Source organism: Enterococcus sp. E4-223 (assembly GCF_035727065.1).
Taxonomy (GTDB): Bacteria; Bacillota; Bacilli; order Lactobacillales; family Enterococcaceae; genus Enterococcus_B; species Enterococcus_B faecium.
This window is the reverse complement of record NZ_JAPMLH010000010.1, coordinates 1-57671: the sequence shown is the minus strand read 5'-3', so window position 1 is coordinate 57671 and position 57671 is coordinate 1. Positions and strand designations below refer to the sequence as shown.

The 57671-nt window shown below is 37.9% G+C and carries 45 protein-coding genes and 1 pseudogene (1 of these 46 running past the window's edge); 15 read left to right on the top strand and 31 right to left on the bottom strand.

What is annotated here, in order from left to right; all coding sequences use genetic code 11:
* From OS139_RS12710 to OS139_RS12665, 10 genes are all read right to left on the bottom strand, one after another.
* Positions 1-1184, bottom strand: the 5' portion of a protein-coding gene (locus tag OS139_RS12710) for an MFS transporter (protein WP_002332390.1). 235 nt of this gene lie to the left of the window's left edge; 1184 of the gene's 1419 nt are visible here — the first part of the coding sequence; the start codon lies at positions 1182-1184; its stop codon lies off the left edge, out of view.
* 239 nt (positions 1185-1423) lie between these two features.
* The gene (locus OS139_RS12705; RefSeq protein ID WP_002332389.1) at positions 1424-2992 is read right to left on the bottom strand and encodes a glycoside hydrolase family 43 protein; all 1569 of its coding nucleotides are present in this window, start codon (positions 2990-2992) and stop codon (positions 1424-1426) included.
* Positions 2993-2995: 3 nt separating this feature from the next.
* Positions 2996-3406 (bottom strand): DUF4064 domain-containing protein, encoded by a 411-nt coding sequence (locus OS139_RS12700; RefSeq protein ID WP_325066970.1) that lies wholly within the window; start codon positions 3404-3406, stop codon positions 2996-2998.
* Positions 3403-4326 carry a pectinesterase family protein gene (locus OS139_RS12695; protein ID WP_325066969.1) on the bottom strand — a complete coding sequence of 308 codons (924 nt, stop codon included), beginning with the start codon at positions 4324-4326 and terminating at the stop codon, positions 3403-3405. Before OS139_RS12695 ends, OS139_RS12700 begins: the two co-directional genes overlap by 4 nt.
* Entirely contained in the window at positions 4323-5201 is an 879-nt protein-coding gene (locus OS139_RS12690) for a dienelactone hydrolase family protein (protein ID WP_016627941.1), read from the bottom strand. The genes OS139_RS12695 and OS139_RS12690 overlap by 4 nt, the downstream gene beginning before the upstream one ends.
* Positions 5188-6525, bottom strand: coding sequence for a glycoside hydrolase family 28 protein (locus OS139_RS12685; RefSeq protein WP_002332386.1), 1338 nt, complete (start codon positions 6523-6525; stop codon positions 5188-5190). Before OS139_RS12685 ends, OS139_RS12690 begins: the two co-directional genes overlap by 14 nt.
* A gap of 2 nt (positions 6526-6527) precedes the next feature.
* Positions 6528-7631 carry a glycoside hydrolase family 88/105 protein gene (locus OS139_RS12680; protein ID WP_002307984.1) on the bottom strand — a complete coding sequence of 368 codons (1104 nt, stop codon included), beginning with the start codon at positions 7629-7631 and terminating at the stop codon, positions 6528-6530.
* Between the two features lie 74 nt (positions 7632-7705).
* Positions 7706-9211 carry an extracellular solute-binding protein gene (locus OS139_RS12675; protein ID WP_002307983.1) on the bottom strand — a complete coding sequence of 502 codons (1506 nt, stop codon included), beginning with the start codon at positions 9209-9211 and terminating at the stop codon, positions 7706-7708.
* Entirely contained in the window at positions 9177-9869 is a 693-nt protein-coding gene (locus OS139_RS12670) for a YesL family protein (protein WP_002331079.1), read from the bottom strand. Before OS139_RS12670 ends, OS139_RS12675 begins: the two co-directional genes overlap by 35 nt.
* A 21-nt stretch (positions 9870-9890) precedes the next feature.
* Positions 9891-10865: an ABC transporter permease gene (locus OS139_RS12665; protein WP_002286009.1), complete on the bottom strand. Its 975-nt coding sequence runs from the start codon at positions 10863-10865 to the stop codon at positions 9891-9893.
* Between the two features lie 299 nt (positions 10866-11164).
* On the opposite strand from OS139_RS12665, the gene OS139_RS12660 reads away from it, so the two are divergent.
* Entirely contained in the window at positions 11165-12037 is an 873-nt protein-coding gene (locus tag OS139_RS12660; protein ID WP_002297754.1) for a carbohydrate ABC transporter permease, read from the top strand.
* Positions 12038-12494: 457 nt separating this feature from the next.
* On the opposite strand, the gene OS139_RS12655 is transcribed toward OS139_RS12660, so the two are convergent.
* Positions 12495-14693, bottom strand: a complete 2199-nt coding sequence (locus OS139_RS12655; RefSeq protein ID WP_002332385.1) for a helix-turn-helix domain-containing protein — start codon at positions 14691-14693, stop codon at positions 12495-12497.
* 231 nt (positions 14694-14924) lie between these two features.
* Between OS139_RS12655 and OS139_RS12650 the strand changes: the two genes are divergently transcribed.
* The 7 genes from OS139_RS12650 (at position 14925) to OS139_RS12620 (ending at position 23768) form a co-directional block, all read left to right on the top strand.
* A complete protein-coding gene (locus OS139_RS12650) occupies positions 14925-15917 on the top strand; it encodes a LacI family DNA-binding transcriptional regulator (protein WP_002332384.1) in 993 nt (330 codons plus the stop codon).
* Between the two features lie 59 nt (positions 15918-15976).
* Positions 15977-17398, top strand: a complete 1422-nt coding sequence (locus OS139_RS12645) for a tagaturonate reductase (RefSeq protein ID WP_002286004.1) — start codon at positions 15977-15979, stop codon at positions 17396-17398.
* Positions 17391-18890, top strand: a complete 1500-nt coding sequence (locus OS139_RS12640; RefSeq protein WP_325066968.1) for a UxaA family hydrolase — start codon at positions 17391-17393, stop codon at positions 18888-18890. The genes OS139_RS12645 and OS139_RS12640 overlap by 8 nt, the downstream gene beginning before the upstream one ends.
* A 38-nt stretch (positions 18891-18928) precedes the next feature.
* On the top strand, positions 18929-20323 hold the full coding sequence (gene uxaC / locus OS139_RS12635; protein ID WP_325066967.1) for a glucuronate isomerase: 1395 nt from the start codon (positions 18929-18931) through the stop codon (positions 20321-20323).
* Positions 20324-20481: 158 nt separating this feature from the next.
* Positions 20482-21165: a rhamnogalacturonan acetylesterase gene (locus OS139_RS12630; RefSeq protein WP_002294493.1), complete on the top strand. Its 684-nt coding sequence runs from the start codon at positions 20482-20484 to the stop codon at positions 21163-21165.
* A gap of 1 nt (position 21166) precedes the next feature.
* Entirely contained in the window at positions 21167-22003 is an 837-nt protein-coding gene (locus OS139_RS12625; RefSeq protein WP_002332382.1) for a sugar phosphate isomerase/epimerase family protein, read from the top strand.
* Positions 22004-22013: 10 nt separating this feature from the next.
* On the top strand, positions 22014-23768 hold the full coding sequence (locus OS139_RS12620) for an ABC transporter ATP-binding protein (protein ID WP_002332381.1): 1755 nt from the start codon (positions 22014-22016) through the stop codon (positions 23766-23768).
* Between the two features lie 276 nt (positions 23769-24044).
* Here OS139_RS12620 and OS139_RS12615 read toward each other — a convergent pair whose 3' ends face one another.
* The gene (locus OS139_RS12615) at positions 24045-24386 is read right to left on the bottom strand and encodes a YlbF family regulator (RefSeq protein ID WP_002285994.1); all 342 of its coding nucleotides are present in this window, start codon (positions 24384-24386) and stop codon (positions 24045-24047) included.
* A 67-nt stretch (positions 24387-24453) separates the two neighbouring features.
* Positions 24454-26625, bottom strand: a complete 2172-nt coding sequence (locus tag OS139_RS12610; RefSeq protein ID WP_325066966.1) for a PBP1A family penicillin-binding protein — start codon at positions 26623-26625, stop codon at positions 24454-24456.
* 210 nt (positions 26626-26835) lie between these two features.
* Here OS139_RS12610 and OS139_RS12605 point away from each other — a divergent pair, with 210 nt between their 5' ends.
* Positions 26836-27693: an RluA family pseudouridine synthase gene (locus OS139_RS12605; RefSeq protein ID WP_002332379.1), complete on the top strand. Its 858-nt coding sequence runs from the start codon at positions 26836-26838 to the stop codon at positions 27691-27693.
* 70 nt (positions 27694-27763) lie between these two features.
* On the opposite strand, the gene OS139_RS12600 is transcribed toward OS139_RS12605, so the two are convergent.
* From OS139_RS12600 to OS139_RS12590, 3 genes are read right to left on the bottom strand one after another with little or no spacing between them, the layout of a single operon-like run.
* The gene (locus tag OS139_RS12600; protein WP_002285988.1) at positions 27764-28621 is read right to left on the bottom strand and encodes an ROK family protein; all 858 of its coding nucleotides are present in this window, start codon (positions 28619-28621) and stop codon (positions 27764-27766) included.
* On the bottom strand, positions 28606-31308 hold the full coding sequence (locus tag OS139_RS12595) for an alpha-mannosidase (RefSeq protein ID WP_002332378.1): 2703 nt from the start codon (positions 31306-31308) through the stop codon (positions 28606-28608). The genes OS139_RS12600 and OS139_RS12595 overlap by 16 nt, the downstream gene beginning before the upstream one ends.
* Positions 31309-31320: 12 nt before the next feature.
* Positions 31321-32610, bottom strand: coding sequence for a glycoside hydrolase family 125 protein (locus OS139_RS12590; RefSeq protein WP_002332377.1), 1290 nt, complete (start codon positions 32608-32610; stop codon positions 31321-31323).
* A 149-nt stretch (positions 32611-32759) separates the two neighbouring features.
* Between OS139_RS12590 and OS139_RS12585 the strand changes: the two genes are divergently transcribed.
* Together OS139_RS12585 and OS139_RS12580 are read left to right on the top strand one after the other, a co-directional pair.
* A complete protein-coding gene (locus tag OS139_RS12585; RefSeq protein ID WP_002297736.1) occupies positions 32760-33806 on the top strand; it encodes a GntR family transcriptional regulator in 1047 nt (348 codons plus the stop codon).
* Between the two features lies 1 nt (position 33807).
* Entirely contained in the window at positions 33808-35961 is a 2154-nt protein-coding gene (locus OS139_RS12580) for a GH92 family glycosyl hydrolase (RefSeq protein WP_002332376.1), read from the top strand.
* A gap of 596 nt (positions 35962-36557) precedes the next feature.
* Here OS139_RS12580 and OS139_RS12575 read toward each other — a convergent pair.
* The 8 genes from OS139_RS12575 to OS139_RS12540 form a co-directional block, all read right to left on the bottom strand.
* Positions 36558-38009, bottom strand: a complete 1452-nt coding sequence (locus OS139_RS12575) for a response regulator transcription factor (RefSeq protein ID WP_016628234.1) — start codon at positions 38007-38009, stop codon at positions 36558-36560.
* On the bottom strand, positions 38006-39730 hold the full coding sequence (locus OS139_RS12570) for a sensor histidine kinase (RefSeq protein WP_010730514.1): 1725 nt from the start codon (positions 39728-39730) through the stop codon (positions 38006-38008). Before OS139_RS12570 ends, OS139_RS12575 begins: the two co-directional genes overlap by 4 nt.
* The gene (locus OS139_RS12565) at positions 39723-40337 is read right to left on the bottom strand and encodes a DUF624 domain-containing protein (RefSeq protein ID WP_002297732.1); all 615 of its coding nucleotides are present in this window, start codon (positions 40335-40337) and stop codon (positions 39723-39725) included. Before OS139_RS12565 ends, OS139_RS12570 begins: the two co-directional genes overlap by 8 nt.
* Before the next feature lie 344 nt (positions 40338-40681).
* Positions 40682-42139, bottom strand: coding sequence for an ABC transporter substrate-binding protein (locus OS139_RS12560; RefSeq protein ID WP_002285974.1), 1458 nt, complete (start codon positions 42137-42139; stop codon positions 40682-40684).
* 40 nt (positions 42140-42179) lie between these two features.
* Positions 42180-43100 carry a carbohydrate ABC transporter permease gene (locus OS139_RS12555; protein ID WP_002285972.1) on the bottom strand — a complete coding sequence of 307 codons (921 nt, stop codon included), beginning with the start codon at positions 43098-43100 and terminating at the stop codon, positions 42180-42182.
* Positions 43101-43111: 11 nt separating this feature from the next.
* Positions 43112-44059, bottom strand: coding sequence for an ABC transporter permease (locus OS139_RS12550; RefSeq protein ID WP_002285971.1), 948 nt, complete (start codon positions 44057-44059; stop codon positions 43112-43114).
* A 478-nt stretch (positions 44060-44537) separates the two neighbouring features.
* The gene (locus OS139_RS12545) at positions 44538-45257 is read right to left on the bottom strand and encodes a pseudouridine synthase (protein WP_002332372.1); all 720 of its coding nucleotides are present in this window, start codon (positions 45255-45257) and stop codon (positions 44538-44540) included.
* 48 nt (positions 45258-45305) lie between these two features.
* Positions 45306-46952: a putative polysaccharide biosynthesis protein gene (locus OS139_RS12540; protein WP_002332371.1), complete on the bottom strand. Its 1647-nt coding sequence runs from the start codon at positions 46950-46952 to the stop codon at positions 45306-45308.
* A 178-nt stretch (positions 46953-47130) separates the two neighbouring features.
* Here OS139_RS12540 and OS139_RS12535 point away from each other — a divergent pair, with 178 nt between their 5' ends.
* On the top strand, positions 47131-47721 hold the full coding sequence (locus OS139_RS12535) for a YitT family protein (protein WP_002285964.1): 591 nt from the start codon (positions 47131-47133) through the stop codon (positions 47719-47721).
* Between the two features lie 91 nt (positions 47722-47812).
* Positions 47813-49318, top strand: coding sequence for a UDP-N-acetylmuramoyl-L-alanyl-D-glutamate--L-lysine ligase (locus OS139_RS12530; RefSeq protein WP_002294486.1), 1506 nt, complete (start codon positions 47813-47815; stop codon positions 49316-49318).
* Between the two features lie 83 nt (positions 49319-49401).
* Here the strand turns inward: OS139_RS12530 and celB are convergent, their stop codons facing one another.
* The 5 genes from celB to OS139_RS12505 are packed head-to-tail and all read right to left on the bottom strand — an operon-like array spanning position 49402 to position 53941.
* Positions 49402-50754 carry a PTS cellobiose transporter subunit IIC gene (celB, locus tag OS139_RS12525; RefSeq protein ID WP_002332370.1) on the bottom strand — a complete coding sequence of 451 codons (1353 nt, stop codon included), beginning with the start codon at positions 50752-50754 and terminating at the stop codon, positions 49402-49404.
* Complete coding sequence (locus tag OS139_RS12520; RefSeq protein WP_002332369.1) at positions 50754-51272, bottom strand: hypothetical protein; 519 nt, start codon at positions 51270-51272, stop codon at positions 50754-50756. The genes celB and OS139_RS12520 overlap by 1 nt, the downstream gene beginning before the upstream one ends.
* A 15-nt stretch (positions 51273-51287) precedes the next feature.
* Positions 51288-51614 (bottom strand): PTS cellobiose transporter subunit IIA, encoded by a 327-nt coding sequence (locus tag OS139_RS12515; RefSeq protein ID WP_002285954.1) that lies wholly within the window; start codon positions 51612-51614, stop codon positions 51288-51290.
* A 12-nt stretch (positions 51615-51626) separates the two neighbouring features.
* On the bottom strand, positions 51627-53606 hold the full coding sequence (locus OS139_RS12510; RefSeq protein WP_002332368.1) for a BglG family transcription antiterminator: 1980 nt from the start codon (positions 53604-53606) through the stop codon (positions 51627-51629).
* A gap of 20 nt (positions 53607-53626) precedes the next feature.
* Positions 53627-53941, bottom strand: a complete 315-nt coding sequence (locus OS139_RS12505) for a PTS cellobiose transporter subunit IIB (protein ID WP_002297720.1) — start codon at positions 53939-53941, stop codon at positions 53627-53629.
* A gap of 167 nt (positions 53942-54108) precedes the next feature.
* Here OS139_RS12505 and OS139_RS12500 point away from each other — a divergent pair, with 167 nt between their 5' ends.
* A complete protein-coding gene (locus OS139_RS12500; protein ID WP_002285944.1) occupies positions 54109-54402 on the top strand; it encodes an antibiotic biosynthesis monooxygenase family protein in 294 nt (97 codons plus the stop codon).
* A 77-nt stretch (positions 54403-54479) separates the two neighbouring features.
* On the opposite strand, the gene OS139_RS12495 is transcribed toward OS139_RS12500, so the two are convergent.
* Positions 54480-55592, bottom strand: coding sequence for an FUSC family protein (locus tag OS139_RS12495; protein ID WP_002321621.1), 1113 nt, complete (start codon positions 55590-55592; stop codon positions 54480-54482).
* Positions 55593-55744: 152 nt separating this feature from the next.
* Here OS139_RS12495 and OS139_RS12490 point away from each other — a divergent pair.
* Positions 55745-56593 (top strand): annotated as a pseudogene (locus OS139_RS12490) (transposase); the annotation flags it as partial.
* A 352-nt stretch (positions 56594-56945) separates the two neighbouring features.
* Here OS139_RS12490 and OS139_RS12485 read toward each other — a convergent pair.
* Positions 56946-57671 (bottom strand): SpaA isopeptide-forming pilin-related protein (locus OS139_RS12485; RefSeq protein ID WP_325066964.1); only part of this gene is annotated, 726 nt, incomplete at its 5' end.

The window sequence follows — 57671 nt, the reverse complement described above, 5'->3', positions numbered from 1 at the left end:
TGTCCTACTTTTCTCGCAAAAGAATTTACTCCATATACTGTTCCATCTTCTCTTAAGCCTGTCTTATATTGATGATAATCAATCACGTCAGTAATGAATGCCCAGACCATCAAATTGAATAAACCAGATCCTAAAGTAGCGATAAATAAAAGAATCAGATATACCCATGCATTTGTTATATGAAGGAAATACATCAGCAAGTACATACATGAAGAAGCAAGTAACGCAAATACGCTTGCTTCCTTTTTACCAAATAATTTTGTCAGCTTTGTAGCAAATGGTGCTAAAACTACTACTGTTCCGTAAGTAAATAAAAGAGCAACAGACATTGCCTGTTTATTATGGAAGTAATCATTGAATAAATAAGTCATATTCGTCCCAGCTAAAATCTGATTGATCACAATGAAAATGTCAACAATGACTAAAATAATCAGTGCTCGATTAGCTAACAAACCTTTTACCAACTGAGAAGCAGATACTTTTTCGTTTTTTACAACTCTTACTCTTTCAGTAGTCAATTTACAAGTTAACATATATGCGACAAATGCAATTGCAGCACATCCGATTGAAATCCAAAAGAAATGATTCCCTGAAACGACTTGTTGTCTACTCTTGTTATGGGTATACATTAAAATCGGAATGAAGAATCCTGTAGTTGATCCGCCAATCGCAGAACCAATGCTTCGGAAAGTGGACAACGAGGTGCGGTCATTAGGATTTGAGCTAATTGCTGCTGCCATTGCTCCATACGGGATATTGATCGTTGAGAGAAAAATCCCATAAACGATGTATGAAACAAAAATATAAGCAATCTTCACCGTCATTGGAAGATGTTGGACGAATGGCAAAAATAAAATGACAGTTACTAAGCAAAATGGATACTTCATTTTTCTGATCCAAGGAATAAATCGACCAGCTTCTGTTAACTCTGAGACATCACATAATCTTCCAACCATCACATCAGCAAACGCATCCAAAATTCTCGAAATCAAGAATAACGTACCTACGATTGCCCCTGAAACGCCAAGAACATTCGTATAATAAATCATCAAGAAACTATTGACTAAACCTAAAATAAAACAGTTACCTAGATCACCGAACATGTAGCCTATCTTATCGGAAATCCCAAATTCCTTTTTTTCTTTTTTTACTGTATTTGCTGTAACAGCATTTTGTGAAAGCATTTGAATTCCTCCTACCTCTTCTAGTAAACGTTTTCAAAATTATAACTCTTTTTTTCTTGTTTTTATATTCACAATGTTGGCTTTTTATTGCATTATCTTGACAGATAAAAAACAAAAAATAATCTAAAAACATTGATACATAAGATTGATAACTTTTTTTACATAACAATATATACAAACAAAAAAATTCACTAACTAGTGAAAATAAGTTAGTGAACCTCATTTATTAAAGAATTAAATTACAGATGATCTTTTCCATCATACTTGAAAAACTCAAAATCAGCATAACTTCCTCTTTTTTTATTTAGATCATGCACTGCTATCCCGATAAAATTTCCAGTAAACCCTCCTGAGAGTATACACATGTTTTTTTGCGGACCTACTTTCTTCCATTCTTCAGTTGATACGTCTTTCAAATGAAACTGTGCTGTCTCTTTCTTTACAGTGACTTTCAAAAAAGCCTTCTTTTCTGTGAGTGGAATCGTCCAATCTTCTATTTGTGCTACTCCGTTTTCTGATTCTATCATACGTAGGCATTTTCCCTTGTCCTCATTCCAAGTAACATAACAATAAATATAATTGGATTCATTTAAGTACAGTACCAGTCCAGCCATCTGATTAAAATTATTAGGCATGTATTCAAATGCTGTCTCCGCATCAAAAGTAAAATCCGTTTGCCGAATAGCTAACAAATGATGTTCGAAGGTAGATTGAAGAGATTCACCGGAAATCAGACGTAAAAAACCTGGTCTACATTTTGTATCACACCAATCAGCATTTGGCAAAATGCGTCTGGCATTCCAGTTCTTCTTTAGCTCTCCTTCAAATGTATCCATAAACTGATGATCTTTTTCTTGTTGTACCTCTTCATTTGTCTCAATCATTATTTCTTCCATCGGAGTTGTCTGGCTATCTTTAAGTCTTAACCAATCGTCGGACGTCCAATACACTTCTTGAATAGCGGTTTCTCTTCCCAAAATAGCCGCACCGTTTAATGGTCTGGTACAAAGATATGTCATGTACCATCTTCCTGACGGGGTTTGTACTAAGCTCCCATGTCCTGTACATTGCAATGTAGAAGCAGGTTTGTCACTAGCTGTCAGCATAGGAAAACCAGGATCAAGCTCGTAAGGACCAATAATATTCTTTGCTCGGCAAACTGTAACTGAATGTCCTCTTCCTGTACCGCCTTCTGCCGTCATCAAATAATAATACCCGTTACGAAAATACAAATGTGGTGCCTCCGTTTTCGCTAATTCTGTACCTGCAAATATTTTATAGATGGGACCATCAAGCTTCTTCTTCTCTGCATCATATTCTTGTAATACGATACCGCTGGATTTATTCGGTGTGTCCAGACGATAATCCCATAGTTCATTGACAAGCCATTTTTTTCCCGTTTCAAGATCATGGAACAAAGAAGGATCAAAGCCGTTACTATTTAAATAAATTGGTTCGGACCAAGGACCTGTGATCTCAGATGCAGTGATCAAATAATTGTGGACATCTTTAAACGGACGGCCTGCACTTTTGACATCTGTGTAAACAAGATAAAACAATCCATCAGCATAACTGATCTGTGGCGCCCATATACTTCCATTTGTAGGATTTCCTTGCAAAGATACTTGAGTGGTCAAAATATCCGTTGTATGTGACCAGTTGACTAAATTTTTCGACTCATATACTCGGATTCCTGGAAGCCATTCAAAAGAGGAGACAATAATGTAATACCGCTCTTTCACTCTTAATATATTAGGATCTGGATTGAATCCTCTTAAAATAGGATTTTTCACTTTGATAGTCTGCATGATTCAGGCTCCTTTTCTCATTCTTACTCGATATAAACTGAATGCCCCAGCTGCGAAATAAAAAAATGCAAAAGGAAACGCAATAAACTGAGTGCCAATCAACAATATGAATCCTGTTATAAAATACAAACCAGTGGCAGTTGTTAAGTATTTTCCTTTAGCAGTCAAAAACAATGCTACTGATAAAAAAGCAAGTGAAATAAACAACACAACGGCAAACAGACCAGTCATGTCCTGTAATAATCCAAATGTATTTTCTAAAGACAAAGTTGGATGATCTACAGCAAGCGACTGATAACTTTTTTTAAACTCTGACGCAGACATATTACTTAAAGTAACTGCTAACCCGCCAAAGAAAATCAAAGATAGACTGCCACCGACCATTCCTAGCAATAGTTCCCATTTTCTTTTCATTTCTGAACCCCCTGCTTTTCTAAATGTATCCATTCAGGTCTTTTGATCGATGTTTCATAATTGTTATTACGTTCAGAGAATTTGACAGTCTGTTCATTTTTCTTGTCATCCCAATTATCCCAACCAGTTGGGTGAACATGCCCACCTATCTTACACGCTTCAAATAAGACATTTGCATACGGACGCCACGGTCTTCCTAAATAGACGTTTCTAGTATTAGGTTCTGCAGTCAAGGTACAGCTTTCAAAACGATACCCTGTTTTTTGATTTTTCGGCGTAGATGCTGCTGTGATGTATCCAGGATTTTTACTGGCTAAGCTATGGATATGACACTGATGAAAAACGGCATCTGCCCCACCAAATATGAAATCCACCGTTCCTTCAATCCAGCAATATTCATAGGTCTGACGACAATACTCAGGATTGGCAGAAGCCGGTGTACAAAAAGGAGTACCATCTTTTTGCAAATCAGGCAACGGACCCGTGCATAAGGTATCCTGATAACCAGATAGTTGACAGTTTTTTAAAGATATGCGATCTCCTGAATTGAATAAAGCAACAGCCTGTCCTACCTTTTCTCCTGGACCTGCTGTATTTTCGATGTGAAGATTTTCTAATACGACATTCGATCCTTCTAAGAAAAAAGTAGCACTTCGGAAAGTCCCTAACTGGCTACCGTCAAGATACTCCTGTTTTGCAAAACGATTACCGGAGATCACTACTGTTCCTGCTCCCACAAGTTTAAAATTGGATAATCTGCTTTCTATATATTCATCATATCTTCCTTCTTTTACTATCAAGACCTTTGGATGGCTATCCGGCAGGCCTGCCAAATAATCGATTCCTTCTTGGATAGTTTCAAAATCCGTCGGGGTATCTATAGCATTCTTTCCAATTATCAGTTTGTCTTTCATCCTCATAAATGCTCCCTTATGAATTGTTTCCAAATATTTCTCATTTCTTGTGTTTCCATATGACCGCCTGTTAAAGAAAAAGAAGAAAAGTTTTCTGGACTACCCATTGATTGATACTTTTTGTCCAGCCCTTTTCTCAGCTTCAGTACGCCTTCGTCCAAGCACATCGTATCGTTTTTTCCAACTAAGCTAAGACGAGGGCGCGGAGCGATTTTTTCTTGGATTGCTAACGTTGTATAAGCTGTCAATAGATTTGGCACATAGTAATAAAACCCATGATGATCTAGGCGGCGATGTAGCAAAAGTGTTTCGATGTCCACCTGTGCCGCTAGATCAATACAAACTTTGACACGAGAATCCAATGCTGCCACCCACCAGCTTAATAAGCCTCCCATAGAAAGACCAATCGTTGCGAGCCGTTGAGTATCTGTGTCTTCCCTTGTCTCCAAATAATCGATCAAGCTGATCACATCATAAATACGCATTCCCCATAACGTTTTTCCTGTTAATAAAAATTGTTTGAACAACTCGCTTTCAGAAATACCTCCGCGTTCTTCAAATCCCCAAGCATCAATCGACCAAACAGCATATCCCATTCCTGTCAGTACTTCTGCAAAAGATGGAGAAGCTAAGTAAGGAGCACCATGGATCAATTCACTTTTCCCGACTGAAAAATCTCCGCCGTGAGAATGCAGGTAAAGGACCGTCGGAAACGGTCCTTCTTTTTCTGGATAAGCATAGAGGGCTGGTACTGTTTCCAATTCATTTAAGTACAATTGATAGTATTCAAGCATAAAACCGTTTTGTTTTTCTCGGTATAATCGTTTTCCACTAGGGGTACGTCTGCTAGATGGAGCACCTAAAAAATCATTCAACTGCATAAGCAAAGTTTTTACGAACAACCAGTTCATCCATATTTTCTGATTGATTTGATTGGAATTTCTCAATACTGATTTCTTTAGTATTTTCTAATAGAAATGCTGGTCCCTCGTGATTTTCAATCGACATCTGGTTAAAGGAAACCTTACCCGCAAAGCCAATATAAAATCCTTGTCTGCTTATTTCCTCTATTCCTGTCATCATAGCAGGAACACCGGGAACTGCATCTTGGGCCATCGAGACATCGATATTGTCAAATGTGATTTCTTGTATGAATTGTTCCGCTAATCCATAAATAAAACCTGCAGAAGCATGGACATTCCTTGCCGTGATATTCGAAAAATGGATCCTTCTGAATGCTGGTGTCCGTTCATCTATCGGATAAGCCTTTTTTTCCCATACGTACGGTTCTTTCCCTCGCGGACCACAGAAATAATAAAGATTCAGTATAAATGGACACATCACATTATCCATGACTATATTGGATACTCGAATATCTTCAACGATCCCGCCTCGACCTCGTCTAGATTTCAATCGTATTCCTCGATCAGTTTCTTGGAAGATACAATTTGAAATGGTAATATTACGAATACTACCACTCATTTCACTTCCTAATACGACACCGCCATGTCCATGGACCATCGTGCAATTTGTGATCGTGATATTTTCGCAAGCGATCCTTTCGTACGTATCTTCAGTCCCTGCCTTGATTGCAATACAGTCATCTCCCACGTCAATATGGCAATTACTAATACGCACATTTTTGCATGATTCTGGATCAATTCCGTCTGTATTTGGTGAATCCGCTGGGTTCAAGATCGTCAAGTTATCAAACGTTGCATTACTGCAAAGAATCGGGTTGATCGTCCAACTTGGTGACTGGATCAATTTAATATCTTTCACAGTAATTCGATGACAGTTATGGAAACTCATCAATTTAGGACGAGGATAAGCGAGATTATCTGATTCATTTCTAAAAGTATGCCACCATTTTTTTCCATTTCCATCTAATGTACCGAAACCAGTGACAGAGATGTTCTCTACATTTTGAGCATAGATACAGGAAGCATAAACTTTTCGATGGACTCCTTCCCAACGTGAATGAACAACAGGATAATCTTTTGGATCGTCAGAGAATTTCAGAACCGCTCCTGCGCTTAAATGAAGTTCGACATTGCTTTTTAAAAATAAAGCTCCTGTTAGAAATTCACCTGCTGGAACAACTACGGTCCCGCCTCCGTCACTTGCTGCAGCATCAATGGCTTGTTGTATTGCTTCAGTATTCAATTCATCAATTGATGCGCCAAATGTCAAAATATCATACATATTTATAATGCCTCCACTTCAATCAATGCTTGCAAGAATGCACCAACGCCTTTTTGATCATTACAAATAATTGGTTCACTGATGTAGTAAGCATATGAACCATCTCGCTGATCTGCTCCGCCTAACCCTGCTACTTGACAGTTTTTATTCAAGTTCAGCCAACCTTCTTTTGTTTCCAGAACAAATTCATCAAGTAATCCTTGATGTGATTTCTTCACTTGTGGAAGCCATTCTTCTTTGTTCAGCAGGCCCAAACGTATTCCTTTAGCCATTGCGTAAACAAACATACTACTGCCGGAAGCTTCCAGATAATTTCCTTTCCGTTTTGTTTCTGTTGTTACTTGATACCATGTCCCGCTGTTTTCTTCTTGATATGGAAGTAATGCAGCCAGTGTCTTTTCTAGAATTTCTTTCAGCAAAGAACAATCTGTTTCTTCATGAAGTAATTCATAGGTGTCTGCTGCAGCCATCAAATACCAGCCAATCGATCGGCTCCAAAAATGATGGGATAGACCTGTTTTTGGATCAGCCCATGGTTGGACCTTCTTTTCATCCCATGCATGAATCAGCAAATTTGTTTTTGGATCGAATAGATGTTTATAACTGATTTCAAACTGTCTCAAAACATCTTGGTAATCTTTTTCTTCACTAAAATTCTGGATAAATTCAGCATAAAAAGGAGAACCCATATATAAGCCATCCAACCAAATTTGATAAGGATAAATTTCTTTATGCCAAAAAGCTCCTTCGGATGTGCGTGGATGGTTTGCCAACTGCTGTGTAAGGAGTGCTGCTGCTTTTTTATATTTTTCTTCGCCTGTTTCTTTGTACAATAAAAAGAAAAGCTTTCCTGTATTTACATGGTCGATATTGTATTCTTCAACGCTGTAGCCACGGATCGTTCCATCTTCTTGCACGAAATAGTCGATATTGTCTTTTATGAAATCAAAATAATTTTTTTCTTGTGTTTGTTCCCAAAGCAATTGGAATCCTTTAAGTACGACACCATAGTCATAAGACCATTTTCCTTTATACCACTTTTCTTCATATAAACGAGGAGTTCTTTCCATGATGCTTTTTGCTAATTTTTTTGACCAGTTTTCCATTATTCGCTCTCCTTTAAAAATTAAAATAGGATTTGGGACAAATACCAAGAAGATATTTGTCCCAATCGTCCATATTATTGTGCCGCTTTGTATGCTTCTTCGTACTCTTGTGTGATTCGATCGCCTCCTTGTGCTTTCCAGTCTTCTACAGCTTTTTTGAATCCATCTTCGTCAATCTGTCCCATGATATATTGGACAGTTGCATCAATAATGATTTTTTCGATTTCTGATCCTACTTCATTGTTCGTCGTTGAATCCAATGGTACAGAAGGATCCAATACAGCAAATTCTTCATTTTCTTTGATCAATTGATTAGAGAATTCTTTTTCAGGGTCTGTATCTTTGAAAGAGAACGTCACTTCACTAGGACGAGAGCTTGATAACGGTTGCACCTCCTGCTGCCAAAGATCCATATCGATAAATTCGATAGAGCCATCATCATTCAATTCATAATGCGTTCCTTCGATACCGCCAGTCATCAACTTATACACATCTTCTTCTAAAAGATCATCAACAAATTGAAGTAATTTCTTCAATTGTGCTTCGTCTTTTACTTGAGATTTGGGAAATGCTAGCAAGCCGCCAATACCATTTCCTTCTGACCAAACATGATAACCGCCGCCTTCACCATCTGATATCTTGTTTACAGGCACTAATTCCATATCATCTTGAATACCTTGACCCATCGTCTTCAGATTCTTGATATCCACCATTCCAGTGTAGATTCCAGTTCTTCCTTGTGCAAATTGTTCTTGCTGATCAGTCTTTTGGGTAACTGCAAAGTCTTGTGCCAAATAGCCATTCTCAAATAGATCTCTTGAAAAATTCAAAGCTTTCATATACTCTTCTGTATCAAATTCTGGAGTGAATTTGCCATTATCGTCTACAGCCCAGCCATTTGGTGCTCCAAAATAAGAAGTGAAAAGTTTAAAGCTGGTATAACGAATATCACTAGGCGCACGATCGCCAAAACCAACTGTGTCGTCCACACCATTTCCATCAGGATCGTTTTCTGTAAATTGTTTAGCTACTTCATAAAGCTCATCCATGGTAGTTGGAACATCTAGTCCTAGATTATCCAACCAGTCTTTTCGAATGACTAAGCCAGCACGAGCGTAGTCTTTTTGTATCGGTACGCCGTACAAGGCACCGTCGATACTCGCAGCTTCGATTCTATCTTCAGAAATTTGACTTAAATTTTTATAGTCTTTTAAATATTCTGATACATCCCAGAATACGCCTGATTTTAACGCATTGCGGACAGAAGAGTTTTTCAACATCGCAATTTGAAGTGTAACGATATCTCCTAGTTCATCAGAAGCCAATGCAGTTGTTAATCTTTCTTCTTTTGAAGCATCAGGAATCCAGTTGAATGTCAGTTCCGTATCGGTTTTTTCTTCGATCAAGTTCACAATCGTGTCTGTAGGCGGTGAAGCATGATGCAAAATATTTAACCAAGTGATTTTAGCTTTTCCATCTTCTGTCTCTGAAGAACTGTTACTTGAACTGCTGCCGCATGCGGCAAGTGCTAGAATTCCTGCAAAACTAAGACCTAATTTTACGAGCGTTGCTTTTTTCATAAATTTTCTCCTTCACTGTTTTAATAATATTTTTGTTTTCTTCTGTTTTTTCTGTATATGAGTTCTTCCATTCCAAATGGCAAAATATAGAATTTGCTGTCCACGTGACTGCGGAAAAGAAGAGACTGCCACCGATAAAGGTTAAAACACCTGGCATTGTTTGTATGATCATCAGATAAATCCCTACCATACTTAATATCAACACTAATGAGTAATGAAGATGTGAGAATCCGAATAAAAATGCCATTTTCATTTTGAAAAGATATCCTTTCCAATCATAATGAGCCATGATTGGGAAAATATAGAGTGCTGAGAGCACATATATGAACGCAGCAATATACAAAGCGATCCTAAGATACCAATTGTGTATGAAAGAAAGATCCACAAGTAAAACAATCCCGATGGCGCCATATATCCAGCTCATCAGCAAGGTTTCACGATAGTTTTCTTTAAAATATGTGAAGTACGTTTTCGTCAAAGGAAACGTTTCTTTTGAGCGCAGCCATTTTCTAATCACTGCAACCATCGCATACGATGCAGGACCGAAAGTAAAAACTCCCAAACCTGCGATGACTAAACCGCCCCACAGAAAATTCAAATAAACCAACTGTAAAATACGATTTAGCCTTCCGTTTATTTTATCTAATGACTGCAGCATATCTTTCCCTCTCTTTCTATCTTAGTAAACGCCGTCTTCTCCTAGCTTTTTGGCAATCTTGTTAGCTAAAATTACCATAAACAATCCTACGACCCCTTTAAACAATCCCATTGCTGTACTGAAACTTAACTGTCCATTCTTCAATCCAGCTGTATAAATATAGGTGTCGAAAATTTCTGCAACGCTTCGATTCAATGAATTCAATAACAAGTACATATGCTCGAACCCTAAGTCTAATGTCTGACCGATTTTTAGAATCAGCAAGGTAATGATTACTGGACGAATTGCCGGCAATGTAACATGCCATGTTTTGCGTAAGCGTCCTGCTCCATCCATTTCTGCAGCTTCATACAACTGTGTATCGACTGCAGTTATCGCCGAAAGATAGATGATCGTAGACCAGCCCAACTCTTTCCAGATCACTTGGCCGATATATACTGTGCGTGTCCATTCAGGGGATGTTAGAAAACTGATTTTTTCAAATCCCATTGTTGCAAGGAATTCATTCAATACCCCTCCGTCAACATTCAAAAATACATAAGTAATCGAAACAATGATTACCCAAGACATGAAGTGAGGGATGTAAATGATCGTTTGAATCCCGTTTTTCAACCGTTTGTTCGTTACTTCATTTAATAGTAAAGACAAGATGATTGGCATCGGAAAAAACACGAAGATATTTAATCCGAACAAGATCAACGTATTTCTTAATAATGTAAAGAATGTCGGTTCTGTAAACAAACGAATGAAATGTTTGAAACCGACCCAAGGACTTCCCATTATTCCTAAAAATGGTTGATAATCTTGAAAAGCAATAACGAGCCCCCCCATAGGAAGATACCTAAAAATCAAGAAATAAAGGACTCCCGGCAGAATCATCACATATAAAAATTTATTCGTTTTGATTCCTGCAATTATTTTTTTTCGTCTTCTGAGCTTTTCTTCTTTTTTCGATAGCGTCAGTTGAAATGGTTCTTGTTTCTTTACACTTTCCATAAGCCCCTCCTTAGTTTTGTGAATGTTTGCTGCTTATGACTTCATGATAGATAACTATCTGAATTACGTATATAATCATTTTTATCGCATGTAAAAACGCTTACATATCAATGATCTTTGTGCTATGCAAAACGATAAAGTGTATTTTTTCACAAATAAACTACGCATAGCAAACCTTCTATTTTTTTCTATCTGACACTTAGCATAGGAAATGATTATATACGTAATCTTTCACCGATGATAAATTGAACATATAGAAACAGAAACATTTAATTTATTTTGAGGAGGAGCCTATCTATATGAAAAAGAAAGTCTCTATAGGAGAAAGAAGTTTTACACTTTTCAACAATACGTTTCTAATTTTGCTAGCTTTGATCTGTATCGTTCCTTTTTTAAATATCATCGCTACATCTTTTGCTTCTACACAAGAAGTCGTCGCGAAAAAGTTTATCCTTTTTCCTACTACCTTTTCTTTAGACGCGTATCGCTACATTCTTTCTACGCCGACCATTTTTAGAGCACTTGCTGTTTCGATTGGTGTTACAGGTGTCGGAACGATCGTCAGTATGTGTGCAACTTCACTGATGGCCTACGGTCTTTCCAGAAAGTATTTGTTTGGTCGAGGTTTCGTCAACTTTCTTGTTGTATTTTCTATGTTGTTCAGCGGGGGGATGATTCCAACGTTCTTAGTTGTTCGTTCTCTAGGGCTGGTCAATTCTTACTGGGCCATGATCCTGCCTGTGGCTGTTAATGCAATGAATATGATCATTATGAGAAACTTTTTCCAAGCCTTGCCGGATAGTTTGGAAGAATCAGCAAAAATGGATGGTTGCACAGATTTTGGTGTATTTTTCAAAATTATGCTGCCATTAGCGTTACCGTCTATTGCTACTATCTCGCTTTTTTATGCTGTTACTTACTGGAACACTTATATGACTGCTATTTTGTATATCAACGACTCATCTAAATGGCCGATACAGATTCTTTTACGCCAAATCGTCATTGTATCAAGTGGGATGCAAGCAGAAAGTAGTGCCGTTGATGTGATTCCACCAGCACAAACAGTTAAAATGGCTGTTATCGTTATTGCAACAGTGCCTATGCTGATTGCTTATCCTTTTGTTCAGAAATATTTTGTCAAAGGAGCACTCGTAGGTTCTGTCAAAGGGTGATTATGTACTGAACGCAAAATGGTAGTTGTGTCAGAAGTGGTCAGCTTCAAGAAATAAGAAGGCATTTACGAAAATTGCTTCTTAAATTTTTGTGAAATTTCGGCTTATTTTTCGAAGAATCTACTCCTGGAACACCGTGTATCAGAGGTTGTGAAAGAGACGTTCAGCCTTGAGCGATGATAAAAACTCTCACAAACATTGCGACGAGTAACCCACAGGAGCAATAAGAAGCGATTTTGAAAAATAGCTTCCCATATTTCACAAAATTATGCCTTATTGTCGATAGGCTGTCTCTTGAACGCCATTTATTCGTAAAAAAGAACTGTGACAAGACTTTTGTCACAGTTCTTTTTGCGTGCTTAGCCTTGAAATTTAACTATCCATAAATACAAATACTAGGGTTATTCTAACTTCTTTTATTGCTTGAATCAGTCCACAAGAAAAACAGCCTCTTGATTCACAAATATTTTTTTCGATATTCTCCCGGCGTAATCGACTCCTTCTTTTTAAAGAAACGAATAAAATTTTGCGGATTTCGATATTGCAATCTTTCTGCAATCTCTTTTACGGAGAGGTTAGTCTCTTTCAACCATTTTTTCGCTACCTCTAAACGATGATTTTGAACAAAATCACCAAATTTTTCTCCTGTTTCCTTTTTAAATACATTACTTAAATAGTTAGGGTTATAATGCAACCTATCAGCGATCACATCTAAAGACAGATCACGATCATATTCTGTGTAGACGATATGCATAATATTCTCCGACAAATTTTTAAATTCATGATCAGTGATTGCTTGAGAGCATTCTGTGATTGGCAGAACTAATTGTTCTAAAACAAGTTTTTCTAGTTCTTTGGGATGATAATTGTTCAGTGCTTTTACATAAATTTGTTTCATGTTATCAAAGTTTTTTGAATCTACTCCCAATAACTGTCCTAATTGAACGAGTTCATTGATCAAGCGGACCGAAACTACTTCCCGACTCAAAGGATTTTTATTTTGTGCAAACAATGCATCAATCAATTCATGTACTAAATTCTTCACTTCCTGATTTCCAGAACGAATGGCTTCAAACAATCGATTTTGTTCTTCTATCGGATATCTAATAAGTGTTTTTTCATGAGCAGCAGGAACGATTTCCTGATAAAAAATAATTGAACTTGGACCAGTATTTACACGATAATACAGGGCTTCTTTTGCCCGATCAACCGATTGCTTGCTTTCATTCAGCGTTTCGAACCGGTTACTGATGCCTATACTGATAGTTAAATTCAAGTATTCTTTTACACGTTTTTGAATGAGTCGGCAATACTCCATGACTTTTTTGCTTGCTTCTGCATCATCTTTATCCATTCGATAAATAGTGGCTTGCATTTCTTCATTCAAAACGATCGGCAGCATTCGATTTTCCTTTGGCACAATTTCAGTGATCATGTTGTTGATCGCTAAAAGTAGCAAATCACGCTCCCCACCGTGACTATCTTCTAACAGATCGATTTGTACCAAAGCTGTGTAATAACAGTCATTTTGAGAACTATATCCAAATTGCTGCAACCGCTGATCTAGTTCTCGCCTTTCTACTCGATTTCTAAATAAACTAAGTACAAATAGCGTTTCCAGTTGTGGCTTTTGGGTAACTAAGTGTGCACTTAACGCTTCTTTTTCTCCTATGATCCGACTGACTGATTGAGCGACCAAATCTAGTTCTTTCCCACTGAATCCTTTTGATTTAAGATTCAGACGTTCCTGTATTTGAGAAATCGGACGGGCAAATCTGTCCGAAAATAAGTAGGACAGAAGACCAATGAATCCTACCAGTGTTAAAGACACTGCAACTAGCCCGATTCTCAGATTGCGGATCATTGCGCCAATTACACTAGAGTCAACTTCTAATCTGTAAATCCAATTATTATAATCTGATTTCAGTACTATATACGTTTTATCTTTTTCTCTTATCACTTTCAGCTGATTGTAATCTAGATCCACGTCCGTTAATACAGTTGGTTGCTCTTTATTTTTTACTGTCTGAGTAGTAAAAAGGTTGCCAACTTCGTTTTCAATAGAAAGTATGTCTTCTCCACTTTCACCAACAACTTGTTCTATTGTATGTTTCTCTATCGTAGCAATTCCCAATGCATATTTTTCTTTTTCAAACATTGGCAAAGTAATCACCATTTCGATTCCTTTGTTTTTCTTTTGCCAAAATAAATTATTTTTGTTATTTATGTACTTCTGTTGATACTTTTCAACTTCCTCTTCGGTCAGTTGACTCAACGATCCATTGATTACTCCCCATTTACCAGCCAAACTGACTAAATCATAATTATTATCATCCATAACAATCGTTTCTATAAAATTTAGTTCTTTCCTGATTTCAGAATAAGTGGAGTAATCTGTATATGTCAGCGGATGCTTGAATATGTCCGAGAAATTTTTGGTCGAACCATACGTAGAAAACGAATATTCAATCGTTCTAATTTTCCATTCAACGTTAGTTTTAACTTGCCTGAGCAAATTCTTTTTGTCTGTTAAATAACTCGATTCGATCGATTCATAGGTATTCTGGTAAATGAATAAACTAAATCCTATGACAAGTACGGCTCCTAATAAAAACATCGGTAAAAATATTTTATAAAATACTGTACTTTTCTTCATTTTCTTCCTCTCCTCCTTTTGAAATAAAAGGCTTTCATTTTTCTGTAAAATTGATACTCATCTAATTAAATGAGCATTCCCCGCTTTCAAGAATAGCATAATTAAAAATAAAAATCCAAGTAATTTTTAACGTGTGCAATCTTTTCATATCAAAGATCTATTGACTTATCGTAGTTATCGTAATATGATGAATGCGTTAACAAAAAGTGAAAAAGTAAGGAAAATGATGGAATGGTAACGATCAAAGATATCGCTAAAGCAGCTGGCGTTTCTCATACGACAGTTTCTCGTGCTTTGAATAACAGCAGTTTAATAAAAAATGAAACAAAACAAAAAATACGACAACTAGCTAAGGAAATGAATTATTCGCCAAACTATAGTGCAAAAGGTTTAGTGAATCAAAAAAAATATCTAATCGGACTATTTTTCTCAAGTTTGCATAAAGGAACTTCATCAAATTTCCTAGCAGATTCCATTGCAGGCATCCATTCAGTATTAGACACAAATTACAGTTTATCTGTTGAAAGTATCGATGTTGTTGATTTAACAGAAATCAACCTGCAACGCTACGATGGACTGATCGTTATGAGTCAAAGTGATGATGATCAGCCTTTCATCGACTATCTCAAAGAAAAAAAATTTCCTTTCGTTGTTGTCAATCGTCACATCAATGATCCAGCGGTTATCAACGTCACTGCCGATGATGCGGCCGGTGTTATGCAGGCAGTAGATTACGGTATTGGATGCGGACATACGAAGATCGCTTATATTGGCGGAAAGAAAAATTTTCGTTCGACAAAAGAACGGGAAAAAGGGGTATTGAAAAGTCTAAAAAAAGCGAGCATCCCTGTCAATCCAGCCTATTTTTTAACAGGAGATTACAGCTTAGAAAGCGGCCTCCAAAACATGGAATACCTATTATCACTTTCTGACCTGCCTACTCTGGTTTTTTGCGGCAACGACGACATAGCGATTGGTGCATTGAGAGCTGTACATTTAGCTGGCCTCCGTGTTCCCCAGAACATTTCTCTGATCGGGTTCGATGATTCTCCAGTCGTCTCCTATCTCAATCCGCCGCTTACCACCGTACGTAAGCCTTTGAAAGAAATGTGTCAAGAAGGAACAAAGCTTTTACTAGATTTGATTGAAGGCAGGACGATCGAACAATCTAAAATTGAGCTCTCCACCTTGTTGATGCTTCGTGAGTCGATCAATTACTTGTAAACTACAAGTAATTTTATATAAAAATGTTAACGTGTGCATAACACAGAAAGGAAGTTTATATGAAAAAACTGACAAAAGAATTAGTGAAAAAAAACGAAGCACCCGTAAAAGTTCTTCAGTTTGGCGAAGGCAATTTTATGCGTGGATTTATTGATTGGCAGATTCAGCAGCTGAATAACCAACAATTGTTTAAAGGTAATGTTGCAATCATTCAACCTTTAGAACAAGGTCTTGGGAATATGATGAACCAGCAAGATAATTTATATACGGTCATTTTACAAGGACTCAGCAATGGCGAAATCGTTGATACTTCCGAGATTATCACCGTAGTAGAACAAATGATCAATCCTTATGATGAATGGGATGCTTATCTATCTCTAGCAGAAAATGACGACTTGGCCTATATCGTCTCCAATACAACAGAGGCAGGAATCCAATTCGTGGAGACTGATAATTTAACAGATACTCCCCCACAGAGCTTCCCGGGCAAACTGACAGCCTTTTTATACCGACGTTTCAAATTAAACAAAGCTGGCTTTACCATCATTCCTTGCGAACTGATTGACAGAAACGGCGAACGTCTAAAAGAAATCATTTTACGCTACGCAGAAAAATGGGATTTAGAACCTGCTTTTGTTGAGTGGTTAGAAAAAGAAAATGTTTTCTGTTGTAGTTTAGTTGATCGCATCGTCCCAGGTTATCCTCGCGAAGATGCAGGTGTTTTCAATCAACGGCATAACTATGAAGATCAATTGATGGTCAAAGCAGAACCATTCATGCTTTGGGTGATCGAAGGGCCTAAAGAATTGGAGAATCAACTACCATTCAAACAGGCTGGCTTGAATGTCATCATCACAGATGATATGACTCCTTATCGTGAACGTAAAGTGCATTTGCTTAATGGACCGCATACAGCGATGGTCCCTCTTGCTTTGTTGGCGGAATTGGAAACTGTAGAAGAAGTAATGAAAGATCCTTTATTCTCCGCATATGTTGATCAGTTATTCAATCTAGAATTGATTCCTATGCTTTCTTTACCTAAAGATGAATTAGCCATTTATGCTGACCAAATCAAAGAACGTTTCTTGAATCCTTTTGCCCATCACAAATTAGAAGCGATTTCATTAAATAGTGTTTCAAAGTTCAGCACCCGTCTGCTTCCAGTGTTCAAGAAGTATATCGAAGAACAAAATCAGGTACCACCGTTAATCACTGTTTCACTAGCTGCGCTACTTCTTATGTATCGAGGCGATCAAGTAAAGCCACATGATGATGAAAAGACGATAAGCGAATTTACTGATGCTTGGTCTGATAATGGAACAGCTATTCCTCGATTATTGCAAAACGCTGCGCTTTGGGGAGAAGATTTGTCTCAAATACCGAATGTGACAGATACAGTTCAAGAAATAGCTGCAAAGATCGATCAAAAAGGTGTCCGGTCAGTATTACAAGAAATGAAAGGAACGATGGTCCATGCTTGAAACCCTTCAACCAACAATGAAATTAAATCGACGAGACAGTGTGGTCGTCGCATTAACACCTATTCCAAAACAAACACAACTGACGATTGATCAGCAAACGATCACCACTCTTGAAGATATCCCGCAAGGACATAAGATTGCATTGGGTGATTTGAAAGCTGGAGACAACGTGATCAAATATGGCTATCCAATCGGTCATGTGACGACAGACGTAACTGCCGGTCAATGGCTGCACACTCATAATGTAAAAACCAATCTTTCTGGTGAATTGGATTATCGATATGAAAAAGATGTCCATCCAAGTCATTACCCTTTTGAGAACCGAACATTTCAAGGTTACTTGCGAAAAAATGGAAAAGTAGGGATTCGTAATGATTTGTTTTTAGTACCTACCGTTGGGTGTGTGAATGGCATTGCTGAACTGATCGTCAAACAGTTCAAGGAAAAACATCCAGATCTGGGACAGTTTGACCATATTACGATTTTAAAGCATCCTTATGGCTGTTCGCAGCTTGGAAAAGATCATCAAAATACTCGAGAAATTTTAGCGGACGCAGTAAATCATCCCAATGCCGGAGGAGTTTTAGTATTTGGATTAGGTTGTGAGAACAATACAGTTCCTGAATTCAAAAAAATTTTAGGTGAATATGATGAAGAACGAGTGAAATTTCTAGTGGCTCAAGATGTTTACGATGAGATCGAACAAGGTGTGGCTCTATTAGAAGAGCTTTTAACAGCGGCGGAAAATGACCAGCGCATACCAGTCCCACTCTCTAAGTTGAATGTCGGTTTGAAATGCGGCGGTTCTGATGGTCTATCGGGAATAACTGCTAATCCTTTACTTGGTGCATTTTCTGACTACTTGATTGCTCAAGGAGGCAGCACGATCTTAACAGAAGTGCCAGAAATGTTTGGTGCAGAACAAGTATTGATGGCACGAGCGGAAAATGAAGAAGTTTTTGACTCAATCGTTGACTTGATCAATGACTTCAAACAGTATTTCTTGTCTTACGGGGAACCAGTTTACGAAAACCCATCTCCTGGCAATAAAACAGGTGGAATCACTACATTAGAAGACAAATCATTAGGCTGCACACAAAAATCAGGAAACTCTCCTGTCGTTGATGTGCTGCAATATGGCGAGAAAATCAGAAAACCAGGGCTTAGCTTGTTGCAAGCTCCCGGAAATGATCTTGTAGCTGCTTCTGCTCTTGCTTCATCCGATTGCCAGTTGGTCTTGTTTACCACAGGAAGAGGAACTCCGTTTGGCTCATATGTCCCAACGGTCAAGGTATCTACAAATACGACTCTTTTTGAACGTAAAAGTCATTGGATGGATTTTAATGCAGGCGTCTTATTAGAACAACCAATGGAAGTAATCTTAGAATCGTTTGTTCAAAAAATCATCGCTGTAGCTAGTGGAGAAGAAACGAAAAATGAACAAAATGACGTTCGAGAAATTGCCATTTTTAAAAACGGAGTAACACTTTGATTTTCATAAAACAGTATAAAAAGAAAGAAGGAAGATTTATGTTTTTATCTGATGATTTTTTATTAAAAGACGATTGGGCGAAAAAGCTTTACCATTCCTACGCAAAAAACATGCCCATTATTGATTATCACTGTCACTTAGATCCAAAAGAAATTTACGAAAACAACAATTTCAGCAATCTGACAGAAGCTTGGCTGGGAGGCGATCATTACAAATGGCGCTTGATGCGAGCTTGTGGCGTGCCTGAAGAAAAAATCACAGGAAATGCTTCTGATTTTGAAAAATTTTTAGCTTGGTGTCAAACCGTACCAAAAATTATCGGAAATCCGCTTTACAGTTGGTCACATCTTGAATTGAAGCGTTTCTTCGGTATTGACTTGTTGATAAATGAAGAAAATGCAGAGAAAATTTGGACACAAGCAAATGAAATTTTAGCAGCTCCTGATTTTCGCCGTCGGGAAATCGCAAAAAAATCGAATGTAGAAGTGATTTGTACAACAGATGATCCCGCAGACGACTTGCACTATCATCAGTTGCTTGCTCATGAAGAACCAGATTTGAAGGTTCTCCCTTCATTCCGTCCAGATAAAGCACTCAATATTGAAAAAGAAGGATTTAATGCATGGGTCACACTACTGGAAGAAGCAGCTGACCAAACGATCACCACCTATCAAGAACTGATAGAAGTCTTAGGGCAGCGGATAGAATACTTCCATCAACATGGATGTCGTGTTTCCGACCACGCTTTAGACATCTTACGCTATAATGAAGCGGATGAAACAGTATTAGAAGAGATTTTTCAAAAAGCACGAGCTAACAAACTATTATCTTCAGATGAAATCGATGCTTATCGTACAGAAACACTGATACATTTGACCCACTTCTATCATTCTCATAATTGGACGATGCAGCTGCACATCCATGCTTATCGTAACTGTAATACACAAATGTTGGAAAAATTAGGGCCCGATACCGGCTATGATGGAATGAATGATCTTTCTTTGACTATTCCTCTGCAAAAATTATTGAATCGTGCAGAAGAAACGGATCAGTTGCCAAAGACGATCCTTTATTCATTGAATCCGAATGACTATCCTGCGATTTTAGCTTTGATGGGCTGTTTCCAAAAAGAACAGAATGGAAAACTGCAGTTAGGTTCTGGATGGTGGTACAACGATACTCGAGCTGGTATGCGCGATCAATTAACACAATTTGCTGATGGTAGTGCTTTGGGGAATTTTGTCGGCATGCTGACAGATTCAAGAAGTTTCCTGTCCTACACTAGACATGAATATTTCCGTCGTGTTCTTTGTGAATTTTTAGGCGAAATGGTCATGCGAGGAGAAGCACCTGAAGATGAACAACTTTTAGGAAGTCTAGTTCAAGCGATTAGTTATACAAATGCTAAAAATTACTTTGGCTTTTTTGCCTAATTGATTAATAGTAACAGTAACGAATCAAAAACAGGATAGCGAAATAACGGAATCCGTTTATCCGCGTTTTAGAGAAGAAGACGGACCAAATTTGCTCCGTCTTCTTCTCTTGCTGTTCTGCTTCATTGCCTATAAACCTTTATGAAAGAAGAGATGACATGCCTACTATCCATATTGCCGGTGATTCTACTGCGGCAGAAAAAGATGAAAACAAGCGTCCCGAGACAGGTTGGGGAGAAAAAATCTCTGCTTATTTTTCACCCGAGATCCAGATCAATAACCAAGCAAAGAATGGACGTAGCACCAAATCATTTATCCAGGAAGGAAGGTTAGCCCGTCTAGCTTCACAGTTTCAGCCGAATGATTTCTTATTTGTACAATTTGGACATAACGACCAGAAAATCCAAGAAGAAAGAGGTACGCTTCCCTTCGGTAGCTATTTAAAAAATCTGCAGATATTTTTTGAATGCGCAAAAAAAGCGAACGTCCAAATGGTCTTGCTGACATCTGTGACGCGACGAGATTACTTAGAAAACGGAACATTGAATCCAGATATACTTGGAGACTATCCAAAAGCGATGCGTGCATTTGCTGAGAAACACCATATTCCTCTTTTAGATGTGTTCTCAAGATCACAAGAATTGTTCCAGACCTTCTCAAAAGAAGAGACAAAAAAATTCTACCTGCATCTTATGCCTGATACTTGTAAAAATTACCCAGAAGGACTAAAGGACAATACCCACTTTAGTCCAGAAGGCGCTGATAAAGTTGCCCGAATAATTGTTGAATTGATAAAAGAATCCCGTCTGCCTCTTGCTAATTATTTACAAAAAGGAGTTTGAGATGTTTCCATTAAATTTAGGCATCCGTGCCCACGATTTAGATGTTCGAAATCGTGAAGAAATCGTTCAAAAAGTATCACAGCTTCACTTGTCCCATATCCAATTTGCACCACAAAAAGCATTTCCTGAACAACTTAAATTAACTGACATGACACTTGGGAGTGCTGCCTATTTTGGTGAATACTTCCAAAAAAACAATATCGAACTTTCCATTTTAGGATGCTATATCAACCTATCCAGCAAAAATCAAGAAGTTCGTGCACAAGCATTGGCAACTTTCAAACAGCAAATTGCTCTGTGCTCTGCCTATCAAGCCAAGATGATTGCTACGGAAACCGGTAGTGTCTCTGTCGGTTACACAAAAGAAAATTTTACTGAAGAAGCTTATCAGATCGCCAGAAATTCTATCATTGAATTAGTCGCTCATGCAGAAAATTTTGGCGTAACTGTTGCTGTTGAAGTAGGGATCAATCATCCAATCTATAACTATCAGTTAGCTAAACGTTTAATCGATGAAGTAGCTTCACCAAATTTAAAAATCATTTTAGATTGTGCGAATTTGATGCATAAAGAAAATCATGCTGATCAGGAAAAAGTGATCCGAGGTGCCTTGGACAATTTACATGGTTATATTACAGCGCTTCATCTCAAAGACTATATCATGGAAAATGGAAAGATCCGCATGGTACCTGTTGGCAAGGGCTGTTTAGATTTCCGCCCGGTACTGCATTATATCAAATATGAGCGTCCTCTAATGTACGCCACTCTTGAAGCTACTCCTGAGATTTATGTTCCTGAAGCAATAGAACACTTGCAGTTTATTTACCAAGATTGTTAAGGAGAAGATTATGGAGGAACGAATACAGAAAAGTTATCAAAAATATCATGCAAATGCTTTTCAGACATTGCTGCATCTTTATCAGGGAAATTATTGGCGTTTTGCCATGTCAGGACTCTTTTTTATTATCAAACATCTTCCATCTTGGTTAATGCCGATCGCTATTGCCAATGTAATCAATGCAGCTTCATCGAAAGATTCTTCTCAGTTGCAGGCCATTTATTTCAACGCTTTTTTGATGGCTTGTCTGATTGGTCAAAATATATTGACGAATTATTTTCATGTAAAATACCATAGCACTTCGATCCGTCAAGTAGAAGCTGGACTAAGAGCGACCCTTATCAAGAAAATCCAAGAACTTTCTATTCCTTATCAAAAAGAATTGCAATCTGGCCGGATCCAGTCAAAGATCATCCGTGATGTAGAAGCTATCCAAACGTTGTCCTCTCAAGTATTTGTCAGTGGATTGAACATTGCTGTCAATTTATTCGTGGCTTTAGGTATCACGCTTTATAGAAGTCCTGTTGTTTTCATGTTTTTCTTATTGACTGTTCCTCTCGCCGCATTCGTTACTCTCTTTTTCCGTAAAAGGATCAGACAGTCCAACTCAGACTTCCGACAAGAAATGGAAGAAACCTCTGCAAAAGTGATCGAAGTGATCGAATTAGCACCGATTGCTCGAGCTCATGGGTTAGAAAAGCACGAAACAACTCGCTTAAATAAGCATTTTACTCAAATCTATGAAAAAGGATTCCACTTAGATATCCTGCAATCTGTTTTCGGATCAGTCAGCTGGGCTAGTTTTCAGATATTTCAGCTGATTTGTTTGATTTTCACTGGGATATTAGCTTTACAAGGGCGCATCCAACCCGGCGATGTCGTGATGTATCAGACGTATTTCACGACGATCGTCAATTCCGTTTCTGGAATGATCACGCTGATTCCTACGATTTCAAAAGGCATGGAATCTATCACTTCTATTGGCGAACTGTTGATTGCTGGCGATGTAGAAACTTATCACGGTAAGAAAAAAATCCAACATTTGGATGGAAATTTTCGTTTTGAGGATGTTTCTTTTCATTACCCGGACTCACTCAAGCCGATTATCGATCATTTTTCTCTAGAGGTGAAAGCTGGAGAAACAATTGCTTTTGTTGGGCCATCTGGTTCTGGAAAATCTACACTCCTTAACTTATTGATTGGATTTATCCAGCCGTCTTCAGGGAGGATTTTCCTAGATAATCAGCCTTTGGATGAATTGGATATGCGAAGTGTGCGTAATTATTTAGCCGTTGTTCCTCAAACCACTTTGTTGTTCTCCGCTTCGATCAAAGAGAACATCACTTATGGCTTGAAAAACGTATCAAAAGAACGTTTAGATGAAGTCATCGAAGCTGCGCAACTTTCTTCACTGATTGACCAGCTCCCTGATGGTCTGGATACCTTAGTAGGCGAACATGGCAACAAGCTGTCTGGTGGCCAAAAGCAACGTATCTCCATTGCACGAGCGTTGATACGTCAGCCAAAAATCATTTTGCTAGATGAAGCAACCTCAGCTTTAGATAACCAGTCAGAGAAAAAAATCCAGCAGGCCCTGAATTACCTGACAGAAACACCCACTACTTTTATTGTGGCTCATCGGCTTTCAACGATCAAAGAGGCAGATAAAATCGTTGTGATCGATGAAGGAAAAATCGTTGAAATAGGTACTTACGAAGAACTGTTAGCTCAAAAAGGCTATTTCTACCGCTTGAAAAATGAATGACAAAAAAATAGGAGCTATGACAAGACTTTTGTCGTAGCTCCTATTTTTGAATAAAAGGTGTTCTCCTGCCAACTCCTCGGTCACAAGTCACAATATTCATCAAACATGAGAAGCTGTTTTTTGAAATTGTTCCTTGTAACTCAGAGCTAAACGGTAGGCTCACGACCTCTTGGTAAACGGTGTTCAAGAGATAGCCTATCGGCAATAAGAAGCAATTTTGTCATCGCTCAAGGCCGAACGTCTCTTTCACACCCTCTGTTGTTTCATAAAATAGTTTTATTCGCTGTAAAGGTCGCGAACTGGTGTCATGATGATACGGTTCAAGTCATTGATGATTGTACTGAAGCCTTGCTCTTTTTGCATCAAGTCATTGATTACTTCTTCTGATTGGATTTTCACAGCCATTTCTTGTGCTTTCATTGCATCTTCGTCGCTGAATTCTTGTCCACTCATTTGTTTTTCTTGTAATTCGATTTGCATCGCTTGGAAGTCTTTGAACAGTTTGTGTGCTTCTTCGTTTGCTTGTACTTTCTCGTACGCTTCTTTCAACGCTTTGAATTCTGGTAATTCACGGATCTCACGTTCGATTTGATTCGCGCTATCGTAGATGTTTGACATGTTATGCCCTCTTTTCTTTTAGTAGTTACTCTCTATTGTAACATGGGGTTATTCGTTTTCAAAGGGTCTACTCTCCTTGATATTTCCGCCAGAGGTCTTTAGCCGCTTCACCAATTCCCTGAACGCCTTCTTTCACCATATCGCCGAAGTTTTTCAGCCCTTCTTTTGCTTGTTCACCATATTGATTCAAGTTATCTTGCCAATTTCCAGACTCTCCATTAGAATTTCCTGTGTTTCCAACTTGATCTGCAGCTACCACTTGTCCTCCTGTGGCATAGGCATCTGCTACACTAAATCCTGTTTTTGAAGTATACGGAAGGATGCCTTCTGCCGCTGATTTGAAGACTTTCCCGACAACATTTCCACTTGTCCCTTCCAAATAGTGCAGCTTGCTGGATTCTTCGTAACCCATCCATGTCGAAATCACTACGTCTGGCGTGTAACCGATCATCCATTGGTCATTTGCTTTTGTGGCATCGAAATTAGTTTCTGTGGTTCCTGTTTTCCCTGCTATCGTATAACCTGCAGGATTCGCAGCAGCCGCTGTTCCATTTGAAAATGTACCAAGAAGCATGCTGGTCATTTCATCGGCTGTTTCCTTTGATATGACCTGTTTTGGTTTTTTGTTTGTGTTATCGACGATCACCGCTCCAGTCGAATCAACGATTTTCGTGATAAGATGCGGCGTATACATCTGACCATCATTGGCAAATGCACTGTAAGCACCCGCCATGATCAATGGAGATACTCCTTTTTCCAGTCCACCAAGGGCTAAGCCATAATACTTATCAGATTTTGCTAAAGGCAGGCCGAATTCTTCTGCTTTATCATATCCTTTTTGTAAACCGATCTCATGCAAAAGCCATACAGCGGGCAAATTCAAACTTTGTACAACAGCTTGATACATCGGTACTTCTCCTTGGTATGTCCCGTCAAAATTATGCGCATCGTAATAACTTTGCGGTTCGTCTTTCAAGATACTGGAAGGCTTGTATCCAGCTTCCAGTGCTGGTGTATATACGCTTAATGGTTTGATCGTTGATCCTGGTGAACGGCGCATCTGTGTAGCAAAGCTGAATCCTCTAAAGACATGATCTCCTCTTCGTCCTACTAGTGCTTGTACACCACCTGTATTCGGATCTAAAGCTACTGAAGCAGATTGGACCATGGCACCATCTGAAGCATTTGCTGGGAATAATGCACTGTTTTGATAAGTAGCTTCTAATTGCTTTTGATAATCCTGATCTAAAGCTGTATAGATTTTATAGCCTTTATTCATGACATCTTCTTCATCAAGACCATACTCGTTAACTGCTTCATCGATCACTGCATCAAAATAATAAGGATAACGATAACCAGAATCTGAATTATCATATGTGTCATTAAGATACGCGCTGATATCTGTCTGGCTTTCTGCTTGTTCTTGTTCTTTTGTGATTTTTCCGTTTTCTTCCATTACACTTAGTACTGTGTTTTTCCGATCATTCGCATTTTTTGGGTGATCGATCGGATTATAAATACCAGGACCTTTCAGCATTCCTGCCAAAGTAGCAGCCTCAGACAGCGTAACATTCGTTGCATCTACTCCAAAATACTTTCTGGAAGCGTCTTGGACACCCCATACCCCGTTGCCAAAATAGGCATTGTTAAGATACATGGTCAAGATTTCTTCTTTGCTGTACTTCTTTTCGATCTCGATTGCCAAAAATAATTCCTTCGCTTTTCGATCAAACGTTTGGTCTAATGTCAGATACGCATTTTTGGCAAGCTGCTGAGTGATCGTACTTCCTCCGCCCCCTGATGTTCCGCCAGACAAGACCATTCGGACTGCTGCACGGGCAATCCCTTTGATATCAAACCCGTGATGCTCGTAAAAATTCCTATCTTCTGTCGAGATTACTGCATCTTGGATATAGGGAGAAATCGCGTTTAATTCTACATATGTTCCTTTTTGGGCGTACAGTGTGCCAGCTTCTTCGTTTTTCTTATCATAAATGACTGTCGATTGGCTTAATCCTGATTTTAACGTTTCGACATTTGCTTGTTTTGCTAAAATAAAGAGGTAGATACTTGTCACTAAGACACAGATCAAACCAATCAGCAAAATCAATTTGTTCACATGATATTTTTTCCAGATGCGCTTTCGCCATCGATGGAATTGTCCGAGATATGGTCTGATCCAACGCCAAAAACTGATCAAAGCAGCTTTTATCTTTTCTAAAACGCTTTGAAAATCCATTTGCTTCTTCTCCTGTCTATTTGATTCAATCGTCTTATTTTACCATAGTGAAAGAGTGTTTTCTTCCTGCTTAAGTTGTAGTTCAATATGTTTTTTTACGTTAGTGCAAGTAGAGTAACATAAGAATGAACAGAAAAATGTAAGTTTTTTCTTAAATATGTTTTAAAAATGGTACAATTAGTCTGCAATTGCACTGAAAGGAGTACACTTGTGAAAATCACGATCACTTTACCTATGAACCATCCTGAAACAACAATTCGCGACTTGCTTGAAAAGGAATGGTTAGTTCCTAGAAAGGTTCGACACTTTTTGCGTATACGTAAAAACGTTTGGATCAATCAACAACCTGCTTTGTTCCATCATGAAGTAAAGGGCAATGACCAGGTCACATTGTTATTCGAAGAAACAGATTATAATTATCAAGAAGTCCAGCTTGGAGATGCGGCGCACATCCGCGTTTTATATGAAGACGAGCATTTGATTATAGTGGATAAGCCTGCAGGAATGAAGACTCATCCAAATGAACCGACAGAAAACAGTACCTTGCTCAATCATTTAGCTGCTTATCTCGACACTAAACAGCAACGACCTTACGTTGTCCATCGCTTGGACAAAGAAACAAGCGGTGCCGTTTTATTTGCAAAAAATCCATTTGTCTTGCCGATACTTGGAAGAATGTTGGAACAAAAAATGATCTATCGGAGATATCAAGCCATCGTATGGGGAGAAATTGCCAAAGATATGACCATCACCAATAAAATTGGACGAGATCGCCATGATCGGAGAAAAAGGGTCGTAGATGATAAAAATGGTCAGAGCGCCTTGACACATGTCACTGTCAACAAAGTACTTTCTGAACAAACACAAGTCTATTGTGTTTTGGAAACCGGACGTACACACCAGATCAGAGTTCATTTAGCTCATAAGGGACATCCGATCGTTGGAGACCCTCTCTACCAAAATAGAACTGCTGAACGACTGATGCTCCATGCATTAGAACTGCACATGATCCATCCATTTACTCAAGAAAAAATAGTCGGTAAAGCTTTACCTGGATTATGGGAATAGAAATAAAAAAGAACAGAGTCTTATCAGCAGATAATGATAAGACTCTGTTCTTTTTGTGTAATTTGTCTGCTTACTTTTGATGTTCGTGTTCTGCTAACAGCAAACTACCGATAATCCCACTTTCATTCGGCAGTCCCCAACGAACGATATATTCACTTACTTGAGGTGTTTCCATATAACCACCCATCAATTCAACAAATTGCTGACGGATTTTTTGAAGGAGATGATCCTGATTCATTACCCCACCGCCTAAAATAATCTTTTCAGGTGCTAACGTCAACGTATAGTTGATCAGTGCTTGAGCAATATAATAAGCCTGAATAGCCCAAACAGGATGATCTTGCGGCAGATCTTGCCCTTTGATCCCTGTGCGTGCCTCAATAGACGGTCCTGCTGCTAATCCTTCTAAACAATCTTTATGATAAGGACAAGTACCTTCATAATGGTCATCTGGATGGCGTTTCACCCAAATATGTCCCATTTCAGGATGTGCGATCCCTGAAAAAATTTCTTCATTGATCACGACACCTGCACCGATTCCTGTTCCCACGGTAAGGTAAATACAACTATTTTTTCCTTGTGCTGCTCCTTGCTTCAATTCCCCATATGCAGCAGCATTGACATCCGTTGTCCAAGCAGCAGGAATATTGTAGCGTTCCTTGATTGTGCCAAGAAAATCGAATTGTGCCCACCCTTTTTTGGGAGTTGCCAAAACGTATCCGTAATTATCTTTTGTTTTGTCGATACCAATCGGGCCGAATGAGCCAATCCCGATTCCCTTCAATTCATAACGATCAAAAAATTCAAATACCTGATCCAATGTTTCTTCTGGTGTTGTGGTAGGGATACTTAATTTTTCTAAAATTTCTCCACCATCTGAAACCGCACACACAAATTTTGTTCCGCCTGCTTCTATTCCGCCATACATTCGTTTTCCTCCTCGAATCCGATTGTCCGAATCTCATAAGGTTGGATTATTGGGACAACCGCTTGCTTCGTTGGTTCTTCAAGCAGATTCAATATGACAGTTTTTCCATTGTCTTTAGTTATTTCCAATTTTTCTAAATGACTAGACATATTGAAACCTCTTACTACTACTTTATCACTAAATTTGCTGCGTTTCAAAGCTGTAATTGCAAACGTTTCACTTTTTATCGTTAAATATTGTTGTTTTGAAATCAATGTTCCTTCATGATGTTTGATTTGTTGAGTGGAAAAAGGAATCTGTGCTGCGTATGCATGCAAATAAGTAGAGAATTTTTCTTCTGGTCCATGTAGTTCAATGCTGTAATTGAACCGATGCTCACCTAAACACTGTGCTTCTGGTGTTGGAAAATATCCCCAATCACCTAGTTCTCCCACACTGCGAAGTAGCGTCACTGCGATTTGCCCGTCTTCTGTTACTTCATATTCATTCAAACCAAAGTTTCCGACTGTTACACCGTACTCTTCATCATGAATATTGACAAATGCTTGCTGATGTTGCGGATTCGTGGGGTTTTCCCAACTTTTAGACACATGGTTTGGGCGCTTCACCACTTCAAAAATACTATCTGCTTCGTGATGTTCCACATGTAACTTTGTAGGAAACAAGACACGTAAGCGATGATCTTTCATCTGATTGTCGAGAGTCGTTTCAAAGTCGATTTTTTTACTATCCTTTCTGATTGTCATGATTGTTTTTATTTGAAGGATTCGTTTTTCTTTGGATCGTTCTGCTTTTCGATAACGAAATTCCACAACCATCTGCTGTTCTTTTTCTAAACGCTCGTCTGCAGAAACAGGGATTTCCATTTCCTGTAGAATACTTATTTTTGCTATTTCCGGTGTATCTACTAATACTTTTACTTCAGAGTTTTCTTTGTTACTGGATAGGATTGGCTGATCATAGAAAGGTTGTTTAAAGATATACTCATTTCCTATATCGCCGATATCTTCAAAAATATGCAGATTATTCAACTTTCGTTTGTTTTTGCGATCTTCCATTGTAATGGTACCATTTTTTTCAATCGTCAAATGTAGAGGGCCGTTTTCGATGATTCGTCCACTCTGATGAATCATTGTTTCCTTTTCTTCTGCTTTCGCTTCCCCTTCTACAAGCGCGAATGTTTCCCAAGAAAATGCTGGCATGTTTTCTAATGGTAAAGTCACTTTGATCATTTTTACCATATATGGCACACGGAAACGGTCTTTCGGCAAATCATAACCAAATTGGACAGTTTCTTCAGATAAAATAGCTGGTATAGTGGCCCCACTTTTTGTTTCTACATGATACTTACGTTTAGGCAAATTTTCTAACTCTTGATATAGTTGTTCAGGTATTCCTTCAGCGAATCTTTTTCTTTCTAATTCGATGGTTATTTCTGCTTCACCAGTTTTATCCATTCCTGCAGTATTTACAATGACAAATGGAAAGCTGTCTTTTGGGAATCCGGTCGTATCGATTGCTGCGGTCAGCTGTTCTAAGGAATCTTGTGCAAGATACTTTCCAACTTCATCTGCTTTTTCAAAACGAGGTATCATTTCCCGATGGACAGAATCGACTGAACAACCGCAAATACTGTCGTGAGGATGATTTTGCATTAATGTCTTCCAAGCATAATCTAATTGATCATGGGGATAGTTTCCACTCACTTCATAAGCCATCGTCGCAAGTGGTTCTGTAATATTTTCTAGCTGTCGCTGGACCTTGGTATTCCATTGTTTTAAGTAAACCCGAGCAGATGCTGTATTGGCTAAAGTATACCAGCCATCCGTTTCTTGACTTGTCAATTCTCCTTCTACTGAGCCTAAGTCTTCTGGCACATCTTTTTGAACTGCTTCCAGATAGTCAGTAAAATTAGAATGAATAAACTCGTAATCTGGAAACAGTTCATTTGCGAGATGGATTGCTTTTGATATATCTTTTTGTACCGGTTGATGATCAACACCATTCATCATCAATAAGTGGTTCGTAGAGGCATATTGTTCTGCATCCGCTAATTTTTGCTTCCAAAAGGCAAGAGCTGCTTCTTTTTCTACTGGAATCTCATTCCCGTTGCTATACCAATTGGCAAATAGCAGACCAAAGATTGCTGTTTGATCAGGTCCTTTCCACCACATTTCTGAGTATTGGGAAGAATAGTTTTCTGCTTCCAAAACTTGATTATCAAAGCCAATTGGTTTTACACCACGGCCAAACGCTGCTGCTGAAATACCAGCTTGTTTCATTAATTGAGGCGTCTGTCCCATATTTCCAAATGTATCGGGAAAATAGCCTAACATGACAGGGGTTCCCCATTTACGGCTTTCTTCCATGCCAATCAGCATATTTCTCACGTTCGATTCCGAACTGATAAGAAAATCATCTTGCAAGATATAAAATGGTCCAATTCTCAATTTTCCTTCATTGATTGCTTGTTGGATTGCCTGTCTTTTTTCTGGCCTTACTTGAAGATAGTCATCTAAAATAATCGTTTGCCCATCCAAATGAAAACTGTTGAAGGACGGATCAACTTCAAATAGCTCTAGTAGATCGTCTATCAATTCAATCAGCCGCATGTGATGCTGTTCGTAAGCCATGTACCATTCACGATCCCAGTGGCTATGAGAAATGATATATACTTTCTTTTTCATTTACGATACCTCCTACTTTTCTACTCTAATATCAAAGTAATCCATGACTAATTCGCAAAACATCATATTTGCCCAAGAAAACCATTCTCTCGTATAATTTTCAGGATTGTTCACATCGAATCCTTCATGCATAAGGTGTGTTCCTGCGTCAGTTGCTACAAGTAAATTCAATATCCGCTCTTTTTCAGATTTGTCTGACGTTGTCATTCCTTCCATAGCTAATGCAATCGGCCAAACGTATTTTTCTGGCGTATGGGAGGATCCAATTCCTTTTGCGTACTTTCCTTCATAGAAATATGGATTTTCTTTACTCAACAATGTTCTTCTTGTTTGCAGATAATCTTCCTCTTGTTCAGAACAATATCCCAAGTAAGGTGCGGCGATCAGATTGGGCACATTACTGTCATCCATGACTGTGGCGTTTCCCATTCCATCTACTTCATATGCATAAATCGTTTGCCCTTTTTGATTAACCGTTCGTCCGTGATTCTGAATCCCCTCTTGGATCTCTTTCTTCAATTTCTGTGTTTGCTGTACAATTTCTTTATCATCGAGTATCGTTTGAAAAATTTCTTCCACATAACTTAACACGACCACCGCAAACATATTGGATGGTACCAGATATCCATAACGGCAAGCATCATCGCTAGGACGGAAACCAGACCATGTCATTCCTGTAAAAGCTGTTTTTGCACCTCGCCCGTCATTGATCAGCGTATCTTCTTTTCTTGTCGTGTCTCGTACAAATGTATAAGGAGAGTGTTCATGGTCTTGCTCTGTTTTGAACACGTCCAAGATTTTTTTGATACCTTCAATAAAAGATTGATTGAATTGATCAGTTTTTCCTGTATTTTTGTAAAGAAGATAGGCCAACTGTATTGGGTAGCATAAAGAATCAATTTCATATTTTCTTTCCCAGATCCAATCGTTTATTTTTGTATGATCTGTTTGGTGGCCAGCACCGTTAGCTTCCTCGTTGAAGGCATTCGCATATGGATCGATATTGATATAAAAAAATTGCTTTTTGACTAACCCGCTGATCATGTCAGCTAATTCCTCATCTTCTTTTGCAATCACTAAATAAGGACGAACTTGTGCAGTAGAGTCTCTTAACCACATCGCTGGAATGTCTCCCGTCAATAAAAAGGTGGTTCCGTCATTTTGCTTTTTGACTGTTGTCAACAGAGTATTGGCAAATGCTGCTGTAAAATTCTTTGCCCAGTCCGCATGGATATCCCCACATTTTTGTGTGATATCTTCCATAAATTTCTGCACCGATTTTGGTATATCTTTATAAACCACTAACAAAACCTTCTTTCTATTTGATATATCTTTAAAGATTATACTTCATACAACCAATTATGTCTACGCTTTCAAAAAATATCTTTTTATTTACTTTTTCATCCATTATGGTATTATTTAAATATGATATATCATTAAGAGGTGTTTATATGAATCAACCATTGTACCAGACAATATTTAATGATTTGCAAACGGCTATTTTAACTGGTGAATTACCTGTAGACAGCCAACTACCAACTGAAAAAGAACTTTCACGTACCTATAAAGTAAGCAGAATCACTTCCAAACGTGCATTGACTGAATTAGAGCAATTAGGACTTATTTATCGCGTTCGCGGGAAAGGCAGTTTCGTTAAATCCGCTTCTCCGGAACAGATGCTTGCTTCTCCTACAAAAACACGACGGATTCTGTTTCTTCTTCCATATGTCGCTGATTTGTCTGTTGGTGATTTTAGCAAGGGATTGAACCCTGTGATGCAAGATAAACAGATTGATGTCATGATGACGACGCTTGACTTTCTACAAAATAAAACAGCAAAAGAGCTAATCAATGAATTTGACGGATTGATTTATTATGCTCTTGATACAGAACAACATCTCGACTTACTTTTTGAGCTTTCATTGAAAGAATTCCCTGTCGTCATATTAGATAAAAAAATCTATGAGTTACCTTTTCCTACCGTTCTTTCCGATAATTTCCAAGGCGGTGCGCTTGCTGCCTCTTATTTGATCGAACAGGGTCATTCAAAAATCGCTTATTTGTTTGGTACGCAGACTCATCCACAATCCGTTCGACAGCGTTACCTTGGTTACCTTGAAGCATTGGACAAAGCTGGTTTGACTTTCCACACTTCACTGGATGACAAAAGCGCGACATTAGATGAATTGCTTTCTTATATCACTAAGTATGAAGTAACTGCTTTTGTTTGTGAAAACGATGTTGTCGCTATCCAGACCATGAATCTCTTGAGACAGCATGGTTATCATATCCCTGAAGATTTTTCAATTATCGGATTTGATGATATCCAAGCAGCAGCTCTTGTTGACCCGCCACTGACAACCATCGCACAAGATTTTGAACAGTTAGGTAAGCTTGCGGGAGATGCTTTGGTCACTTGGTTAGAGACAAAAGATCGACCATCCGATAGTAAATTTCCAGTTTCATTCATCAAAAGACAATCAACAAAGGAGAAATAAAATGAATATCGGTCAAATAGATACTAGACATGCAACAGCGAATCAGCCAAATTTCTCTAATGGGAACTGCCAGCCTTATACTGGCGTTCCTTTTGGGATGAATTATTTTGCACCGCAAACTACGGATCAAAACGGCAGCTGGTGGTTTCATCCTGATGACCGCGTTTTTCAAGGCTACCGTCTTACCCATCAACCAAGTCCTTGGATGGGTGATTTCAGTCATATGCTGTTTACGCCGATCAATGGAAAACTACAGGAGAACACCCTTTTCCATGCTCAAAGTTCTTACCGCCCAGAAGAAAGTATATTTTGCCCGACTCATCTGTCGATCTGTCAATTACGTTATGGCATCTGTTCTACATTGATACCTAGCATGTATGGCGGAATCTTATCTATTGATTACAGCAAAAATGACAGCGGTTTACTTTTATCCTTTCCGGGACGCCATCAGCTCTTTGTTATAGATCCTTACACAGTGGAAGGAAAAATCACACATTTTGCTGGTTCAGAAGATCCTGATTTTTCTTTTTATTTTATATTGAGATTTGAATATCCTTTAACAATTGATGAGTTAGCTGTTTCCAACAAAAATAGCGACTCGATCCCGTTGTATTTTGAACAGACAAAAAAACAAACTATCCGATTTGGGACATCTTTTATCAGCTCGGAACAAGCAGCTTATAACCTGGAACTAGAACAAAACCAAAGCAAAGAGACTTACCTTGCTCACAGTCAAGAACAATGGCAGTCCTATTTTGATCGTATACAGCTCACACACCATGATCAACAACAATTGCGGACGTTTTATCATAATTTATATCGGGTGTTTTTATTTCCACAAACATTTTATGAAATTGATCCTAGTGGGCAAAAAATCCACTATGATACGACTAGTCGATCTATAAAACCTGGTGTTCTCTATACAAATAATGGGTTTTGGGATACGTATAAAACAGTTTATCCTCTTTATTCTTTGATTGCTGTAGAAAAATACGAAGAAATGCTGGAAGGTTTTTTGAACAGCTATAGAGAAAGTGGCTATTTGCCAAAATGGCTGTCTCCTGATGAACGTGGACTTATGCCTGGGACATTGATCGATGCGGTCATTGCAGATGCTGCTGTAAAAGATATCCGACGAGACTTGATGCCTGAATTTCTAACGGCAATGGAAAAAGGTGCTACGGTTCAAAGCAAACATCCAAATTATGGACGACAAGGAACAGAAGATTACTTGACATATGGCTATGTTCCTAATCACTACCACGAATCAGTCAATCACACATTAGACTATGCTTATAGCGATTTTTGTATTAGCCAAGTTGCCAAGGTACTAGAAGAGGAGGAAATGGCGAAGAAATATCAGCAGCAATCATTGAACTATCAAAATATCTTTGACTATGAGTCAGGATTTATGCGTTCAAAAGATAAAGATGGCAAGTTCAGAGAACCATTTTCAGCTAATCGTTGGGGACAAGATTATGCAGAAGGAAGTGCTTGGCAAAGCAGCTTTGCTGTTTATCACGATTTTTCAGGACTGATCGGAAAATATGGTGGCAGTGAGAGATATAAAGAAAAACTCATTGAGCTGTGCAATCAGCCCCCAGCGTTTGACCCAGGAGGATATGGTTTTGAGATCCACGAAATGAGTGAGATGGCCGCGATAGAATTTGGACAATTAGCTATTTCAAACCAGCCAAGTTTTCACTATCCTTACTTGTTCAGTTATATAGGACAACCTGAAATGGCACAGCCACTGCTTAAACAGTTGATGACTCAGACCTTCGACGATTCTCCAATGGGTTACCCTGGAGATGAGGACAATGGAAGTATGGCCGCTTGGTATATCTTCAATAGTCTGGGATTTTATCCTGTCACGCCTGGAACCGGTGAATATGTTATCGGTATGCCATTAATTGACAAGGCTGTTTTGCTTTTGTCAAATGGAAAGGAATTGACGATTGAAGCAACGCCTAATCGGCCGCAGCAACAATTTATCCATAAAATCAAACGGATGGACAAAGAATATACGAAATTATATTTTACCCATCAAGATTTGCTGAAAGGCGGCACGATCTCTTACCAATTAGGGATCATCCCTCACCCTAAGAAATATCAAGCAAAAGATTTGCCTTTTTCCTTATCAAACTATAATTAACAAGAGGTTGTGAAAAAGCTGTCCTGCATCAAGTAATAAGAACAGCCAAGCAAAAATAGATCCTCATTTTTTTCGTTTGGTTGGTCTTATTACCGCAGATGCAAGCTTTTGAACACCGTTTATTGAGAGGTTGTGAAATCAGCGTTCTGACCTGAGTATTAGAGAGACAAATGGCAAAATAGTTCCTCATATTTTGCCATTTTTTGAGCTAATACCGAGGGTCAGCTGATTGAACACCGTTTAGTGGAGAGGTCGTGAAAAAGCTGTTTAGTTTCGAGTATTAAGAAAAATTTTGTGAAAATGGCTTTCCACATTTTTGCATAAATTTGGCTTAATACCGAGAAACTGGCTTTTGAACTCCGTTTATCGAGAGGTCATGAAAAAGCTGCCTTGCCTCAAGTAATAAGAACAGCCAAGCAAAAATAGCTCCTCATATTTTTCGTTTGGTTGGTCTTATTACCGCAGATGCAAGCTTTTGAACACCGTTTAGTGGAGAGGTCGTGAAAAAGCTGCCTTGCCTCAAGTAATAAGAACAGCCAAAAATTAGATTTCTAGACAATTTTTTATAAGTTATTTCATTACATTGGCTTTTTCTTTTATGATTCTCCACTGTTTTCTCGGTACTCTTTAGGGGATCTGCCGACGATTTTCTTGAATAATTTAGAGAAATACGTGGTGTTGTTGTAGCCAATCTCACTTGCTATCTCATTGATGTTTTGATTACTGTGCAAAAGCAGTTGTTTCGCTTTTTCCATACGTAAATGGTTCAAATAAGCTGAAAAACTTTTTTTCGTTTCTTTTTTGAACAGCTGTCCTAGATACATGACATTTAAATGCAGGTTTTCTGACACTTCTTTGAGTGTAAGTGGTTCTTGGTAATGCTGGTGCAGGATTACGATTACTTTTTCCACATTGTCACTGTACTTTTTCTGTCTCTGATGCTTTTTGATGAATGACAGAAGTAGCTGCTGAAGTTCTTGCACCGTTTTTGCCTGATGGATTTTTTCGATTCCTTGTAAATATTCCTCATCTTCCAGATCAATTAATTCCCGTTGAATCACCATAAACAGTAAAAAACTGGAATATCGTATATCTTCCGGCATCATGGCTGCTAACTGAAACTGTTCAAAAAAATCAGTGATCATTTTTTGAGCGACTTCCAATTGTTTATTTTGCAGCACGCGTCTGAAACTTGAAAAATCGATGGTTTGATCTTTTGTTTCTGCTTGTACTGCGTAAAAAACATGCTCGTCTTTATCTCCATAAAATTGATGCAACTGTAGATTGTCTTTCGCTTGTTGGAATGTTTCAGGGATTTTGTCCAAAGAATCTGTCTCTTCCCCGATACTGATCAGCCATTCCTGATCAGGAAAGTTTTCTTGAACAAAATAACAGAAGCCATCAACTTCATCTGCCTCCAACAACAACGTGATCAATACACGGTCTCCGTAATTTCGTTGATAGTAAAAGATTTGTTGCCGTTCTTGCAACCATCTATTGATAAGAGTATCATGAGTTCTTGCCAGTTGAATCAATACTATCCTATGCTGCTTCTCACTTATTTGTCCTATTATTTCTTCTTCACTTATTTCATCCAATTCTTCATTCAACCATTGACTGAATAACAGTTCTTGATAGATTTCTTGTTGATTTTTTTGTTCATTTTGCTGATCTAACCGTGTTTTGATTTTCTTGAGGCTTTCAACCAATTCGAACTTATTCACGGGTTTCATCAAATAATTCACGGCGCCTAATTGCATACCTCCTTTCAAATAATCGAATTCTTGGTATCCTGATAAAATCATAAATTCAAAATTATGACGTTCTTTTTGAGCCGCTTCAATAAATTCCAGTCCATTTATTTCTGGCATTGTCACATCCGTTACTACTAAATCAATCTGTCGCTGTTCAAGTACAGCTAGTCCTTCTTTGGCATTCTCTGCTGTTGCTACTATTTGAAAGCCTAAACTTTGCCAATCAATTATCTTTTTTAACCCATTCAAAATCATGTATTCATCATCTACCAATAACACTTGATACACGCTCATCCCTCCTTGAATGTAATAGAAACGGTCAGTCCACCTGTCTCATTATTCTCAAGCGACATATAATAACTGCTGCCGAAGCTGGCACGTAAACGTTCATTCACGTTTTGCAGACCGATAGAACCGTGAAGTTCCACTTTAGGATGAGACAGTTTTTCTTCAATCTGTTTTAGCCGTTTTTCAGTCATCCCTTTTCCATTATCTTTGATGATGATCCTTACCCGTTTGCCTTCCTGCAAGACTTTGACACTTAGCGCATTATCGAATCGAGTAAAATCAATACCGTGTTTAAAATAATTTTCAACTAATGGCTGGATCACAAATTTAGGTACTTCGATCTTTTCCAAATCAGGATCGATCATAAAATGATAGGCTACTCGATTAGGATAACGCATTTGATACAAATAGACATATTTTTCGCAAAAGTCCAGTTCTTCTTTTAAAGTGATCGTTTTCTCTTGATTCGTATTGTTTCGAAGCAAAGCGGAAAACGCATACACAACATCTGCTAATTCTTCACTTCCTTCGCTGATTGCATACATTCGGATATATTCTAATGTATTATATAAAAAGTGTGGATTGATCTGTGCTTGAAGCGCCCGCATATGTGCGTCTTGCTGTTTGATTTCTAATTTGTAGATGTCTTCTACAAACTGATTGATGCTATCCAACATTTCGTTGATACCGATTGAAAGTTCCTTCAGTTCATATTCCGTGTTTGTTATGTCGATCCGCGTCTCTAAATTCCCTGCTGCTGTTTGATCCATGGCCTGCATGACGATAGATACTTGCTGTGAATATCGTTTGAATGTTTTATAAAGAAAGATAAGCAGTATATTGTCTAAAATAATGATACCAATGATCAGCGGGGCAAGATTTTTTCCCGTTTCGATTTTTACACTTTTTTTATCTAGTACAGCTAATATACGATAATCATCAGACAGTTCTTGGTGTTGAACAAAATTGTTTTTTTCCAGATCGTCAATCGGCAATTGTGAATTTTTCTTCAGACTCTCTGTGATGATCATTTCTTGTCTTTCAAACGTTTCTTTAGCTATTTTATTATCATGGAATGTGTATAGTCGATTTGTCGTTCCAGAAATCATGTATAAAGAGAGTCCATTGAATGACGTTAGATTTTCTAAAATCATATCTAGTTCTTTCTTTTGAAAACCAATAAAAATACTTCCTGACTCAGCTCCTCCTTGTGTGATAGGCAACTTGATATAAAAAGCGTCTAGTAATTTTGGTGTCCCCTTTTTTATTTTCCCACCTTTGTTTTCTCTAGAAGATTCATAATACTCCGGTAGTTGATTCAACACGATATATATCGCACTTAGTTCTTCATAATTTGCGTAGAGATCTTTGATTTGATTTGGGAAAGAAACTAATTCATCGGTACTGTTTTGCTGTTCGTATACATACATCAGATACTGATCTATGGGTTTTGTTAAGTAGGTCGTCACATTTTCGATCTTTTCGGAATTCCCTACAAGCTGGTTTTTGATGATCCTACTCAAGGTTGTTTTATCATTCAGCATTCTGCTTGTGCTTTGAACGGCATCACTTGTCATGTTTTCTGCCTGTTTTTGATTTTGTTCCCAAGTATGGATACTAAAAATAACGGTAGCAGTCATCGTTACACCGATCATGATAACCGCGTATTTCCGCAACAGACGATTTAGTAAGGTTCCTTTTGAAAATAGAATCCGAAACTTATTCATAACTTTCCAACTGTTTATCTAATTCTTCACGCCAGTGTGTTGTCATCGTACCATTCCAAACCGTCAAAAGACCAATGACACCAAACAGGATCAATCCTTTGAATTGCCAAGTCACGCCTAAAATTATACCGCTACCAATAATTATTTTTAGAAAAGACGAAAAGCTGGAAAAAACCGAAATAAAACTTAGCTTTAGCAGATTAGGAACAGAGATCGTATATTCACTATCTAAAATCATACTGTATTGATAAGTAGCAAATAGGCAGAGCAAGGCAAAAAGTAAAATAAAATCAATAGCTAAAAAAATGAGCCCTTTGATTTGAACAGATAAATATAAATTGTAACTCAATAAAGCAGTACCAGATAAAAATAAACTAAATAGCAGATTGCCTCTTAAAAAATTTCTTTTATATATATTCCAGCCTCTTTTTATTGTGATTTCTTTATACTCGAATCCGTACAAATAAAATAGTTCATTGACTGTTTTCCATGCCGCACCTAATCCAAAGATGATCCCGCCGGCAAATGTATATATCCAGAAATACAAGGTTAGTTTTATAACGACCCAGATCCGAATAAATAACTCTTCCAAAACCTTCCCTAACATATCTTCTCCTCCAAACATTAAGTTTATACTTTCTCATTATACAAAAAAAGGTTGGGCAATCAGCACCTTGACCTGATTATTAGAGAAACAAACGGAAAAATAGTTCCTCATATTTTGTCGTTTTGTGAGCGAATACCGAGGGTCAGCTGATTGAACACCGTTTACCAAGAGGTTGTGAAATAGCCGCTTAGTTTCGAGTAGTAAGAAAAATTTTGTGAATATGGCTTTCCACATTTTTACATATATTTAGCTTAATACCGAGAAACTGGCTTTTGAACACCGTTTATTCGGAACAAGAGGTTGTGACACGTCTTTTGTCACAACCCCTTTGTCTTTATTCATTATTATTCTTGTCGGAACTCATCATATTGTTTTTGCATTTCTTTCAATACCTTATCATAGCCAGCCTTGTCCAAAGCGTCTTTCAATTTCGGTAATGTTTCATCTGGATCAACAGTCCCTGTATTCAATCCATCTAAATATTGATTCATGACATTAGAAATATTACTTAATTCTGTTTTGACACTGTCAGTGTTGAAGCTGAATCCTAAAATCGGTGAAGTTTCTGCATCAGCAATCGATTGATCACGTTTGGCAATCATGTCATCCGTAATAGACTCTTGTGTATATAGAATCTTGTTGTTTCCTGTATTCCAAGCAGACATATGTGTATTTGGCTGATAACCATCTAGCAATTTGATTTTATCATCTGAACCATCGACTTTTTCCCATGCTTCTCCTTCGATCCCCCAAACAAGCCCATTCAATAATTCTGGATCACTGTTAAGCAGCCCTAGAAGTTCTACTGATTTTTCTTTATTTTTTGAAGTATTTGATACGACAAAATTTGCCATTTGTGCTTGAGCTGTAGATTTTAGTGGAACAGTAATTGCTTTTGAGACAAGTTCTTGTTTTGCTGCATTTGTCAAAATTGTATCGCCATAATCATACGGTCCTTGTGTTTCTCCACGCATTAGCCAAGTATTTCCTTCTAGTGGATAATCCTTATTGCTCGTTGCAGCGTCACTTGGAATGAGTCCTTGTTTGTACCAGCTATGCATTGTACGTAACAGTCCGATATACGTTTCATTATCGTATTGGTTGATGATTTTCGAATCATCTCCATCCAGATCAATAGCAAACGGTAACGTATTCCCTAAAGGATAATCAAAGTTCCCTTGGACTTTGAAGCCTTGTCCAATGGCAAAAGCTGCCGTGTTTGGTTCTTTTTCATGGAATTCCTTCAAGACTTTTTCTGCATCAGCGTAAGATTGGATTCCATCAATTGAAAGATCGTATTTATCTAGTAAAGCTTTGTTAAAAGTAAGTACTTGTTGAGCAAAGACATTTCCATTGACTGGGAAAGCATATAATTTTCCATTGACCAGATTTCCTTTAATATATGCTTCATCTAAATCATTATAAGCTTTTTCAGCGTACTTAGGCGCTAATTCAGTCAAATCAGCAAAGGCTCCTTTTTGGGCATTGGAAACATAGTTGTTCGCAAAGGCGATATCATAATTTTCCCCGGAAGAAATGATGACGTTCATTTTCTTTTCGTAATCGCCCCAGCCAATGTAATTGATATTGACTTTTACACCGATCTCTTTTTCGATTCGTTTGTTTGCTACTTCCATCAATTGATCGAAATTATCTGGTTTATCTCCGATTTGATACATCTGCAAAGTGTCCGAATTGCTAGCTTCTGCCTGGTCTTTAGAACCAGAACCTCCGCATGCTGCTAATGTTCCCAACAACAACGCTGAAACACCTGTAAAGGCTAGTTTCTTCCATAACTTCATTTTTCTTCCTCCTAATTTTATGATTTATATTTTTGTTTCTTTATTCTTTTACTCCGCCGATTGTTAGACCTTTGACAAAATGCTTCTGGAAAAATGGATAGCTGATCGCAATAGGCAACGTCGAGATGACTACGATCGCCATTCTGGCAGATTCTCCTGGAACTGAGGCTAATCCGCCTGTCAATTGGCTTCCTGCTCCTGAATTTTGTGTCAGATATTGAATATTACTTTGGATTTTCATCAAAAGATACTGTAGTGGAACTAGCTTATCATCTTGGATGTATAGTAAAGCATTGAACCAGTCATTCCAGTAACCCAATGCGGCAAATAAACTGATTGTCGCAATACCTGGAACAGCTAACGGTAAAACAATCTGAACAAATATTCGCAGTTCGCTAGCTCCATCGATCCGTGCCGATTCAATAATCGAATCAGAGACCGAACGTTTAAAGAATGTGCGCATCACAATAATATTGAAGGGACTGACAGCCATTGGCAAGATCAATGCCCAAATCGTATCTTTTAACTGAAGAAGATTTGTCATAACAAGATAATTGGCCACCATCCCTGGTGAGAACAACATCGTAATCAAACAAAAAACGGTAAAAAAACGACGGAATGGAAAGTTTGACCGTGAAATCGCATAAGCATATAAAGAAGTAGCCGTGCTATTGATCAGTGTACCTAAAACAGTAACAAGTACAGTGACGAAAAGCGCTTGGAAAATTTTATCCTGCATCTGGTCGAACAAGTACGTATAACCAAATATACTGAACTTTTCTGGCCAAAAACTGTACCCGTGAGTCGACAATATGGACTCATCGGTAAAAGAGATGGCGATAACAAATATAAATGGCAAAATACAGGAAATAGCAAAGAGTGCAATCATTATATTAGAGAAAAAATTAGCCGTCTTATTGAAAGAGCGGACTTGGACTCTCTCCACTTTCTTTTTTTTCATTTTTTTCCTCCTTAGAATAATGCAGAATCGCTATCAAAACGTCGGGCGATCGTATTTGTGATCATCAACAAGACAAAGCCGACAACTGATTGGTAAAGTCCTGCAGCAGCCGTCATACCAAAATCTCCTGTGGATGTCAGGCCATTGTAGATATACGTATCCAAAACTTGAGTCACATCATATAATGCACCGGAATTCCTAGGAATGTTATAAAACAGGCCAAAATCAGCTCGGAAAATGTTTCCTACGGCTAAAATCGTTAAAATCGTCATTAGTGGAATAAGTTGTGGTATCGTCACATGTTTGATCTGCTGCCATTTGCTAGCTCCATCAACCATAGCAGCTTCATAATAAGTCGGATCGATTCCCATAACAGATGCAAAGTAAATAATGCTGTTATAACCAATCCCTTTCCATGTACCAATGAACACCAAGATAAACGGCCAATATTTCGGTTCATTATACCAATTGACAGCTTCTCCTCCATGTCCAGTGATCCACTGATTGAATATTCCTTTGTCAGGACTTAAAAAAGCGTAAACAAAGTAACTGATAATGACCCAAGATAGAAAATAAGGTAGTAAGGACATCGTTTGATAAACTTTAACGAGTCGTTTATTTCTCAACTCGCTCATAATGATTGCAAATACGACTGAGATCAGCAGATTCAAAAGGATAAATGCTACATTATATAAAATTGTATTTTTAGTGATGAGAAATGCTTGATCCGAAGAAAATAAAAATTTGAAATTTTCCCAACCCACCCAAGGACTTTCCCTCAAGCTAGCCAAGAACCCATCTGCTGAAATATGAAAATTTTTGAATGCTACGACATTCGCCATTACAGGTATGTAAAAGAAAAAAATCATCCAAAGCATACCCGGTACAGCCATCAGGACAAGTGCTTTATAACGCCATAGATTCATAAAAAAATGATTGAACCCCTTTCGTTTTTTCATCTAAAAACCCCTTTCGATTCATTCGCAACGTAATTATAGCGCTTTCAATAATGAGAATAAATAAACAAAGTATAGGGAAAATGAAACAAAGTATAGGAGAGGTTGTGAAATCAGCGTTTTGTCCTGAGTATTAGAGAAAAAAACGGGAAAATAGTTCCTCATATTTTGCCGTTTTTTGAGCTAATACCGAGGGTCAGCTGATTGAACACCGTTTATCAGAGGTTGTGAATTCAGCGTTTTGGCCTGAGTATTAGGGAGATCGTGTCCTTACTATCTAACTCTGAGTCACAAGGAACAATGGGGACTGTGACAAAAGTCTTGTCACAGTCCCTTATTCCGAACAAACGGTGTTCCAGAAGTAGCTTCTACGGAAATAAGCCGAAATTTCACAAAAAAGCCATCCGAAAGTCAGACGGACAAGTCTGCTTTTCAGATGGCGCTACAACTACTCTGCTTATTCTTTTAGCTATCCATTCAATTATTTTTCTCTCACTTGTTCTAGCTCTTCTTTGGTCATGGGTCGATATTGCCCTTTACTCAAATCTTTAGGCAGCCAAAATTTTCCCATACGGATTCTTTTTAAATATAAGACTTCTTTTCCTACTGCTTTGACCATTCGCTTAACTTGGTGAAACTTTCCTTCATGCAAAATCAGACGGATAATTGAAGTTTCTGTCTCTTGATCTACTTGATCAATTTGGAGTTTTGCCGGCAATGTCTGCTCATCGCCATCAATAATCAGTCCTTCTGCAAATAAACGGATATCTTCTTCTGTCATTATACCGCTAACCTCAGCTAGATATTCTTTCTCCACATGTTTTTTAGGTGATAGTAACTGATGGGCAAACACCCCGTCATTCGTTAAAATCAAGAGGCCCTCTGTGTCTTTATCTAATCGGCCGACTGGAAAAAGATCTTCCCGATAATCCTGGTCTTCCAATAAATCGATTACGGTTTGATCATGATTATCCTGAGTAGCAGAAATGACTCCTGCAGGTTTATGCAAAATGTAGTAAAAATCTTTTTGATACGTAATGATTTCTCCTAAATAAGTAACCGCATCTTCGAATTCATTTACTTGCGCTTTATCGCTTTTCACCACTTGTCCATTGACTTCGATCGTTCCTTTTTTGATCAATCCTTTGACTTCTTTGCGGCTGCCAAGTCCCATATCTGCTAAAAACTTATCTAAACGCATGCGTTTCCCCCATTTCAAAAGAGCATCAATCTAGCTCTTCTGATTCACTTATTTTATTTTTAATTTATGTCGTAAACGCGCTATTCCTGGTCCTAGTAGTCTTTCTGCCAAGCGGATTTTCAAAGCTAAATAACCATACACTAAAGCCCCTATACCTGCTACTACAAGAATCAACAATAGAGACTGGAATTTGCTATCTTCGTTTAAAAAAGCACCAAAAATCATCTTTGTGATCCACGAAGCCAAAAGCATAATCAAGGTAAGAATAAAGATCAGCAATGTCCTGCGCCAGACAAAACTTGGTTTAAAGCGGGCTACTTCATGGATTCTCTTTAAGATCAAGGTACAAGACACAGCAAATCCGATCATTGTCGCCAATAAAGGGCCGTATACTTCAAATAAACGAATGGCTGGGTATTGAAGAAGGAGTTTCACTAGAAACCCAATAACCAAATAATTAATTGCCGCCTTGTTTTCAAACATTCCTTGCAGCATGTTGGAAACTAGCATATATAGTCCTAGGAAGAGTCCTACAAAACTTGCTTGGATCAGTACATTACTTCCTAGAGAATCCGGTGTATAAAATAATGTATTTAGCGGATAGGCAAGTAACATAACACCAAATGTCGCCGGAAACATAAAAAATGAAAACAACTGTAAATTTCCGCTTGTCAATTTTGCCAGACCTACTCGATCTTTCAACGTAACAGCTTCTGTAATCAACGGTAACCCAGTAGACGCGATCGATGTTGCCAATGCGATAACTACCATCGTCAACTTATCTGGATTGGCACTAAAAATCGAAAAAAGATCCAGTAACTGTGCATTGGAATACTCGGTGGATGCAGACATGATCTTCATAAAAGTGAACTGATCGACTAATTTGAAGATCGTTACCCCTGAACCCACAATAATAAACGGAATCGCTTCTTTAACGGTATCTAACAACAATTCCTTCGTTGCAATATTTACTTTGTTTTCGCTGTAGTGAATAAACGCCGATGTATACGCTTGATGTTTCTTCAAAAAATACAAAAGGACAAGAATACTTGCTAGCATACCGATAAATGCCGCGAAAGTTGATTGCGTGACCGCCGTCACATAGTCACCATCCATGACTTTCATGATGATGAATGTAGCCAATAGCATATAAAAAATACGTGCCACCTGTTCTACAATCTGCGACAGCGCATAAGGCATCATTTCTTGATTGCCTTGAAAATACCCTCGTATCACACTCATACAAGGAAAAACCAATACAGCGATACTCAAAGAACGCATCGTTGGAATCAGTTCTTCTCCGCCACCAGAAGCATGAGCTAGCCAAGGAGAGGCGATGTACATGAACAAAGCAAACAATAGGCCTAACCCGCCCATCATCTGTAATGCACGGATAAATAATCGTCGTGAAGTGCCATATTCATTCAATGAATTATAGCGTGCAGTTTGTTTTGCAATCGCAGCAGGTATTCCTGCTGTAGAGATCAGTAGAAACAATGCATATATATTGTATCCCATATTGAATAATCCATTGGCAGCCTTAGCATTTTCGCCCATCCAAGCATACCAGGGAATGATATAGACAGCGCCTAGCAATCTTGAAATGATATTACTGGCGGTCATCCAAGCAGAGCCTCGTGCCATTTTTTCTTGCGGTGTTAATTGATCTAATGCTGGTTTTCTTTGATTATCCATCGGTCAGATTCCAACTTTCTACAAAACATTACTATCATTTTAATTGGTAAAACAGAAACTGGCAATCGATTTTATATAACTTTTATAAGAACAATTGTTTTTTTGAATTCGGTTTCGTTTTTTTGGTAAAGTAAAGAAATATACAGCCTTTTATGGCTAACATTTATAGGAGATATCAATGACACAAGAAATAAAAAAACTACCCGTTATATTTTTAGGTCTTTTCTTTATCACAGTTGGATTGAATTGGTTCTTGCTCCCTCACGATATAGCTTCCGCCGGAGTGGGCGCCATCGGACATTTAGTTGAAACGGCCTTTTCTATCCAACGCTCAGTTACTGTTTGGAGCATCAATCTTATGATGCTGCTTCTAGCCGCTGTCCTATTAGGAAAATCAGTATTTTTTAAGACTGTAGCGGGAAGTCTGCTTTTTCCTGTTGTTTTAGAGATTGTTCCAAAAGTGGAAATGATCTCCTCACATTTCTTTTCACTGATTTCAGGAAGTCTTTTGTTCAGTCTTGGGGTTTACACATTGTACACAGTCGGGGCCTCAAATGGCGGTATAACGATACCGCCGATTATTTTCCACAAATTTTTTCGGCTTCCAATGCCGCAAGGACTTTTACTTACCAATAGTCTTATCGTCTTTTTGAATTATTATGTTTTTGGATTGTTGGAGACACTATTCGTTCTCCTATCTATTACAGTCAGTTCATTGTTTATGAAAATACTCATCCGCTTGTCCCCTGTGTCAAGAAAATTTGAATAAAGCTGGATTTTGTCATAGCGGAAACAAACGATATATTAAAAAGAGTGTGCTATAATAAACCAAGAAATTGAATGAAGCGAGGGATCAATCAATGAGCTTCTCTTTAGAAGACATCCGTCATTTACTATTAAAAGAAAATCTATTAAAAGAATTTGTTTCAACAAGAGGCTGGCATCTTGATGTACCAGAAAAAGCTGAATTTCTTCAGTTAAGTTATGATTCAAGAAAAGCTGATGCTTCTACTTTGTTTTTCTGTAAAGGAATGAATTTCAAAGAAGAATATTTGGATTCAGCAATCGAACAGGGTATTCAATATTATGTATCAGAACAACCATACGAAAATTCAGCAGTAGGAATCATCGTAACGGATATCCGTAAAGCAATGGCGCTTCTTGCTATGGCTTTTTACGACTATCCGCAAAATAAATTGAAAGTGATCGGATTCACTGGAACAAAAGGTAAAACAACTGCTGCGTACTTTACAAAAGCAATCTTGGATCACACAACAAATAAAAAAACAGCATTGCTTTCTACTATGAATACAACGTTAGATGGCAAAACATATTTCAAATCCCATTTGACAACGCCTGAGTCATTAGATTTATATCGTATGATGTCAGAAGCAGTTGAAAATGGTATGACTCATCTAGTGATGGAAGTTTCTTCACAAGCTTACAAAACACAACGCGTATACGGCTTGACTTTAGATGTCGGAATCTTCTTGAATATCTCGCCTGACCATATCAGTCCGATCGAACATCCGACATTTGATGACTATTTCTATTGCAAGCGACAATTGATCTTGAATTCAAAAACAGTTGTTTTAAATCATGAAAGTGACTATTTTGATTTACTTAGGGAAACAGCCGATCTATTCCAGATTCCAACGATCACTTATGGTCGTTCGGAAGAAAGCAACTATCAAGTGATCCGTTCAGATAAAGGTACTCACGGTTTTACTTTATCTTCTCATGAAGATCGCTTAGCTATCTGCGATACTGCTTATGATATTTTGCTGGCTGGAGGATTCAACCAAGAAAATGCAGCCAGTGCGATCATTGCCGCAGCACTAACAGGTGCCTCCAGTCAAGATGCACAAGACGGATTAAAAGAAGCTCGTGTACCAGGCCGAATGGATCAATTGATCCAATCCAATGGAGCGCATGTCTATGTGGACTACGCACATAATTATCTAAGCTTGAAAACATTGCTGGAATTTGCCAAAAATGAACATCCAGATGGCCGTGTAATTGTTGTATTAGGCAGCCCAGGAAACAAAGCAATCTCCCGTCGACATGATTTTGGAAAAGTGCTATCAGAAACAGCTGACATCGCCTTTTTGACGGCAGATGACCCAGCATTTGAAGATCCGAAAAAAATCGCGGAAGAAATCAATGAAGCAATTACTAATCCAGATTTGATCGTTCATTATGAAATGGATCGTCCTGAAGCGATTCGACGCGCTTTAGCAGAAAGCGCTCCGCAAGATTCAGTCGTTATTGCGGGAAAAGGCGTGGATCCCTATCAAAAAATCAATGGTGTAGATGAACCTTATGAAGGGGATTATGCAATCGTGAAGCGGTTAATTGAAGAATAATGGTATTTATATACTAGTGGTTTCCCATTTCTAAGAAAAAAAGGGACTGTGATTTTTTGTCACAGTTCCTTTTTTCTTAGAAATCATTTTAACTTTTCACTAGCTAATTCTGCTGCCTTTTCTCTTTCTTCATTTAATAATTTATTATCATAGAATTTGATAAATGGGAACCAGATAATGAATGCGATGATTGCACAAATGACTGCTAACACAGCCGCTTTCCAATCACCACCACTACCAACAAATGCTCCGATCCCGACTGGTGAAGGCCACGGCATCTGTGCAAGCATCGGTTTGACGATTTCCAGCCGAATGGCAAAATAAGCGAGTGTAGCAGAAGCCATCGGAGCTAAGAAAAACGGAACCGCTAAATAGGGATTGTAGACGATTGGCATCCCGAAAATGATTGGTTCATTGATATTGAATAATCCTGGTACAAGTGAGGCTTTTCCTAACACTTTCAGCTGATCAGATTTCGCGAGGAATGCAATAAAGATGATCAATCCTAAAGTCGCACCTGATCCACCAACGGTTACATAAGAATTGTTGAATTCTCCTGCCAACGGATAATTTGCGCCTTGTGCGTTAGCTGTCATATTAGCTAATACGATCGGGGTCAAGAAAGAAGTGATGATATTCGCTCCATGGATCCCTACGATCCACAATGCATGGATCAAGAAATAAATCACCATGACACCAAGCCATGTATTCGTCAACTGCGTAACAAACCCAAATGGGATAGCAATCATTTTGAAGATATCCGTTCCTAGCGCAACTAATAATCCATTGATGATCATCACCACAAACGCAATGACAAATGTTGGGATCAGAGCAGTGAAAGAACGAGAAACTCCTGGCGGAACAACATCTGGCATTTTTATGACCCAATTTCTTTTGACACACATACAATACAATTCGACCGCAATAATCGACATAATAATAGCTGTAAAAATTCCTGAAGTTCCTAAACGTTCGACAAAAGAGCCCATCCTAATACCATTTACTACAGTTTCTGTCTCATTGATAGAAGCAATCAAGCTGATTTTACCATCAGTCATGATCAATTCAGGGATACACATAAAGAATGCAAAAACAGATAGTAATGCCCCCGTGAGCGGATTAACGTTCAACTTTTGTTCATCTCGTTCAATTGACGTTAATTCATAAGCAAACACAATGGCAAAGTAAATAGATAAAATCCCCATCGTCATTGTATTGACGATCATGTACAAGTCACTAACTTTGAAAAAAGTTGCATTAAAAAATCCTTCTAAAAATGGGAACGGTAATGGCAAAATATTCAAAACCAAAAACATCGAACCTACAATCGTGAAAGGAATAGAAGCCATCCCCGCTGCCATGACAGCCCGAACGATTTTAAGTTGCGCAATTTTCCCCATAGGTCCCATCAGGTATTTCTGCAAAAAATCAAACATTAATTATTCTCCTTTCCTAAATACAACGCTTTTTCATATTGTTTTATACGGATATACTGCTGATCTTGATTGAGCGAAATTTTCTTTAAACGATACTGGATAAATACACTGACAAAAATACCGCTTACAATAAGAATGAAAACAAATAGCTGTCCTCTATTGTTATTTGCCATAAAAGGATACAAGGGTGTAAATCCTGAGGTGAACAACACTGGAATCAATAATAAATTAAAGACACTCTGGAACAAAAAATACCACTTTGTCCATGGAACGTTCGTTTGGTGTTTTCGATAAAGCTTTACTTGTTCTCCTACTGCAGGCAAAATAGCTAAAAGTAGAACCATTGGTAAACTGCTTCCTAAACTTTTAGCTGATAGAAGCAGAATCATCCATTGCATGTTCATGAAAAAGAAAAAGGCAGTCAGATAGCGTACGAACAGATAACGATTGAAATACATGTTTTTCAAACTAAGTTGCTTTTTTTCTAATTCGTTTTTCTTTTTTACTGTATCCTGCACAATAAATCTTCCTTTCTATTTATTTTTTTGATACAAATAATTCATTTCCTGTGCAACTTCCAATAATGTCATCGTCGTCATCAGATGATCTTGTGCATGGACCATGATAATTTCCATTTCTATTTTTGTCCCACTAGCATATTCTTTCAGAAGTTGAGTTTGTGATTGATGCGCATGAAGAATCTCTTCATTTGCTTGTCGCAACTTCTCTTCTACTTCTTCAAACATCTCCTTACGCATCGAGCGAAATGCTTCATGTATCAGTGTTCGTGCATTTCCGCTATGAAAAATGATATCAAAAGACGTCACTTGTAGCGTTTCACTGTTTATTTTTTCAGCCACCTGTTATCCTCCTTATTCGATCAGTTTGATAAATTTACTGCTGAAATTCTCAAAAATAGGTTCAGCTAAGATTTCCTGTTGCACGTTTAGCTGGTCAACTAACCTAACGATTGCTTTGGTCACGACCGTAATTCCTTCATTTTCGATATAAGAAGGCGAAACTAGAAAAACAAAATGGATTCCTTGATACTGATTCCATTGCATCCCTGAAGGAATCAATGCAACGGCTACCTTTGTTTCGATTCCAACTGGAACAGCGGGATGTGGGACTGCCACTGTATCACTGAATATGATTTGTCCCATATTTTCACGTTGCTGGATCTGCTTTCGCATTTCTCTTATATATCCTTCTTCTTCATTTATGCTCAGCTTTTGCAGCAAATCATGAAGAATTTCTTCCTTTTTCGGTTCGTACGTATAAGTCTTGAAAAATTTTTCAGACAACTGTTCGGTGTAAATCTGCTTTTTTTGCTGTAGAGAAAATGCTGGTATCGGTCTATCTGAGGAATGATAGGGTATAGATTCTCCAATTACCTTTCGTATTTTACGAACATCATCTTCATTCAAAAAAATACTGACATGTAAAACTGGAATTTTGAAAAACATTGTCGAAAGATCAATAGAAGAAATAATCAGGTCGATTCCTTTTAAAGTTGTTTCATTGATCTCATAATAGCCTTTTACACTTACCACTGTAATATTTTTACCGAATTCACTGACTACACGATTCTTTAATAGTTGGGCACTGCCGTAACCCGTTGCACAGATAATCAATGCATGTAGTTTATGCGCAGCTCTTTCTTTTTCCAATGCCGCCATGAGATGCAAAGCCAAATAGGCCCATTCATCTTCATTGATGGTATAGTTTTTCAAAGCCGGCATGTTGCTGAAATGCCTTTTTACTGCGTCAAAGACTTTGGGATTTTCTTTCTTTATCTCCTCAGTCAATGGGTTCTCAATGCGAATACCTCGGCTCAATCGAATCATCATCGGTGACAAATGATCGAGTAGTCCATTGAAAAGCTGGAGATCTTCTACTAATGAAAAATGAAATTCCTGAGACAATCTTTTCAGAACTTTCGCTAATTCCTTTGATAGTTCCTGATCATTTTTATTTTCTTTGTGATTCGACTTAGCCATGAGATGTAATGTCAAATAAGCAATTTCTTCTTCGGGAAACGATACACCTGCGATTACCTCAATACGTTGAACGATCCGCTGCGCCACTTGATACTCTACTCGCTTAGAAACTTCTTGTTCGATGCCTAATTCCTTGATTTCAAACCCTTCTCGGAGCCGTTTGATCCCCAAAGCCAAGTGTAAAGTCAGATTCTGTATGATAAAATCCGAAACTTTTAACTTAGCTTCTCTTGTTTCATCGAGAATGATAATGACTAGCTCTTCAAAACTGATGTCTGGGAAAAAACGGCTTTGTCCTAAATATTCTTTCAATGAATTTCCATAATGGTTTCCAAAAAAAGTATCCATGATAAAATGCCGTCGATTTCTTTCTTCCCCTTCGATCCATGTCCCTTGACCATGCTTAGAAACGATTTTTAGTGAATATGGAATCAATCGCTCCTTGATTTCTTGCATGTCCTTTGTCAAACTGGAACGACTGATATAAAGCTCTTCTGCCAAATCATCCATAAAAAGAATGGCATCTTCCAAAAGCAATTGGTTCAATATATACTTTTGTCGATCTTCGGACTCATAAAATCCTTGAGGTTCTCTAGCATATCCAGGTACTATTTCTTGCCGACTCAAAAACAAGTCAAATGTCAGTCTTTGTAAAATATGCAGTTGGTAGCCATAACCTGGTTTAGCAATGATCTTACCTCCGTTTTTTTCTACTAACTCTTTGATCCGCTGCAAGTAATTACGGATTGTCCGATCAGATAATAACAATTCAGAAGCTAAACGTTGACTGGTGACGTACTCCTTCTTGTGATCAATCAAATATCTCAACAGCAATTTTTCCTTCTGTTTCATTATCATCCACTCCTATTCCATCATATGTTCTCTTCGATCACCTCTGCTAACTTCTGGATGCCTGTAGGGATTGGGACATACGCTTGGAAAGGGATACTAACAACAGGTTTTCCAACAGATTCTCCTAATTTTTTGAATTTATCCAAAAACATCGTCGTTTGCGGGCTGATCAGAAATAAATCAAAATCACTATTCTTAATCATATTATCGCCTTCTGTAGCTGAAACTGCATCTACGAGTACCTCTTCTCCTTTTTGCTTAAAGAAATCCGTTGTCTTTGAGGCCATCATCGAGGATGACATTCCTGCCGCACAAATAATCAATGCTTTTTTCATAAATCAATCACTCCTTTTATTTTTATAAAACAAGCATATCTTGTAAGCGTTTTCTATTCAAAATATATATTTCCGTAGCATTGCGGAAAAAATGTGTATCATATCTTGAATAATAATTTCTGGCACCGTGATATACTAGTGATAGAATTTTTTCAGGAGGGGATTTAGTGAGTATCACAGTGAATATTTTGTATACAAGTACAAATGGACAAGCCAGAAAATTTGCAGAAGAAATGGTCGAAAGAAACATTGTCAAAGCGATTCGTGCAGAAGAAGGAAACGAGAAATATGACTATTACTTTCCACTAGAAGATCCAGAATCTCTTTTACTGATCGACCGTTGGAAAGATGAAGAAGCAATCGAAAAGCATCACAAATCCGAAATGATGGCTCAAATAAACGAACTCCGTAAAAAGTATAAATTAAAAATGAAAGTCGAACGTTTCACTGATTTACCGTAAAAAGATACACATGGAATGATAGCAATTTATCATCCATGTGTATCTTCACTTTTTCCTTATTTTTTATTCGATCTCATCTAATGATTCAAACCGTGTTTTTCTCTTATTTTTCGGATAAGTATTTCAGTCACCCCAATATACATGATTCCTAAACATACCCCAAGGATATTCTCAAAAATGCGGATCGTTACTGCTCCTGGAACCCCGAATAAACTGGCAGTGATTGCCAAAGCACCAAAAGAATTAAAAACTGTTTTATATCTATAGGTAGAACAAACACCTAAAGCTAGACCACCTAATATACCGACCCAGTTAAAAGGAATAAATTGGCTGATACCAATAAATAAAACACATCCAATCAATGAGCCAATGATTCGGTCTACTGCTCGTTCTTTGAAACCAATCGACATCAATCCATAGCTAGATACAATAGAAGAAAATGCAAACCCTGCCCACATCAATCGCTGAAAAGGGACATACTCTCCTGCAACGATCAAAAGACTAATGCCAAATGCATAGATGAGCATCCAAATTTTTTCCTGCGAATACATGCCTTTCAAAAAAATCTCTTTAAACAAGCTTTTGTCTTTGTTCTTTTCTCGATGTTTTCTGTAAAGGAGAACTGAAAACCAACAAAAAAACAAAAATAATAAGCTACTTGTTTGTGTAAAGAAATTCTTGTTCAACGAATCTTTAGGTAACGAATAAACAATAAAGAGATATGAAAAGCCGTACAAAGAAGCATTCCCCATTTTGGGATCACTAGCGGTTGCCATTAATATGCTGCTTAGTAAAATAAAATGAATCAACATGCCCATAACTGACCATTTGATCAGCTGGACATACGGTGCTACTAATAGTGAGAACATGACGATTGCTAAACCTATGATCGAATGGGAAATCTTATAACCAAAGTCAACAAAACGAATACTCATCAACATACAGAATAAAACCACAGCGTATGGTTTATGCTTCGATTCAAATAATGTTGTAATTATAATGATAAAACAAATGGCAAACAATACGATGAATAATGATCGTAAAAACAATGAACAAATATACATGCACTTTTCTTTTTTAGAAGCTGCTTCTCGTATTTTTTGTTTTAAAATAAACGGATCTAGTTGTAGAGACTGATAAAAATCCACCTGTTGTCGTCCTTTCTTTTTACTTTTATTTTTTACAGTCATCTATGACAGGTTGTAAATACTATGGAACATCATATGGCGTTGTCATTTTCTTGTCAACTATTTTTCCTATTCATGTTTTTATAAAAAAACATATCGTTTTCTTGTATGATTAAATCACCACAAAATAAACAACTGAGAGAACGATATGCTTTATGAATGGTTCTATCAAAAAAATTCTGAGATCAATAGACAAAAATTTGATGATTACAGAGGTCTCTTACGAAACCTTACAGAAGAAAAAAACATTGATCGTTGCTGCAGTTCTCTTCCCTGCTCCATGTGTCTGTAGAAATTGTGGTTCTGCTGTGGTAGATGGAAATAGGAAATTAATGGTGGTGAAAAACAAGAAGAAGGAAACCATTGTCCACTTTGAATAATATAATCATATGCCAATGGTTATACGCCTAAAAAAGCAGCGCTATACCTGTAAAAACTGTCGAAGCCATTGGACCGCTCAAAGTTATTTTATCCGTCCAAGGCACTCGATTTCAAATCATGTCAGACATAAAATCACTTCTTTACTGACTGAAAAAGTGTCGCTATTTTTTATTTCGAAAAGTTGTTAGGTATCTTTGACAACCGTTATTCGCACATTGAAAGAGTTGAAAAGCTATTTACCAAAGTCTTCCAAAAGAATTCTGTCTTGAGTGTTGAGGGTTGTGAATTTCGTTCTCACGTTTCCGTTGAGGATAAACTGAGTTTTATTTCCGCGGATGGCGAGACAGAAAAATTAATCGAGAAAATTTACTTACACAAAAAATTCCTCGATTAACAAACTATTTCCTTAGCTGCACTAATCCTAAAGAAATAGAATTCTTAGTTACAGACATGAACGCCACCTACTTTCAGCTCACCAAACATGTTCTACCAAATGCGAAATTGGTGATTGATCGATTATTTGGTTTTTCCACGCCTTTCAAGGAGGCGTAACCTTTATTCACGAGTTGGTTGAAGCTTTTCGAGACAAAAGACCCGACTTGTTTTTCTCCTTATTGACAAAGAGCCATTAAAACTAGAGAAAAAATTACAACTGATCGCTGATTATTTGTAGAAAGAAAATCAAAGTATTACCCAATAAACTTGAGTTATTAGGCAAAAAACACTGCGAAACTCAAGAATGATTTTCGCAGTGTTTTTGTATATTTTTTATTAACTAGTATTACTACAAAGGTTTATTTTTCACTTCTCAACGCAGCACAAAATTGTCTTTACTTATTTACTGGTTGGGTTCAACCTTCTCTACTTCGATACTAATATTTGTTTGTATACCCCTTCTAAAATCGGTAGTTTCCATTCAATTAATGGGTACTAGTTAATTTTAAAAACTATGCTTATTCAATTTTTTATTTTAGCTCATATATTTCGTTTCTTTCTAAATTTTATACTGATGAAAACAAGTAGCACACCCAATATTGACAATATAAACTGGCTAATGGTGGTTTCTCCAGTTTTTGGAAGATGCTTATTTCCACTGCTTGTTGGAGTGTTTCCTCTTATATCTGAGCTATCAGCAACTTTTCTATTCTCTTTTGTTAAAAAGATCGCCGCTTCTTGTTCTTTTTCGATCTTGAAAGTTACTGGTGTCGCATCCAATTCATACCCCGTTGGCGCTTGAGTTTCTACCAGCTGATATGCTCCTGGTGCTAAGCCATCTATCGCCAGTTTTCCATCTGCTCCTGTAGTTAAACCGGTTTGTAGTGTTTCTCCTTCTCGGTTCTGTAACTCAAAAACAGCTCCTTGTAATACTTCCCCGCTTTGGTCATCGATCTTTGTCAACACGACACCGCCTGGTGTAAGTCGATTTTCTTTCGTCAATTCTACCACCGCTGTCTGACTTCTTTCGATCTCAAACTCGATCGGTGTCGCATCTAATTCATACCCCGTTGGCGCTTGAGTTTCTACCAGCTGATATGCTCCTGGTGCTAAGCCGTCAATCGCCAGTTTTCCATCTTCTCCTGTAGTTAAACCGGTTTGTAGTGTTTCTCCTTCTCGGTTCTGTAACTCAAAAACAGCTCCTTGTAATACTTCCCCGCTTTGGTCATCGATCTTTGTCAACACGACACCGCCTGGTGTAAGTCG

Coding starts and splice junctions, on each gene's coding strand:
- OS139_RS12595 (WP_002332378.1), bottom strand. CDS start 31,308: ATGAAAAAGAAAGTATATATCATTTCTCATAGCCACTGGGATCGTGAA.
- OS139_RS12580 (WP_002332376.1), top strand. CDS start 33,808: ATGAATATCGGTCAAATAGATACTAGACATGCAACAGCGAATCAGCCA.
- OS139_RS12575 (WP_016628234.1), bottom strand. CDS start 38,009: ATGAGCGTGTATCAAGTGTTATTGGTAGATGATGAATACATGATTTTG.
- OS139_RS12530 (WP_002294486.1), top strand. CDS start 47,813: ATGAGCTTCTCTTTAGAAGACATCCGTCATTTACTATTAAAAGAAAAT.
- OS139_RS12545 (WP_002332372.1), bottom strand. CDS start 45,257: ATGCGTTTAGATAAGTTTTTAGCAGATATGGGACTTGGCAGCCGCAAA.
- celB (WP_002332370.1), bottom strand. CDS start 50,754: ATGTTTGATTTTTTGCAGAAATACCTGATGGGACCTATGGGGAAAATT.
- OS139_RS12625 (WP_002332382.1), top strand. CDS start 21,167: ATGTTTCCATTAAATTTAGGCATCCGTGCCCACGATTTAGATGTTCGA.
- OS139_RS12540 (WP_002332371.1), bottom strand. CDS start 46,952: ATGGATAATCAAAGAAAACCAGCATTAGATCAATTAACACCGCAAGAA.
- OS139_RS12705 (WP_002332389.1), bottom strand. CDS start 2,992: ATGCAGACTATCAAAGTGAAAAATCCTATTTTAAGAGGATTCAATCCA.
- OS139_RS12665 (WP_002286009.1), bottom strand. CDS start 10,865: ATGGAAAGTGTAAAGAAACAAGAACCATTTCAACTGACGCTATCGAAA.
- OS139_RS12510 (WP_002332368.1), bottom strand. CDS start 53,606: ATGAAACAGAAGGAAAAATTGCTGTTGAGATATTTGATTGATCACAAG.
- OS139_RS12600 (WP_002285988.1), bottom strand. CDS start 28,621: ATGTATGGCGGAATAGAAGCAGGCGGAACAAAATTTGTGTGTGCGGTT.
- OS139_RS12690 (WP_016627941.1), bottom strand. CDS start 5,201: ATGCAGTTGAATGATTTTTTAGGTGCTCCATCTAGCAGACGTACCCCT.
- OS139_RS12630 (WP_002294493.1), top strand. CDS start 20,482: ATGCCTACTATCCATATTGCCGGTGATTCTACTGCGGCAGAAAAAGAT.
- OS139_RS12610 (WP_325066966.1), bottom strand. CDS start 26,625: ATGGATTTTCAAAGCGTTTTAGAAAAGATAAAAGCTGCTTTGATCAGT.
- OS139_RS12560 (WP_002285974.1), bottom strand. CDS start 42,139: ATGAAGTTATGGAAGAAACTAGCCTTTACAGGTGTTTCAGCGTTGTTG.
- OS139_RS12550 (WP_002285971.1), bottom strand. CDS start 44,059: ATGAAAAAACGAAAGGGGTTCAATCATTTTTTTATGAATCTATGGCGT.
- OS139_RS12650 (WP_002332384.1), top strand. CDS start 14,925: ATGGTAACGATCAAAGATATCGCTAAAGCAGCTGGCGTTTCTCATACG.
- OS139_RS12570 (WP_010730514.1), bottom strand. CDS start 39,730: ATGAATAAGTTTCGGATTCTATTTTCAAAAGGAACCTTACTAAATCGT.
- OS139_RS12615 (WP_002285994.1), bottom strand. CDS start 24,386: ATGTCAAACATCTACGATAGCGCGAATCAAATCGAACGTGAGATCCGT.
- OS139_RS12555 (WP_002285972.1), bottom strand. CDS start 43,100: ATGAAAAAAAAGAAAGTGGAGAGAGTCCAAGTCCGCTCTTTCAATAAG.
- OS139_RS12640 (WP_325066968.1), top strand. CDS start 17,391: ATGCTTGAAACCCTTCAACCAACAATGAAATTAAATCGACGAGACAGT.
- OS139_RS12645 (WP_002286004.1), top strand. CDS start 15,977: ATGAAAAAACTGACAAAAGAATTAGTGAAAAAAAACGAAGCACCCGTA.
- OS139_RS12620 (WP_002332381.1), top strand. CDS start 22,014: ATGGAGGAACGAATACAGAAAAGTTATCAAAAATATCATGCAAATGCT.
- uxaC (WP_325066967.1), top strand. CDS start 18,929: ATGTTTTTATCTGATGATTTTTTATTAAAAGACGATTGGGCGAAAAAG.
- OS139_RS12685 (WP_002332386.1), bottom strand. CDS start 6,525: ATGTATGATATTTTGACATTTGGCGCATCAATTGATGAATTGAATACT.
- OS139_RS12680 (WP_002307984.1), bottom strand. CDS start 7,631: ATGGAAAACTGGTCAAAAAAATTAGCAAAAAGCATCATGGAAAGAACT.
- OS139_RS12565 (WP_002297732.1), bottom strand. CDS start 40,337: ATGTTAGGGAAGGTTTTGGAAGAGTTATTTATTCGGATCTGGGTCGTT.
- OS139_RS12670 (WP_002331079.1), bottom strand. CDS start 9,869: ATGCTGCAGTCATTAGATAAAATAAACGGAAGGCTAAATCGTATTTTA.
- OS139_RS12495 (WP_002321621.1), bottom strand. CDS start 55,592: ATGACTGTAAAAAATAAAAGTAAAAAGAAAGGACGACAACAGGTGGAT.
- OS139_RS12700 (WP_325066970.1), bottom strand. CDS start 3,406: ATGAAAAGAAAATGGGAACTATTGCTAGGAATGGTCGGTGGCAGTCTA.
- OS139_RS12695 (WP_325066969.1), bottom strand. CDS start 4,326: ATGAGGATGAAAGACAAACTGATAATTGGAAAGAATGCTATAGATACC.
- OS139_RS12655 (WP_002332385.1), bottom strand. CDS start 14,693: ATGAAGAAAAGTACAGTATTTTATAAAATATTTTTACCGATGTTTTTA.
- OS139_RS12535 (WP_002285964.1), top strand. CDS start 47,131: ATGACACAAGAAATAAAAAAACTACCCGTTATATTTTTAGGTCTTTTC.
- OS139_RS12660 (WP_002297754.1), top strand. CDS start 11,165: ATGAAAAAGAAAGTCTCTATAGGAGAAAGAAGTTTTACACTTTTCAAC.
- OS139_RS12585 (WP_002297736.1), top strand. CDS start 32,760: ATGAATCAACCATTGTACCAGACAATATTTAATGATTTGCAAACGGCT.
- OS139_RS12675 (WP_002307983.1), bottom strand. CDS start 9,211: ATGAAAAAAGCAACGCTCGTAAAATTAGGTCTTAGTTTTGCAGGAATT.
- OS139_RS12505 (WP_002297720.1), bottom strand. CDS start 53,941: ATGAAAAAAGCATTGATTATTTGTGCGGCAGGAATGTCATCCTCGATG.